Source organism: Maribacter flavus (assembly GCF_008386635.1).
Lineage (GTDB): Bacteria > Bacteroidota > Bacteroidia > Flavobacteriales > Flavobacteriaceae > Maribacter > Maribacter flavus.
This window is the reverse complement of the sequence record NZ_VUOE01000002.1, coordinates 997,190-1,054,860: the sequence shown is the minus strand read 5'-3', so window position 1 is coordinate 1,054,860 and position 57,671 is coordinate 997,190. Positions and strand designations below refer to the sequence as shown.

Genomic DNA, 57,671 nt, shown 5'->3' with positions numbered 1-57,671 from the left:
CAAGACCTTTATCCATCCGTTCGATGACCCCAAGGTAATTGAGGGACAGGGTACCGTGGGACTGGAACTGTTGGAACAGGCCACGAACCCCATCGATTACATTTTCGTTGCCATAGGTGGGGGCGGACTGGCATCGGGGCTTTCGGCTGTTTTTAAAAACCGTTCGCCAAAGACGAAAATTATTGGTGTGGAACCCTTGGGAGCTCCGTCCATGAAAACATCCGTGGAGAACAATCGGAATACGGAATTGGAACATATCGATAAGTTCATTGATGGTGCCGCGGTAAAAAAGGTAGGGGACCTCACTTTTGCCATTTGCAGGGAACATCTTTACGATATCGTAACGGTACATGAGGGGAAGGTTTGTCAAACTATATTAGATTTGTACAACAGGGACGCCATTGTTGTGGAACCCGCTGGGGCTTTGAGCATCGCGGCGTTGGACGCCTTTGCATCCCAAATCAAGGGAAAGAACGTGGTCTGTATCGTAAGCGGTAGCAATAATGATATTACAAGAACTGCGGAAATAAAGGAGCGTGCCCTTTTATATGGGAAATTAAAACATTATTTTATTGTTCGATTTCCCCAGCGCCCGGGCGCCCTTAAGCAATTTGTTGCGGAGATTTTGGGTCCTACGGATGACATAACGCATTTTGAGTATTCCAAAAAATCCAGCAAGGAAAATGCGCCGGCCGTCGTGGGTATCGAGCTAAAAAATCCAGAGGATTTACAACCTTTAATGGAGCGCATGAAGGCCAATAATTTTTTTGGGGAATATATAAACGACAAACCGGATTTATTTCAATATTTAGTATAAAATTGAGAACATGAGCAAAAAGAATAGCAACATACCTAAAGAGTTCGCCATTGAGCAGCCCATTCACCAAACCAAGTATCTGATAGATGGCAAGTTAAAGGAGTGGTCAGGACCTGTGACCGAAGTTTATTCCACGATTTCATCCACCGAGGACTATAAACCCACCTTGTTGGGCAGTATTCCAGATTTGCAGGAACCGGAGGCCATGGATGCTTTGAACGCAGCACTTACTGCCTATGATAGGGGGCAGGGTGTATGGCCCACAATGCATGTACGGGATCGTATCATTTGCATGGAAAATTTTGTCAAGCAGATGAAGACCAAAAGGGACATTGTAGTAAAGTATTTAATGTGGGAAATTGGAAAATCCCTTCCAGATTCCCAAAAGGAGTTTGACAGAACGGTGGAGTATGTGGAAGATACCATTGAAGACTACAAAAACTTGGATAGAAACGCAGCCAAGTTTCAGAAGCACGATGGTGTCTATGCCCATATCAAAAGGGGGCCCTTAGGCGTGGTACTCTGTTTGGGACCCTATAACTACCCTTTGAACGAGACCTTTGCCTTGTTGATTCCTGCTATCATTATGGGAAACACGACGATTTTTAAACCAGCCAAACATGGGGTTTTGTTAATTACTCCTTTGTTAGAGGCTTTTCAATCCTGTTTTCCAAAAGGTGTCGTGAATGTTATTTTTGGAAGGGGAAGAACGGTCGCCGCACCTATAATGCAGACAGGAAAAGTGGATGTTTTGGCTTTAATAGGAAACAGTAAATCTGCAAACGCTTTGCAGGACCAACATCCAAAAAGCAACAGGTTGCGATTGGTTCTAGGTTTAGAAGCTAAAAACCCCGCAATAATTTTGCCAGATGCCGATATGGACCTGACCATCAACGAATGTTTGGCAGGCACCCTATCCTTTAATGGACAACGATGTACGGCTTTGAAGGTCATCTATGTACATGAGGATGTCCGTGAAAATTTCCTCAAGAAATTTGCGGACGAAGTGGATAAATTAAAATTTGGAAATCCATGGGACGATGGCGTAAAATTGACGCCATTACCAGAACCCGATAAACCCGCTTACATTCAGGAACTCATAGATGATGCCGTTTCTAAAGGGGCCAAGATATTGAATAAAAAAGGAGGGAAGCATTTTGATAATTATATCTGGCCGGCCGTACTATATCCGGTGACAAAGGAAATGCGCGTATATCAGGAGGAACAGTTTGGACCTATTATTCCTGTGTTGTCTTTTTCCGATATTGAAGAACCTTTGGACGATATGGCGGAAAGCAACTACGGACAGCAAGTCAGTCTTTTTGGTAAGGACGTTTATACACTTTCTCCGTTGATCGATACCTTGGTGAACTTGGTCTGTAGGGTAAACTTGAACAGTTCCTGTCAGCGAGGTCCGGATGTATATCCGTTCACGGGAAGGAAGGATTCAGCACAGTCTACATTGAGTGTGCACGATGCTTTGCGCTCATTTTCCATAAGGACCTTTGTTGCATTTAAGGACAATGATTTGAATACGGAAACTGTACAGCAGTTGTTGGAAGCCAAGGTTTCCAATTTTGTAAGCACGGATTACATTCTTTAATTATCAAACAACAGAATGAAAGCCGAAACGAACGTTTCGGCTTTTTTATTATGTTTTGCCTAGAAATATGGCATTTTAACAATAACTAACAATTTGTTAGGGTATTGAGTTAATATTGAACATAAATAGGATAATGCACTAATAACTTTTGGCAAATAAGTTCCCTAATTTTGCATGGGAAAAACGAATGAGAGCACTATGAATTTAGAACGGACGAACAAAAAAGCACTTTTCTCCTTGGCCCTTGGAGGTTTTGGCATAGGACTTACGGAGTTCGTCATTATGGGCATACTTACAGAAGTTTCTGACGCCTTGGAAATTACAATTTCACAAGCCGGACATTTCATAGCGGCCTATGCCTTTGGCGTTGTGGTAGGTGCGCCTTTGTTGACCAGTTTGGGGTCCAAACTGTCTCCAAAAAGAATGCTGTTCATTTTGATGGTCTGGTTTACCCTGTTCAATACCCTTTCAGGGCTTTCTACGAATTACGTAACACTCTTGGTACTACGGTTTTTATCTGGAATACCCCATGGCGCATTCTTTGGTATTGGCGCGGTAGTGGCCATGAAATTGGCAAGAAAGGGAAAATCGGCCCAAGCCATAGCCATGATGTTTTCGGGATTGACGGTTGCCAATGTTATTGGTGTTCCGATCGGCACCTATATCGGACAGGAATTTGGCTGGAGCACCTCATTTTTTTTGGTAGGCATTGTAGGTGTCTTGACCTTGACCACCCTACAGTTCTGGATGCCACGAATGGAAGCGGCGACCAGTACGCCCCAAGTAAAATTATCGGAGGCTTTACGAAACAAGCAATTGTGGGCCATGATTGCCTTGACCACTATTGGGACAGGAGGCTTTTTTGCATGGTATAGCTATATTGCCCCATTGATAACTGATGTGGCCGGCTTGGAAGACCATTATGTAGGCTATGCGATGATGCTCGCCGGATTGGGGATGGTTTTTGGAAATTTTGTTGGGGCTAAAATGGCGGAAGTATTTTCCCCTTTAAGGGCCGTTATTATAAGTTTGTCCGTTATGTCCATTGTCTTGGTAATCAATATGTTCATTGCTTCAAATCCGTATATATTGATGGTATTTACCTTTTTGATAGGCGCCATTGCCTTTACGGTTTCCACGCCCATTCAAATGGCCATCATCAATACGGCAAAAGGCTCTGAAATGCTGGGTTCCTCTATGAACCAAAGTGCTTTTAATATGGGAAATGCTTCGGGGGCCTATCTGGCCGGTTTGCCCATGGTATTTGGGTTGGAGGTGATCTATTCCAGTTTGGTTGGTGGAATCTTGGCTGCATCTGGAGTAATATTGGCCATAGCGATATACCTTTACCGAAAACAGCAAATAGGAAAATCGAATAAAGTTGCGGTACCTTCCTAATTGACATCGGAATTTAGTATTTTCACAACTTTATGATTTTGGCCGTAATGAATTTCTAATTTTGGCGTTAGAAGTTATACTAAAACCATTTTCCAAAGTGCATCGATTTAAACTTATTTTTGGCTCCTTATTTTTGGTGCTGATTCTTTTTGTTTTGTCCGCTGCGACCATAGATACGAAAGTTGAAGAGGTTTCTCCAGAGGAATTGCAACAGCGGTTGGCCATGCAAAAGGAAGCCAAAATATATGCTTCCCGAAAGAGGGCCTTGGAAGAGGCTGTGAAACAATACTTTAATCAGGCCATGGCATCTGGTGAAATTGTAGGTGCCGGTGTAAGCATTGTAAAAGGAGATTCCATTATACTGTCCCAAGGATATGGAAAGAGAAATAACCAAAAAGGCACTCGAATAGATGGGGAAACCGTATTCCGATTGGGTTCCTTATCCAAAGGATTTACGGGTGTTTTGGCAGCCAAGTTGGTGGAGGAGCGTGTATTTGATTTTATGGACAAGGTTACGGATTATCTTCCGGAGTTTGTTTTTGGGGATAGTACGAATACCCAGAGTATTAAGATAGCCCATTTGCTTTCCCATACTTCAGGAACACCCTATCACAGTTATACCAATTTGGTGGAAGCAGGTTTGTCCATGGGCAAGATTGCAGGTCAATTTAAGGAGGTGCAACCCCAAAGTCCGCCAGGTATTCAATACAGCTACCAAAACGCTATGTTCGCGCTTTCCCAGGAAATTATGCTTCAGGCCACCGGTCAGGATATCAACACATTATTGATGCAACGTTTTTTTGAACCTTTGGGAATGTACAGTGCTTCCATGGACCATGCTTCTTTTTTGGAAAAGGGGAATATTGCAGAGCCCCATATAAAAAATGGACATAGCTGGCGAATTTTGCCACTGAAGGACAACTATTACAACGCTGTTGCTGCGGGCGGCATCGATGCCAGTGCCAATGATATGGGTAAATGGATGCGCTTTTTATTGGGACATAATACTTCCGTTATGGCAAAAAGTACTTTGGAAAAAGCTTTTGAGCCTTTTATCGAATTGAACGAGAACAATAAGTATTATCAACGTTGGGAAGGACACTTAAAATCAGCTTATGCTTTTGGGTGGAGAATCCACACAATGAAGAATGAAACAACCAATAAAGAGGAAACCATAGTACATCATGGAGGCAGTGTCAATAGTTACAGAAATGAAATTGCCCTTTTTCCAGATGCCGACCTTGGCATTTGTGTGCTAATGAACAATCATTCAAGTCTGGCAAAAAATGTGATACCGGAACTAAGGGCTTTAGTAAAATATATTTATGAATTATCACCCGATGCTTTGGCGAGCTTATAGTTTTTAAGTGTAATTCAAGAAAAAACCCTCAACGAAAACATTGAGGGTTTTTAATTTTATAAGGTAAATGGTTTAGATGTTTTTTGCCAGCCAATCCCCAACTTCACTTGTTTTATAAGATTTTCCGCCTTCCGCCAAATCTTCTGTCACGATACCCTCGGCCAAGGATTTATTGACCACCCTTCTGATTTCTTCGGCCTCTTTGGTCAATTCTAGATCTTCAAAGAGCATCGCGGCCGATAAAACAGTCGCCAAAGGATTTGCAATGTCCTTACCGGCAGCTTGCGGATAGGAACCATGTATCGGTTCGTACAAGGATACCTTGCTACCTACGGAGGAAGATGGCATTAATCCCATAGATCCAGAAATTACGGAGGCTTCATCGGTAAGGATATCCCCAAAAAGATTCGCGGTAATAATCACATCATATCCTTTTGGCCATTGAATCAAACGCATGGCCGTGGCATCCACAAATTCATAGGAAACTTCAACTTCCGGATAATCTTTTTCCATCGCCTGTACGGTCTCCCTCCACAATCTAGAGGATTCCAGTACATTGGCCTTATCCACGCAGCACAGCTTTTTGGAACGTTTCATGGCCATTTCAAAACCTTTTTTAGCCAATCGCTCAATTTCGAACCGTTGATAGGTCATGGTGTCAAAGGCAGTATGGTTGTCGTCCTTTCTACCGCGTTCCCCAAAATAAATACCTCCGGTAAGTTCCCTTAGGATAATCAAATCCGTTCCTTCGATACGTTCCCTTTTCAAAGGTGATTTGTCTATCAAGGAAGGAAAGGTAAATGTGGGCCGAACATTTGCGAACAAACCTAATTTTTGTCGCATCTTTAAAAGTCCTTGCTCCGGACGCACCTTTGCCGATGGGTCATTGTCAAATCTTGGATGGCCTATGGCACCGAATAGTACGGCATCTGCGCTGGCACAGATTTCATGGGTCTCGTCTGGATACGGTTCACCTACGGCATCGATGGCGGCCGCCCCGGTCAAAGCAGGTTTCCATGTAATTTCGTGGTCGTATTTTGCCGCGATGGCATCGGATACTTTTACCGCTTGATCTACTACTTCAGGGCCTATTCCATCACCGGCCAATAGGGCTATGTTTAGTTTCATGTTTTTTTAGTTTCTAGTTCTTAGTTTAAAGTTTTAAGTTGATCAAATCCCAAATCATATATCTCAAATCTTATATCTATTAAGTAATATCTATATAAGATTCAACATTTTTTCCGTGGCCTTTATGGCCGATACCGTTTGATCAGAATCCAGACCACGGGAGGTAAATTCCTTTCCGTCCAGATCCCACGTAATGACGGTTTCACAAAGGGCATCCGAGGCACTACCGGGAGGAATTCGCACAGCATAGTCCGTCAGTCTCGGTAATACGAGATTTTGGGCCTTGTATATTTTTCGCAAGGCGTTCATAAAAGCATCGTATTGTCCGTCGCCCGATGCATTTTCCTCAAAGGTTTTACCGTCGATTTCCAATGAAAGGGTAGTGGAGGGGCGCAATCCTTTGGAATGTGTCAATACATAGGACTTTACAAACACTTTTTGCTGATAATCCGTATCCAGAACATCGGATATGATATAGGGCAAGTCATCCTTCGTGACGCGTTCTTTTTTATCGCCCAGCTCAATTATGCGAGCCGTAACCTTTTTAAGTTCGTCATCGTTCAAGGTAAGTCCTAGTTCCTGTAGGTTTTTTTGGATGTTGGCCTTTCCGGACATTTTACCCAAGGCGTACTTTCGTTTTCTACCGAATCGTTCCGGCATCAAATCGCTAAAGTAAAGATTTTTCTTACTATCTCCATCTGCATGAATACCAGCGGTTTGCGTAAAAACGTTGTCCCCAACTATGGGTTTGTTCGCCGGTATACTGATACCTGTAAACGCCGAAACCAATTTACTTACTTTATAAAGTGACTTCTCGTTCAAATTAATTTTTACATCCGGCAGAAAATCATTGATGACGGCAATGGCGCTGGCCATAGGGGCATTGCCTGCCCGTTCCCCCATACCGTTTATGGTGAGATGCAGTCCATGACACCCTGCTTTTATGGCTTCCATGACGTTGGCCACGCCCAGATCATAGTCGTTATGACCGTGAAAATCAATATGCAACTGAGGATATTTTTGAACGATTTCCGAAATAAATTCGGATGTTTCGGTATGAGTGAGTATTCCCAAGGTATCCGGTAGCAACACCCGTTTAATCGGTTGCGTAGTGAGGAAATCCAAAAATTGAAAAACATATTCCTTTGAGTTCCGCATGCCATTACTCCAATCTTCCAGGTAAATGTTATTGATGATACCTTTTTCAGAAGCCGCTTTGAAAATCTCGGCAATTTCAGCAAAATGTTGTTCCGGCGTTTTTTTAAGCTGGTGGGTCAAGTGGTTTAAGGAACCTTTGGTCAGTAAATTTTGGGAAATGGCACCGGCCTTTTCCATCCAATCTAAGGATACGCCGCCATCCACGAAGGTGAGTACCTCTATCTTGTCCAAATAATTATGGACTTTGGCCCATTCCGTAATTTGCTGCACCGCTTGGAGTTCCCCTTCCGAAACCCGTGCCGAAGCAACTTCAATACGGTCAACCTTGAGTTCCTCCAAGAGTAATTTGGCCAAGGTCAATTTTTCGGAGGCGGAAAAGGATACCCCAGAGGTCTGTTCCCCATCCCTAAGGGTGGTATCCATGATTTCCAACTTTCTTTTCACGCGTTTAAAATTAGGTCAATTGCTTGATTCTTAAACATTTCCTTTCGTGGAGGTATTTTATTTGCAATAACAAATCCCTCAATGAGGGTTTCATTCCAGTATGGTTGGGATACTACTTAGAGCGGAGTGTTGGCAGCAAACGTTTGAATGTCCTTTTTGATGTTCAACAAAAAGTCGATATCGTCAAAACCGTTCATCATATTATTTTTCTTGTAACCATTGATTTCAAAAGATTCACTTTCCCCTGAGGATAACAATGTAATCGTTTGCTCCGGAAGGCTTACTTCCAGTTCGGTTTTTGGGTCGGCCTCAATGGCGTCAAATATTTTTTGTAGAAAATCCGCACTCACCTGCACGGGTAGCACCCCAATATTTAAGCAGTTGTTCCTAAAAATATCAGCAAAAAAACTGGAAACAACGCACCTGAATCCGTAATCATAGACGGCCCAAGCAGCGTGTTCACGGGAGGAACCCGATCCAAAGTTTTTGCCACCCACCAATATTTTACCACTGTAGGTAGGGTCGTTCAAGACAAAATCCTTTTTTGGGCTATCGTCCTGATTGTACCGCCAATCCCTAAAAAGGTTATCGCCAAACCCCTTTCTCTCGGTAGCCTTTAGGAAACGTGCGGGTATAATCTGGTCCGTATCCACATTTTCTATAGGTAAAGGAACCGCTGTTGATGTTAATATGTTGAATTTATCGTAAGCCATTTTATAATAGTTGTTAGTGTGTTAGTGGTTAGTGAACTAGTGTAAAGCAACCTCTTCCATCAATTCCCTGGGATCTGTTACCTTACCAGTTACGGCAGCTGCGGCAGCAACTAGCGGACTTGCAAGAATGGTTCTTGCACCGGGTCCCTGTCTTCCTTCAAAATTTCGGTTGGAAGTACTTACAGCCAGTTTACCGGCCGGAATTTTATCTTCGTTCATGGCCAGACATGCCGAGCAACCCGGTTCCCGCAATTCGAATCCGGCTTCGGTCAATATATCCAACAAACCTTCTTCCTTGATGGCGGCTTCTACCTTATGTGATCCCGGAACCAACCACGCGGTTACGTGATCGGCTTTTTTCCTTCCTTTTACCAAAGAGGTGAAGGCCCTAAAGTCCTCGATCCTTCCGTTGGTACAACTTCCTAGGAACACATAATCGATAGTCTTTCCCATCATGCTCTCTCCCTCGTTGAACTTCATATATTCCAAGGATTTTTTATAGCTGCTAGCTCCACCTTGGGTAGCCGTAGCCATTGGGATTTCCTTGGAGATTCCCATTCCCATGCCTGGGTTGGTACCGTAGGTAATCATCGGTTCTATCTGTGAACCATCAAATGTGAGTTCTTTATCGAATATGGCATCGGCATCGGTATATAATGTTTCCCAATACGTCATTGCCTTGTCCCAATCGGCCCCAGTTGGGGTAAACTCCCTACCTTTTATATATTCAAAAGTCTTTTCATCTGGAGCTATCATACCGCCTCGGGCACCCATTTCAATACTAAGATTGCACACGGTCATTCTACCTTCCATACTCATGTTTCGGAAGATATCCCCGGCATATTCCACAAAATAACCAGTGGCTCCGGAAGTTGTCAATTGACTGATAATGAACAGCGCCACATCTTTGGGGGTTACCCCTTTACTCAATTCGCCATTGATGTTAATACGCATCCTTTTTGGTTTGGGCTGCATGATACATTGAGTGGCCAAAACCATTTCTACCTCCGATGTACCTATACCAAAGGCAATTGCGCCAAAGGCACCGTGGGTCGATGTATGCGAATCCCCACAAACAATGGTGGCTCCTGGTTGGGTTATACCATACTCAGGACCCACAACGTGGACGATTCCATTTTTTTCATGGCCCAATCCCCAGTACGAAATACCGTGTTCATTGGCATTTTCTTCCAACATTTTCAATTGGTTTGCGGAAAGGGGATCCTCAACGGGCAAGTGTTGGTTTATGGTTGGGGTGTTATGGTCTGCCGTGGCAAAGGTTCTGTTATTATATAAAACCCCGATGCCCCTGTTCTTCAGACCCAGAAATGCAACCGGGCTTGTTACTTCGTGAATCATATGACGGTCAATGAACAGGACGTCCGGACCGTTTTCAATTTTATGGACTACGTGGGAATCCCACACCTTATCAAATAACGTTTTATTAGCGCTCATAATCTTTATAATGTAAGGGTGTAAAAATAGTTAAAACAAGGATTTTTAGGAAATCGGCAGGTGTTTAAATTACGATGTCCAAAACTGGAATCTGTTAAATATGATGTTTAACTAATATAGTTCCAGATATTTTTAAACTTGGCCAATTCGGCATAAAAATGACGGATTACCAAATTTTCGGGTTTCTCCAACGTGGAGTCGTCTTTCAATAATTGCATGGCAAAATATCTCGCTGATTTTAAAATGGTATTGTCCTTGACGATATCGGCGATTTTAAGGTTGAGCATTCCACTTTGTTGGGTTCCCATAATATCTCCGGGTCCCCGCAGTTTTAGGTCTACTTCGGCAATCTCGAATCCATCATTGGTTTGTACCATGGTTTCCAATCGGGTTTTCGCCTCGGAGCTCAACTTATAACTTGTCATAAGGATACAATAACTTTGGTCGGCCCCCCGGCCCACACGTCCCCGTAATTGATGTAATTGAGAAAGTCCAAAGCGTTCCGCACTTTCAATGATCATAACCGAGGCATTGGGGACATTAACGCCCACTTCAATGACCGTAGTGGCCACCATAATATGCGTTTCGCCCTTTACGAACCGTTCCATCTCGTAATCCTTGTCCTCAGGTTTCATCTGCCCGTGTACGATGGAAATTTGATATTGCGGTTGGGGAAAATCACGGACGATGCTTTCATAACCGTCCATCAAATCTTTATAATCCAAGGCTTCGGATTCCTGTATCAGGGGATATACGATGTAGACTTGCCTACCTTTTTGGATTTCCTCCTTTATAAAATGAAATACTTTAAGCCGATTGGAATCATACCGATGTACCGTTTTTATGGGTTTTCTGCCGGGAGGCAATTCGTCGATTACCGATATGTCCAAATCCCCATATAAGCTCATGGCAAGGGTTCTAGGAATGGGCGTGGCCGTCATGACCAAAATGTGTGGGGGAGTGGCCCCTCCAACCTCCCCATCGTTTGGGCTCTTATGCCAAAGTTTGGAACGCTGCGCTACCCCAAACCGGTGTTGTTCATCGATGATGGCCAAGCCCAGATTTTTAAAGACGACCTTGTCTTCCAACACGGCGTGAGTACCGATCAATATATGCAGCTCACCACTCTCCAGTAGTCCATGTATGGGTTTTCGGACGGATTTTTTAACGGACCCTGTCAGGAGTTCACACGTAACACCCGTTCCTTGCAAAAGCTCCTTAATTCCAATATAATGTTGATTGGCCAATATTTCCGTGGGGGCAACCAAACAGGCCTGAAATCCATTGTCTATGGCCAAGAGCATGGTCATAACGGCTACAATGGTTTTTCCGGAACCTACGTCGCCCTGTAACAATCGGTTCATTTGGGCATTGCTACCTAAATCGGCCCTAATTTCCTTGATGACCCTTTTTTGTGCATCGGTAAGTTCAAAAGGCAAATGATTGGCATAAAAATCGTTGAACAAAGGCCCCACTTGGTCAAAATTGAAGCCTTTGATTTTTTGCTTGTGCAGCATGTTTTTGGCAATCAACTGTAACTGTAGGTAAAAAAGCTCCTCGAATTTCAATCGGAATTGGGCCTTCGCCAATAGTTCCTGATTTTTTGGGAAGTGGATGTTGTAAAGGGCCTCACTTTTTGAAATCAATTTTAACTCGTCAAGGATTTTATTGGATAAGGTCTCTGCAAAGCTGCCCTTGGTTTCAATGAACAATTGCTGGATTAATTTGCTAAGCACTCGGTTCGTAATACCCTTATTGCTTAATTTTTCGGTGGAAGGGTAGACCGGTTGCATATGGATTCGGATATTCTTTTCATGTTCTGAAAGAAGTTCCATCTCTGGATGGGGCATGGAAAACATGCCGTTGAACCAGTTGCACTTGCCAAAAATGACGTAGGGGACATTCAGTTTTAAATTTTCCCGAATCCATTTTTGGCCCCTGAACCAAACCAGTTCCATTTCCCCGGTTTCGTCAATGAATTTGGCCACCAATCGGCTACCGCGTTTCTGTTCTACGGTTTTTATATGCACGATCTTGCCTACGACCTGCACCTCGGCATTGCTCTTTTGCAGTTGACCGATTTTGTAATATTGGGTCTTGTCAATGTACCGATTGGGAAACAGGTTCAAAAGATCTTGATAGACATGAATGCCCAGTTCTGAATGGAGGGTCTCGGCCCTGTTTGGCCCCACACCTTTGAGATACGCAACGGGAGTTTGAAGGAATCCGGCATTCATCCGACTAAATTAGGGTTTACCATCTGTAACTGCAAAACAGGAAAAGCCTTAATTTGGTAGAAGAATTGAAGTGCCATGAATATGTATCGGTTTTTGTTTGTAATCATCTTTTGCAGTTTCGCCATCTATCCCCAGCATCAGGAAAAGGTGGATTTTTTGCATGCTGCCATAGAGATTCGGCCAAATCTTAAGGAAAAACGAATTGACGGGCAGGTCCTTTATTCGTTTAAGGTCCTGGAACGTGTGGATTCCGTTTGGTTGGATGCCAGGAATATGGAATTTGCCGAAGTACGATTGGATGGAAAGAGCATAGATATACATTATGCCGATGGAAAATTGGCTCTTGGTCATTCCTTTGAAAAGCGTTCTACTCACGAACTTTTAATCCGATACTCCTGCAGCCCAAAACAGACGGTTTATTTCTTTGACCTTGAAAATGAGAAATCGTATAACAGTTCGAATAGCAGTATGAATCCGGTGGCTGAGCGTAGCCGAAGCCAAGTTTGGACCCAAGGCCAAGGAAAGTATACCAGTCATTGGCTGCCCAGTTTTGATGCCATGGAGGAGAAGGTGGAGTTCGATATGGATATCACCGTGGATACCGGTTTTGAGGTTATTGCGAATGGGATTTTGCTTCAGCGGGAAACAACGGATGAAGTGTCCACGTGGCAATTCGACATGGAAAAGCCCATGAGCAGTTATTTGTTGGCCTTTGTCATTGGGGAATACGACAGGCAGGAATTGATGTCCGATAGTGGTATCGCCATCGAAAATTATTTCTATCCAGAGGACAGCCTTCGCGTGGAACCAACCTATCGCTATACCAAAGAGATTTTTGATTTTTTTGAAACCGAAATCGGTGTAGCCTATCCTTGGCAGAATTACAAACAGGTACCGGTGCATGATTTTCTCTATGCAGGAATGGAAAATACGGGTGCCACCATTTTTTCCGATGCCTATGTCATAGATTCTACGGCTTTCATCGACAGGAATTATGTAAACATCAACGCCCATGAAATGGCCCACCAATGGTTTGGAAACCTGGTCACTGAGAAGGACGGCAACCACCATTGGTTGCATGAAGGTTTTGCTACCTACTATGCCTACTTGGCGGAAAAGGAGCTCTTTGGGGCCGACCATTTTTACTGGAAGTTGTTGGATACCGCCCAACAGTTGGAAGAATTATCAAAGTCGGGCAAAGGGGAAAGTCTGCTAGATCCAAAAGCCAGTAGTCTTACGTTTTATGAAAAGGGCGCTTGGGCCTTGGTGATGTTACGGGAGGAAGTGGGGGACGAAGCGTTTAGGATTGCGGTGGCGAACTATCTGGAAAAGTATGCCTTTAAAAATGTTAGGGTGGCTGAATTTCTACAGGAAATTGAAATAACTGCCAGAGAAGACTTGAATGATTTTAAATCAAAATGGTTGGATTCAACCGAATTTCATTGGGACGACGCAAAGACTTATTTGGCAAGGAAGAATGAAAGTCTGAAGAACTACTTTTTATTGCAAGTTCATGTGGATTCGTCAACTGTTTTGGACAATGAAAAGTTGATGGGGTTTTGGAATCAGGAAACCCCTGTTGCTTTCAAGACCCACTTGCTATTTGAGCATTTTAATCAAATTCCGGAATCTACAGTCCACAAGATATTCGAAAATGAAAACTTTCTGGAGGTGCGGCAGGCGTTGGCTATGTCCATTCCAAAAGTTACGCCCGAATTCAAAGTGAATTTTGAATCGTTTTTGCAAGACAAAAGTTACCTGACCCAAGAATATGCCCTTTTCAAATTATGGGAGGCTTTCCCAGAGGATAGGACCCGATATTTGAATGAATTGGAAGATGTAGTTGGCCTCCCCAATAAAAATGTGCGTTTGCTGTGGTTGGCCTTGGCCTTGGTGACTCCGGAGTATAATCCTGCGCAAAAACAGGAGTACTTGAACGAACTGGTTTATTATACGGATGCAAACTTCAATCCAGAAGTCCGTCAAGGGGCTTTCCAATACTTGTTTCAAATCAATGGCCTGACCGATACGGCGTTAAAGAATTTGATTGGGGCGACAGACCACCATTCTTGGCAGTTTAGATCCTATGTTAGAAATTTGTTGGACAAACTATTGAAGGATGCCGAACTAAAAAATCGACTGGTAGCGGTGGCCCAAAAACTAAAAGAGACCGATTTACGTTATCTTAAAACAAAAATAGAATTACCATGAAGGCTTTGGTCATTTCAGGTGGGGGAAGTAAAGGCGCCTTTGCAGGCGGTGTTGCCCAATTTTTGATTCAAGAGTCCGGCAAAACATACGATATTTTTGTAGGTACCTCCACGGGAAGTTTGTTGATATCCCATTTGGCCTTGGGCAAACTGGACAAAATAAAACGCATCTACTCCAATGTTACGCAGGAGAGTATTTTCAACAATTGTCCGTTTGTGGTCAAAAAGAAACATGGGAACGATGAGATAGGAATCAACCATTGGAACGTCGTTCGGAATTTTGTGCGAGGTAAAAAGACCTTTGGGGAAAGTGAGAACCTTCGAAAACTCATAGGGGAAAGCCTTACCAAAACGGAGTTCAACAAGCTTAAAAAGGGAATGTCCGACGTGGTCATCACCGTAAGTAACCTTTCCTTAAATCAAGTGGAATACAAATCCATAAAGGATTGTTCCTACGAGGATTTTTGCGATTGGATTTGGATTTCGGCCAACTATACCCCATTCATGAGTTTGGTACGTAAGGAAGGTTGCGAATATGCCGATGGCGGATTAGGAAGCATCGTCCCTATCGAAGAAGCTATTAAAAGAGGTGCCACTGAAGTGGATGTGGTAGTCCTACATACCGAAGTAAATTACCTCAACCGTATGCCTTCCAGAAATCCGTTTGAACTATTGACTTCCATGATGAGCTTTGTTTTCGACCGAATTGAAAACCAAAACATTCGGATAGGGAAATTCGTTGCCAATCAGAACAATGCGATTATCAACCTGTATTATACACCAACGATTTTGACCACCAACTCGTTGATTTTCGACAAGAAAAAAATGACCCTGTGGTGGAAACGGGGCTACCTGTATGCCAAAAATAAAAACGAGGAGACAAATCCCATTGAGCCGAATGAGAATGAGTAGTTTAGTTAGACGCTAGACGCTTGTTAGTTTTAGGTTTCAAGTATGGAGTGAAAAGTGAAAAATGAAAAGTGTAGATTTTTCTAAAAACTTTGGCTATATGAGTAGTCGAAGGGAACAACCAAGAACCAATAACTAACAACCAACTACCAATTACCACAACTCCCCAATCTCCCTTTTTACAAAGGATAGAGCGGTAGTGGAGGGAGAGGCCTTTTCCATGGTGTCGTTCAATATATCCTCACGTAGTTTATCGGCCGTTTCAGATTGGCTCATGGCTGCCTTTCGTATCATTTGCACCGTAGCATTTTTGGCCGCCTTGATGATGTTCCAACATTCATCGGTCATGTAAATCTGTTGGGAAAGATTATGGTCAAATTCGGTTTCAATGCTCTTTATCAACAGGTTTTCGTAGGCATCCTTATCCTGACTTTTAGGAGCAACGCGCACCACTAAACTTGGAATGGCGATTCTTTCCAAAAATAGGGCCATACGTTCATACGCCTGTAATCGCACGGGGAGCGTGTCCTTTTGGGAATCCTTATGCAATAAAAAACGTCTCCTACCTTCTTCATTGTTGGTGTGCATTCTAAAAAAGTAAAATGCTATGGCACCTGTTACTATGGAAGGCAATAAATAAGCAAAAAGTTGAAAAATCTGATCTGAAGTCATTCGTATAATTTTAAACTGGTTAGTTCACGTTTCTTGACTCTTAAACGGCCAGTTTTGTCAATTAGTATATGACTTGATCGATGAAATGCAATTTTAGTTTTTTACATCGTCCTTTGCGGTCGCATAGAAGGATTTGTAATCTGGATGAATTTCTATCTGTAAGGATTCCCGTAGTCCACCATCTATACCTTTTACGTTCACCCTACCTCCAACAACACTGTAATCCTTAATAAGAATCTGTGCTACTGAAGCTGCCTGTTGAAGGGCAATATCCAGTTCTCCGGTCATACTCAATCCGGAAATGGTCACGGCCGATTTTGGATTAGCGGTAATGATCTTCGCTATTTTCTCCAACCAGGGTTTGGCCGATTCCTGCACCTTGGCGCCTAAACCATCGGCGAAGTAAAAATCTAATTTCTCCGAGATGATTACGGAACCATTGCTCACCTGTACCTTGGCATTTTCGCCCAAGGTCTGTTTGGCGTTCGTTAAAATCACGATGGCCGTGGAATCGTTGCTCGCCACACCGTCCACAATTCCTTTTAATTGGGCCTCTTTACGTTCCAAAGTGGCCAAGGTCTTGTTTATGTTTTCCGAGTTTTGGCTGGAAAGGGCGGCAAAACTGTTCAGGTTTTGAAGCAAGGTAGCGTTGGCGTCCTGCAATTCCGTTACCTGGGCCTGTAGTTCCTCCGCTTTGATCTCGCTTATTTTTTGTTTTGACTGCGCCGTTGAAACCAAACGCGAAATGGAATCCAGACGGTATTTTAAATCCTGATTCTGTTCAATGAGTTCACTTTTCTTCTGCGCCTGCGCAGTTCCAAAAGTACTTAAGGCAACAACTATGACTAAGGGTAAAATTTTCTTCATGTTTAACAGCATTTTATTGGCACCGCCAAAGGGTTTAATAGACCAAGGCTTGCCTGATAATAATAGTTTCGTTTCCTACCAATGCCTCGTGGGTTTTCCCAGAGGTGGTTTATTTGCCGCCAAGATACGAACAGTCTTTCAATTCCTGAACACCCTTGAAGGCTACTTTGGCCTTATTATAGCCATAGGCATAGGCAAGACTCTTGTTCAGTTCATTATCGTCCAAGTTTACCTGCACATCGTCCATGGTAAATTGGCAAGGATGTTCGTATCCAGAGGCGTGGGTAATCTCCAAAAATTCCTTCCGGAAGGTTTTGAAATATTGTGCCAATCGGTCCGACTTCAAGGGTACATTGATGCCATTTTGAAGCCATTTGTTTTGGGTGGCTATTCCGGTGGGACATCGATTCGTATGGCACACCTGGGCCTGGATGCAACCAATGCTCATCATGGCCTCACGCGCCACGTTGATGCAATCCGCTCCCATGGCAAAGGCCATGGCCGCTTTGGCGGGAAAACCCAGTTTTCCGCTTCCAATAAAGACAATGCGATTAGTCAATTGCCGTTCCAAAAACACCCTGTAAACACTTGAAAAGCCATATACCCAAGGCAGGGAAACATGATCGGCGAACGAGGGCGGTGCCGCTCCCGTGCCACCTTCACCACCGTCTACGGTTATAAAGTCAGGTCCCTTTCCTGTTTTTAGCATCAAATTGGCGAGTTCCTCCCACTGGTCCAGTTTTCCAATGGCACCTTTTATGCCCACGGGCAGTCCCGTTTCATCGGCGATCTGCTCAATGAGGGCCATGAGTTCCGGTACGGTAGAGAACGCCTTGTGGGTTGCTGGGGAAAGCACGTCCTTTCCAACTTCAACGCCCCTGATTTCGGCTAGTTCATGGGTTATCTTGGCCCCTGGTAACACACCGCCCTTGCCCGGTTTAGCCCCTTGGGAAAGTTTGATCTCTATCGCCTTGATGCATGGATTCTCATCGACCAATTTCCTCATTTTTTCCATGGAGAAGTTTCCATCCGGCGTGCGTACCCCAAAATAGCCCGTTCCAAAATGGAAAATCACATCGCCCCCCTGTTTGTGATAGGGTGAAAGTCCGCCTTCGCCCGTATTGTGGTAGGCACCACTTTTTTTGACTCCGATGTTCATTGCCTCGACCGCCGCTGCGGACAGGGAACCAAAACTCATGGCGGAAACGTTCACAATACTGGCCGGACGGTAGGGTTTTCTGCGATTGTTAAAAGCACCCATGACCTTGGCACAAGGTACGAACGACGGGTCCAGCTCATTCGGGTGGCCTTGGGGAATTTTATAGGCCATCATACTGTTCTTTATGAATACATGCTGATGCGCATAAATATCCCTATCGGTTCCAAAACCTTCATAATTATTTTCTTTTTTGGCCGATGCATAAATCCAGCCCCGTTCGATCCTGTTGAAGGGGAGTTCCTCGCGATTATTGGCCACAAAATATTGACGCATTTCAGGGCCGATGCTCTCCAACCAATACCTAAGATGCCCAACAATGGGATAATTATGTTTTATGGTATGTTTTTTCTGAATGAAAATATCCCAAATTGCGATGAGAACCAGTGCGATAAGCATCCACGCCCACCACGGTAAAATGGTAGCTAAAACAATTTGATACGCCATTACTAGTTTATCCTTTAGGTTGGTTTTCCAATCGGGGCGTCTTGTCGCTGTTCAAATAGTCCAGACTCATGGCGGTTAAGGTTTTTACGCCCAACAACAGTCCGCTATCATCGATCCTGAAATCAGGGGTGTGATGCGGATAGGACTCCGTTGTTCCCGGGGTCATACCACCCAAAAAGAAAAAGAAGCCGGGCACTTTTTCCTGATAGAAGGAAAAGTCCTCCGCACCTGTAACGGCTTTGGCAACCACCACGTTCTCCTTCCCGGCAACCGCTTCCATAGTGGGGATCATTTGGGAAACCAACTCCGGATTGTTATAGGTAATGGCCGTTCCCGAAGCAATTTCGGTAGTAGCCTCGCCTCTGTAAGCCTCCGCGATGGAACTCACCATTTCCTTCATCCTTCGGTTCAACTGTTCTTGCATGTCATAATCCAAGGTTCTGATCGTTCCAACGATTTCCGCGCTTTCAGGAATGATGTTGTTCCTTACTCCCGAAGTAATTTTACCCACCGTAATCACGGCCGCTTCGTTCGTAAGGTTCATTTCCCGACTAATGATTGTTTGCAAACCATCGATAATCTTCGCACTGATCAAGATAGGGTCTACTCCAGACCAGGGTTGCGATCCGTGGCTTTGCTTTCCTTTTACATTGATGACAAATCGCTGTGCGGCTGCCATGGTGCCCCCAGATTTATAACGGATCATGCCCACAGGTGTTTGGGAATTGATGTGCAGGCCAAAAATAGCATCCACATCGGGATTTTGTAAAACCCCTTCCTTTATCATTAAGGCGGCACCACCTTCCTCTCCCGGAGGCGCTCCCTCTTCGGCAGGTTGAAAAATGAATTTTACGGTGCCCTTGATTTTATCCTTGTTCTTGGACAGCACTTCGGCCACGCCCATAAGAATGGCAATGTGGGTATCGTGTCCGCAAGCATGCATCACGCCCACTTCGCTTCCCAGATATTCAGATGTTACATTGCTCTTAAAGGGCAGGTCGTTGCGCTCGGTTACGGGCAGGGCATCCATATCCGCACGGAGGGCGACCACTTTGCCCGGTTTGTTACCCTTTAAAACACCCACTACACCGGTGTGCGCCACACCCGTCTGTACTTCGATTCCAAGACTTTTTAGATGGTCTGCAATTTTTTCGGCGGTTTCAAATTCCCTGTTGGAAAGTTCCGGGTGTTCGTGGAAATACCTTCTCCATTCGATTACCTTATCCTCAATGGCGCTAAAATCCTTTTCCATCGATTTTTGGGCGAAAGCCGTCATTCCGCAACATAATACGATAAGTACTCCAAGTTTTTTCATTTTTTTCTTTTTAGTTTGTGATAAATTATGCTTCGATTTCGCTTTGCAAGGATGCGAATGCTCGAATCATGGTGTTTATCTAAAATTTTATCAGTCTATAATTATCGTCCTGCAATTGGATCAATGCGGTCATGGCGCTGAGGGACAACTGTACGCCGTCTATCAAATCCTCTTTTGGAAAACCTCGGGAAACGGAGGATTGCCCGCAAAAAATTATTTCCGCATTGGCTGCCATAAGAGCCTTCAGTAAGGCTTCATTGGGATTCTCGGTACCGTATTTCTTTTGATAGGCTTTGGAGGTGATGACATCCTTGGAAGCCTTGTTGTGAACGACCAAGGCCACCTTCAATTGCTCCAAAGGAATTCCGTTTTGCCCGTGCATATTCAAAAAACGGGCGGCGGTCTCAATAGAGGGGTTCACTTGGTTTAAATCATCGGGCGAGGTCATTATATCGAACACGGCCTTGAAGGTTTTGGTGGTATCCAAGGTATAGTCCTGGTGCGCTATTTTCCAGACTTGGCCATAATCGGCTATGATGGGGCCACTATTCTTGTCTTGGGCAATTCCAAGGAATAATGAGAGGAAGGTTAGAAAGCATAGAACCCTTATTTTTTGTAAATACTGCATGGCCATACAATTGTTTTGCTAAATATATTTAAAAAGGAACAAATGCCTTGACACATTGTTTATAAATCTAAAAAACAACATTTCCGGTATCGTTCAATAATGGCTAAATTCACACTTTAAAAATAGTTCGACCTTGAGTTCTTTTATAGATGAATTGAATGATGCCCAAAAAGCCCCTGTTTTGCACAAGGATGGGCCTCTAATGGTGATTGCCGGTGCCGGTTCCGGAAAGACGCGGGTGCTTACCTATCGCATAGCCTACTTGATGGAACAGGGGGTGGATGCCTTTAATATCCTGGCGTTGACCTTTACCAATAAGGCGGCACGCGAAATGAAAAAGCGGATTTCCGACATCGTTGGGGTATCGGAGACCAAAAACCTTTGGATGGGGACTTTTCACTCCGTGTTTGCCAAATTATTGCGGTACGACGGGGACAAACTCGGGTTTCCCAGTAATTTCACGATTTACGATACCCAGGATTCTCAACGCCTCATCGCCTCCATCATCAAGGAAATGGGACTTGATAAGGACATCTATAAGTACAAACAGGTTCAAAACCGAATTTCCTCCTTCAAAAATAGCCTTATTACGGTTAAGGCCTATTTTAATAATCCCGAACTAATGGAAGCCGATGCCATGGCCAAACGGCCCAGGATCGGCGATATTTACCAGAATTATGTTGACCGATGTTTTAAGGCCGGGGCGATGGATTTTGACGACCTACTTTTAAGGACCAACGAATTGCTGACCCGTTTTCCGGATGTACTCCTAAAATATCAAGACCGTTTCCGTTATATATTGGTAGATGAGTATCAGGATACGAACCATTCACAATATTTGATCGTTCGGGCATTGGCAGATCGCTTCCAGAATATCTGCGTGGTGGGAGACGATGCCCAAAGTATTTATTCCTTTAGGGGCGCCAACATCAGCAATATCCTAAATTTTCAGCGGGATTATGACAATGTGGGCATGTACCGGTTGGAGCAGAATTATCGGTCTACCAAAAACATCGTGAACGCTGCCAATTCCATCATCGCCAAGAACAAAAACCAGTTGGAGAAGAACGTCTGGACGGCCAATGATGACGGGGCGGCCATCAAAATCCATAGAAGTATTACCGATGCCGAGGAAGGCCGGTTTGTGGCCAATTCCATTTGGGATAATAAAATGCAGCACCAAATGGGGAACGGCGAGTTTGCGGTTCTGTACCGCACCAACTCCCAATCCAGGGCTATTGAGGATGCGTTGCGCAAAAGGGACATTCCCTACAGGATTTATGGCGGACTCTCTTTTTATCAACGCAAGGAGATCAAGGATGTGATTTCCTATCTCAGGTTGGTCATCAACCCTAAGGACGAGGAGGCCTTAAAGCGTGTCATCAATTTTCCGGCACGGGGAATAGGGCAGACCACAATTGACAAACTTGTGGTGGCCGCCAATCATTATGGGCGTTCCATCTTTGAGGTCATGGAGAATATTTCAAAAATCGACCTCAAAATAAACGCACCCACAAAACGTAAGCTGGAGGATTTTGTGACCATGGTCAAAAGCTTCCAGATTATGAACGAGGGTGCCGATGCCTTTACATTGGCCGAGCACGTCGCCAAAAAAACCGGACTTTTGTTGGAATTCAAAAAGGACGGTACCCCGGAAGGCATTGCCCGGATGGAAAACATTGAGGAATTGTTGAACGGTATCAAGGATTTTGTGGAAGGCCAAAAGGAACTTGCCGATGCAACAGGAGGTTTGAGCGAATTTTTGGAAGATGTGGCCCTAGCGACCGATTTGGATAATGATACGGGCGATGACGACCGTGTTGCCCTTATGACCATTCACCTGGCCAAAGGCTTGGAGTTCCCTTATGTGTATATCGTTGGGATGGAGGAGGATTTGTTTCCGTCGGGGATGAGCATGAACACGAGGAGCGAATTGGAGGAGGAGCGAAGGCTTTTTTATGTAGCCTTGACCCGCGCGGAAAAACAGGCCTATTTGACCTACACGCAGAACCGGTACCGATGGGGAAAACTCATCGATGCTGAACCGAGTCGGTTTTTGGAGGAAATCGATGAAAAATATGTCGAAAATTTGACGCCTTTGGATGGCGGGTACCGGTACAAATCCATGATCGATGCCAATATCTTTGGCGAAGTGGACAAAAGCAAGTTACGTCAAACGAAACCCGTAAACGGAACGCCGCCCAGTATCGACAGACCGAATATGACCCAACTTCAAAAGCTGCGAAAGATAAAACCGGAGCTTTCACAACCGGTGGGTAACATCAATACGATCGACCCCAATTTGGCCGAAGGTTCCTTGGTGAACCATTCCAGGTTTGGCAGGGGCAAGGTCCTTAAGATAGAAGGTGTGGGGAATGACCGCAAGGCGGAGATAAAGTTCGATCATGGCGATGTAAAAAAATTGTTGCTACGGTTCGCAAAATTGGAAGTATTGTAACGTTTTATGACTTAATCACTAAATTGGATTAATTTTTTTTCAAATGATGAAACATACTTTATCTGTAGCATTCATAGCATTTTCCTTTTTTATGGCTTCCTGCCAAGGTTCTTCAGATTCTGATGAACCAATAAATCGAAATTTAGAAGAAACTAATCTATCTCCTGAAGATATAGAAGATGTTTTTGCTTCAAATTATTGGGACGATGCCGAATTGGTCTGGAGCGATGAGTTTGACGGAACGGATCTTTCCCAGGAAAATTGGAAACTTGAGACTGGAAATCACGGTTGGGGTAATAATGAACTTCAGAATTATCTCGATGAAGGCAATGTGGAAGTTAGCGATGGTACGCTGAAGATCATCGCGAAAAAGGAATCCTTGGGCGGGAGCAATTTTACTTCGGCCAGGTTGAACAGCAAGAAGGAATTCAAGTATGGTAAATTGGAGATTCGGGCCAAAATCCCTGATTATAAGGGAAAGGGAATTTGGCCCGCACTTTGGATGTTGGGGAACGACATCAGTACCGCGGGATGGCCTGCTTGTGGCGAAATCGATATTATGGAATATGTGAGCTACAGTCCAAACGAGGTTCATTTTTCCCTGCACAGTACGGCCAACAACCACGTAAAGGGGACCCAAATAACTTCTGGGCCGGTACCACTGGAAACCATAGAGGAAGAATTTCATATCTATGGGGTGCTTTGGACCGATAGATACATCAAATTTTACATTGACACAGAAGATAATGTGCAACTCAATTTTTTGAGGCCCACTGTCCCGAGTGCCGAAAACTGGCCTTTTTCCAAACCTTTTTATTTTTTGATGAATATTGCCGTTGGAGGAAATTGGGGCGGTCTTGAAGGTGTGGACGAAAGTCTTTTCCCAGCTGTCATGGAAGTGGATTATGTAAGGGTATATCAGAAGTAAAAAAACTACCTCGGGGCAAGCCCACGAGGCATTCTATAGAAACGAACTTTTAATTTCGAGGCAAGCCTCGGGGTATTAAACCCTTTGGCGGTGCCAATAAAGCGTATGGCCGAACTTATCAGAATATATGAGGAAAACCCCAATCCCAAGGAGATTGCCAAGGTGGTGCAGGTCTTGAGAAAGGGAGGGCTTGTGATTTACCCAACGGATACGGTCTACGGGCTGGGATGTGATATTACCAATTCAAGGGCCTTGGAGAAAATAGCCCGCATTAAGGGAATAAAATTGGCAAAGGCCAACTGGTCCTTTATTTGTGCCGATTTAAGCAATCTTTCCGATTATGCCCGGCAAATAGATACGGCCACTTTTAAGATTTTAAAACGGGCCTTACCCGGACCCTACACCTTTATTTTGCCGGGGAACAACAACTTGCCCAAAGACTTTAAAAAGAAGAAGACCGTGGGAATACGTGTGCCGGACAATAACATTGCCAGGGCCTTGGTACAAGGTTTGGGAAATCCCATTGTTTCAACATCCATTCGGGATGATGATGATGTTTTGGAATACACTACGGATCCAGAACTGATCTATGAAAAGTGGGATAATTTGGTGGATGTTGTGATCGATGGGGGGTATGGGGGCAATGTAGCTTCAACCATTATCGATTTGTCCACAGGTTTTCCAGAGGTCATCAGGGAAGGAAAGGGGGATATTGATATTATTTAGGGTGTAATTTGTACAAATTTAATCGGGAATTGGTAATCTCAATACGTTGTCAGTTCGAGTGATTTTGAGGTACGAAAAATCGTATCGAGAACAAGCCAAATAAAGATTCTACTTCTCCATTCCAAATTATCTTATTTTGATCTACAAACTTTTTGAAGACATTCGTTGTTCTAAAATGAAAGATGGGTTTTTATTCAAAAGCTATATAAAATTAGACAAATGAGAAAAACAATACTGATTATTGGAATGGCCATTGCTATACTCACCGTAGTCTATAGTTTCTTTGGGATGGGGGATACGGGTCAGTTTTTTGGTTTTGAAGTACATATTTGGGTCTATCGCCTGATTTGGACCGGGTTGTTCGTTTTGGTTTTATTCGATTATCTGAAATCACCGAAAAAATCGGAATAAAAAAAGCGGCTCAATTTAGAGCCGCTTTTCTACTATATTTTTTTCAAGGAAATTATCTTCCACCGTTAATGGCAGGGTCTTTCATTCCCTCTTCGATCATGCTATAGAACTGATCGATTTTTGGAAGCACCACGATTCTTGTTCTTCTGTTTTTGGATTTTTCGGTTTGCGATACCGGAACATATTCAGCTCTACCAGCAGCGGTCATACGTTTAGGATCTACACCAAAATCATTTTGAAGTATTCTAACAACTGCAGTCGCTCTTTTAACACTTAAATCCCAGTTATCCAATAGGACTCCACTTCTGTAAGGCACATCGTCTGTATGACCTTCTACCATGAACTCGAAATCTGGCTTATTGTTTACAACCTTCGCTACCTTTCCAAGAACTTCCTTAGCTCTGTTGGTTACGTTGTAGCTTCCGCTGCTGAACAACAATTTGTCGGAGATAGAAACGAATACTACACCTTTTTCAACGCTGATTTCAATATCCTCATCATCCAAGTTGCCCAAAACTCCTTTTAAGCTCTGTACCAAAGAAAGGTTCACGGAGTCTCTTCGTGTAATGGCATCGTTTAATTTGCGGATGGTCAAATCCTTTTCTTTCAAACTTTCCAAGGATTTCTCTAGGTTCTCAGCTCCTTTTGTAGTTAAGGTAGTAAGATTGCCCATGTTGTTGATTAATTCTTGATTGTTGGCTTTTAAGAAGGCGTTTTGGTCTTCTAAGGTCTGTAGCCTTGAAGAAGCAGTTGCCTTTTCTTCCAAACAATCATTCAACTTAACGGTTGCCGAATTTAATAAATCTTGGGTCTCTTTTTGTTTTGCCTCAAGATCGGCATATTTCTTCTGTGAAACACAGGAAGATAATAATAGCGTTACTCCAAGACAGCCTAAAACGATTTTTTTCATAATTGCTTTACTATATTAATGTTTGTTATTTACTTGTTTACTAAAACGGAATCAAAATTATAGTTTTTGACAATCGTTTATAGTGGTTCTTCGTTAATGTTTTACTAAAATGTTAAAATTCTTTACTCCATTTACGAAGTAAGACCATACAATGGATTTTACAATATAATATTTTAATATGAATTTAGCTTTCTCACGTTTTTTGTACATCCCCCTAAATTTACTATAAAAGCTCACGTGTGCCCGTAATATCGCAAAGCAATGCCGGACCCTTAACTGAAAAATAAATCGGAGGGCGGCGATACCGTCCAACAATAACCTAATTAAAATGATCAAAAAAGCCTTTCTTCTTGGCAGGTTCTTTGTTATGGAAAAGAGGGAATTCCTAAAATTAAGATAAGTTTTTCTTGGGTTCATATTGCTCAAGGTAGATCCTCCTAAATGGTACACCTTGGTTGTGCCCAAATAATATACCTTATGGCCTAGATTTTTGGCCCTCCAACAAAAATCCACTTCTTCCTGATGGGCAAAATATTCGGCATCGAAGCCTTCCAATTCCCAGAATACTGCGGAGCGTACGAACATACAGGCACCCGTGGCCCAGAAAATTTCGCGCGTATCGTCGTACTGGCCCTGGTCTTTTTCAAGGCTTTGGAATATCCTTCCCCTACAAAACGGATAGCCCAACTGGTCGATAAATCCTCCTGCGGCCCCTGCGTATTCAAAATGGTCTTTTTTCAGGAGGTCCAGTATTTTTGGTTGTACAATGGCCACATCCAAACGCTGTGCGAAAAAATCGATAACCGGGGCAAGCCAGTTTTTTGAGACTTCAACATCAGAATTAAGCAAACAATAAATGTCGGCCTTCACATGTCTCAGGGCATCGTTGTATCCCTTTGCGAATCCGCCATTGGAACTATTTTTAATTATTTTGACATCCGGATGGTGTCGCTTTAAGAATTCGATGGAACCATCCGTAGAAGCATTATCGGCCACATAGATATCGGCAAGGCCCTCGGAATATTTCACTACCGATGGCAAATAGCGTTCCAGGAGAACCTCTCCGTTCCAATTGAGTATGACGATGGCAAGCTTCAAAACGAGTGCAAATTAACGGCTAAATTCAGGAATCTCCTTTAAAAAAATATATTTTTCCTCTTTGAAATTCATCTGGCACATGTAATGTTCCAATCCGTTGGTAACCATCAAATAGCTGGCTTTCAGTTTAAAATTGTATTGGGCAATTTGGTCGAAGGTGGTTTGTGAAATGTTGATGTGTGGTGCCTTGCATTCCACCAGGAGATGTATGGAACCGTTTGGATTAAAAACGACGATATCATACCTTTTCCGCAACCCGTTGTATAGGATCTGTTTTTCAACATTGATATGGCTCAGCGGATACTTTTTTTCGATGCTAAGGAACATCAGGGCATGCTGCCGCACCCATTCCTCTGGGGTAAGTACTACGAACTTTTTGCGAACGATGTCAAAAATAAGGGCCGAATTTTGACTATTTTTGAATCGAAAGTCATACTTGGGAAAGTTAAGGGGCTGCATGGTACAAATTTGATGATTTTTTCCGAATGGATGAAGCACTACAAATCGTAAATGAAATAAGGGAAGGGAAGATAAAACCGATTTATTTTCTCCATGGGGAGGAAGCCTATTTCATTGATAAAATTTCATCCTATATTGCCGATTCCGTACTTACCGAAGAGGAAAAGGGCTTCAACCAAATGATTTTGTACGGTAAGGATGTTACCATTGACGATATAATTGGAAATGCCAAGAGATTCCCTATGATGGCCGATAGACAAGTGGTCATCGTAAAGGAGGCGCAACACCTGTCCAGGACCATTGAGAGCTTGAGCTCCTATGCGGAACATCCGCAAATGAGTACGGTCCTTGTCTTCTGTTATAAGTACAAGAAGTTGGACAAGCGAAAAACGCTTTACAAGCACATTAAAAAAAACGGGGTCGTTTTTGAGAGTAACAAGCTGTACGAGAACCAGGTTTCGGAATGGTTGCGAAGGACCTTGGTTTCCAGTGGCTACGCCATTTCCCACAAAGCGGCCATTATGTTGGTGGAGTACCTGGGTACGGATTTGGGAAGGATCAACAATGAACTGGAGAAGCTAAAATTGGCCATTCCCCAAAAAAAGGAAATTACCCCAGAGGATATAGAACAGCATATTGGCATCAGCAAGGATTACAACAATTTTGAGCTGAAGAAGGCCATTGGCGAACGGAATATTTTAAAGGCTACCAAAATAGTCAACTACTTTGCCCAAAACCCGAAGGACAATCCCTTTGTGCTCACCATTACCTTACTGCACAGTTTCTTTACGCAATTGTTGCAGTACCACGGACTCAAAGACCACTCACCTAAAAATGTGGCCAGTGTGCTTAAAATCAACCCTTACTTTGTAGGTGAATATCAAACGGCCGCCCGAAACTTTCCCATGAAACGGGTGAGTCAGATCATTGCCAATCTTAGGGAACTCGACCTTAAGGGGAAGGGGGTGAATGCCTCCAGTATGGACCAGTCGGATTTATTAAAGGAACTCTTGTATAGGATTCTTTAATTTTATGGAAAATACCTTTTGAGAAGACTTCTGTGCAATTTGCAGAACGCTATACCCCTAACTCTTAAATGCGGATGGGCAATGCGCAAGGCGTTTGGCCAAATCCTATTCGATAAGGCTTTAGTTACATATAGCCGTTTTCAAACCCATCTGTTTTTGCCCGATCGTAGTTTCCTTATTTTTTGTCGATACTGAATTTTCCGGGACCCAATAAGGCGATGGTAATAAAGGCGACAAGGAACAACAGGGCTTTTTCCTTAGTGCCGAAGGGGTCGGCAGCATGGGCTATAAATCCTGCAACGGCCATGGTAATGGCAGCGGGAATCGCCGCAAAGCGGGTCTTAAAACCGATAATAATCAAAATAGGGCATATGAACTCCCCGATGACCGCTAGAAAAAGGGATGGCGCGGCCCCGATTCCAATGGGATCTCCGAACTCAAAGTCACCGGCAATCAGTTTTTGAAATTTGGGAAGGCCATGGGTAAGCATCATGGCAGAAACAGCAATTCTAAAAAAGGCAAGACCTATATCTTTCATGGGGGAATAATTTTCTTAGTTAATTGGTTTGTATAAAAGTATATAATTTATTTCTTCTGCAAAAGCTTTTCAATTTGGCTTAGGAGCGTATCGCAATTTTCCTTGTTGAAGTAAAGCGGGGGTTTTATTTTTAGGACATTGTCCGCCGGTCCGTCCGTTCCAATTAGAATGTTTTCCATGCGCAAGCCATTTTTTAAGTATTGTGCAAACAGCGTATCAGGTTGAAATTTTTCGTCCATAATTTCCACACCAAGAAAAAGTCCCTCTCCGCGCACATCGGCTATTTCTGGGTATTGTTTCCCCAATTCCTTCAAACGGCCTTTTAGATACGATCCTGTATTTTGGGCTTCGGTATCCAAATGTTCTTCATGGATAACACCTAAAACCGCTTCGCCAATTGCACAGGAAACGGGGTTGCCACCAAAGGAACTAAAAAATTCCAGCCCGTTTTCAAAACTTTGGGCAATTTCAGACGTGGTAATTACGGCACCTATAGGATGCCCGTTGCCCATAGGTTTCCCAATGATGACAATATCCGGAACCACATCGTACATTTCATATCCCCAGAAATACTTTCCCAACCTGCCAAAGCCCACTTGTACCTCATCGCTGATGCATACCCCTCCCTGGGCACGGATTTTCGGATAGATGTTTTTTAAGTAATCTTTTGGCAAAGGTACTTGACCACCACACCCAATAATGGGTTCCGCAATGAAGGCACTGATTTCCGATTCGTGATTTTGAATTTCTTTATGTGTTTTCTCAACATAAAATTTAGTGGCTTCCGCTTCGCTGCCGAATCCAGCACCGAAAATCTTGGGTATGGATGCCTCAAGGATATAGTCCCTTTTTCCAGGTCCACCCTTGTGCCCGTACTTGTAATGACTTATATCGATGCCCAAACGGGTATTGCCATGGTATCCATGTTCCATGACCATGACCTTCCTTTTTTTGGTGTGGGTCTGTGCCAAGCGGATGGCCAGGTCGCTAGCGGCACTGCCAGAATTCACAAAAAACACCTTGTTCAGGGAGTCGGGAAATTTGGACAACAGTTTCACACTATAGGACTGTAGCTCGTCATACACATAGCGGGTGTTGGTATTGAGTCGGGCAAAAGTCCGTTGTGCTGCCTGAACCACCTTGGGATGGCAATGCCCCACCAACATGATGTTGTTATAGGCATCCAAAATGGTATTGCCCTTTGCATCGTACATATATTGGAAGGCAGAGCGGACCATGTGAATAGGTTCTGTATAGCTCAACGATAGGGAGTTGCTTATAAACTGTTTCCGGAGTTTCAGTTGTTTTTCCAGGGCATTCGTTTGCAAAGGCGGATAACCTGCGGCCTTTCTAAAGGTGTTTTGTGCCGCTATTGGGTTGATGGTGAGCCAAACATGTACTAAGTTCCAGGCCGATTCCTCGCTGATGGTGATGTATTCGGAATCCGGATTTTGTTTTTTGGCGTATGCCGAATTACAGACACTCGTACACAAACGTGCCGCAATCAAATAATAGAGCACGTCCAGTTCCAGGACCTCCAAGGGTCTTATGGCGTGGTATCCCTTGATAAGCTCCACGGCATATTCCAAGGGGGGTTCCTGATCCATCATGTAATACGTAATGGCCACGGCAAGATTATTTATGGTCCAGGTGTGGCACATATCCCCAAAATCGATAATGCCCGATATGGAATTGTTACGTGTAAGCACGTTCCATTCGTTCGCGTCATTATGAACGATGCCCATTCGCAGTTCCTCCTGATACGGAAGCACCATTTCCTTGAACTGCAAAAAGAAATACGTAACCAAACTCCGATGCTTGGGGTTTGGAATGTATTTTATGAGGGGTTCGTTTTTATAAAAAAGGCGTAGGTCCCAAGGTGTTTGTTTTGCCATGGTGGGAGCATCGTACATTTCAATGGTCCTGTCATCCATTTCGGCCAAAAATGCACCCAGTTCACGAGCCATGGATTTGTTTCGGGGAATGTTGCCGAGAAACGCTCCGGTTACAAAAGATAGTAGTCGGTATAACGTGTCATTTTCCTCAATCCAGTTTGCGCCGCTATTGGATTTTATCGGGACTGGAAAATTATAGCCTTTTAAATTTTGAAGATTCCTAAGGATGTGGGATTCCCCATCGATGCTCGCTTTGTTAGCGACCGATGCATCATAAATTTTAAGCACGTAGCTTTGGTCCGTACATTCAATTTTATAATTCTTGCTTTCATACCCCTCCATCCCCGATATTATGGGATTTGAAATGTCAAAATGTTTTTGAAGTATCTGTACTATCGGCTTTTGATGCTCTTCCATCGTGAGAATTTTGGAATGTCCTTCGTTGTATATAGGTAGGAAAGATACTAAAGAATACCCCGATTTTCAGATGTTTCCAATATCAATTGAACATCTGTTTGACCATGGAATACCAACCAAAACATCAAAGGGTTTTAGAATGCTGCGATTAGCGGAGCGGGGGATAATCCTGAGGGTTGGCTTCGTTCATGATGGCATACACTTTTTCAAAAACATCCTCAACGTTCGGCTTGCTAAAATAATCGCCATCGCTTCCGTATGCAGGTCTGTGGGCCTGGGCAGAAAGGGTCTGTGGGGCACTGTCCAGGTATTTGTAAGCTCCCTGTTTCTCGAGGATTTCGGTCAATAGGTAAGCCGAGCAGCCACCGGGAACATCCTCATCGATCACCAAGAGTCGGTTCGTTTTCTGGACACTTTTTACCGTATCCCCATGGATATCAAAGGGCAACAAGGTTTGTGCATCGATTACTTCGGCATCGATACCCACTTCCAACAGTTCCTTGGCGGCCTGTTCCACAATGCGCAAGGTGGAACCGTAGGAGACCAAGGTGATGTCCGTACCTTCCTTTACTTTTTCCACGACGCCAATGGGCGTACAAAATTCCCCCAGATTCGTAGGTTTTCGTTCCTTTAAACGATACCCGTTTAGGCTTTCTATGACCAAAGCGGGTTCATCACTTTTCATAAGTGTATTGTAAAACCCGGCCGCTTGGGTCATATTTCTGGGAGCCAAAATATAAATACCACGTAGCACATGGATCAAACCACCCATTTCAGACCCCGAATGCCATATACCTTCCAAACGATGCCCGCGGGTTCTAATGATAAGCGGTGCTTTTTGTTTCCCGTAGGTTCTATAAAGAAGACTTGCCAGGTCATCCGTTAAGGTAGCAAGCGCATAGAAGATATAGTCCAAATATTGAATTTCCGCGATGGGGCGCAGGCCTCGCAACGCCATGCCAATTCCCTGACCGATGATGGTAGTTTCCCTGATTCCGGTATCCGCAATCCGAACTTCCCCATATTTGGCCTGTAAGCCTTCCAGTCCTTGGTTCACGTCGCCAATGGCCCCGGTATCCTCACCAAAGACCAAAGCATTTGGATATTTTTCAAAGAGTTTGTCAAAATTATCCCGCAGCAGGACACGGCCGTCCACTTTTTCCTCTTTGGAGGAATTGTAGGTGGGAGGGATGCCCTTTATTTTAGTGGCCCTATTTTCATTTTCACTGTAGAGATGTGAACTGAATTTGGGTTGGGATTCCGCAATGAAATTATTCAGCCAATGGGCCAATTTTTGTCTTTCCTTTGTATTTTCACCGAGTAGATATCTCAGGGATTTTCGGGCGGCCACGGCCAGATCTTTTTTGACCGGCTCGTCCACCGCAATCAGATCATTCTTGATTTTTGTCAAAAAATGCTTGTTGGAGCTTGTGCTGGCGGCGTCGTTGATCAGTTGCACCAAGGTTTTTTTCAAGGCCAAATGTTCTTGCAAATACTCGGTCCACGCCTCCTTTTTCGCCTCCCTGACCCTTCTTTTTATCTGTTTTTCCAAATTGGAAAGTTCCTCTTCCTCGGCGATTCCCGATTCCAATATCCATTCCCTGAACCGTTTGTTACAATCGTTCTCCCGTTCCCAGGCCAGACGCTCGTCGTCCTTGTACCTTTCGTGGGACCCCGATGTAGAATGCCCTTGGGGCTGGGTAAGTTCAGTCACATGGATGATTACCGGTACATGTTCCTGCCGGGCAATATCGGCGGCATTTTCATAGGTATGCATCAAGGCCGTGTAGTCCCAACCTTTGACTTTTAAAATCTCAACGCCCTTGTGAACGTCGTCCCTTTGAAAACCGGCTAGCACCTTTGAAATGTCCTCTTTGGTGGTGTGGTATTTTTGTGGAACCGAAATCCCATATTCATCGTCCCAAATACTCAAGACCATGGGCACCTGCAAAACCCCTGCGGCGTTGATGGTCTCCCAAAACATGCCTTCACTGGTACTCGCATTGCCTATGGTTCCCCAGGCAACCTCGTTGCCATTGTCCGAGAATTTTGCACTGTCTAGGCCTTCCAGTTGCCTGTATACTTTGGACGCCTGTGCCAAGCCCAGCAGACGGGGCATTTGGCCGGCGGTGCAGGAAATATCGGAACTGCTGTTTTTCTGTTTTGTGAGGTCTTTCCAGCTACCGTCCTCGTTTAGGCTGTAGGTCACGAAGTGACCACCCATTTGTCGGCCGGCGCTCATGGGCTCTTTTTCAATATCGGTAGTGGCGTAGAGTCCGTGGAAAAAATCCTTGGGTTTTAAGTGGCCTATGGCCATCATAAAGGTCTGGTCCCTGTAATATCCGCTTCTAAAATCACCGTTCTGAAAGGATTTGGCCATGGCCAATTGGGGAAGTTCCTTTCCATCCCCAAAGATTCCGAATTTCGCCTTGCCGGTAAGTACCTCTTTTCTTCCCAGCAGGCTGCAGGTCCTACTCAAAAAAGCAATCTTATAGTCATTAATAATCTGTTCCTTGAAATCTTCAAATGATATATCACTGCTCGTCTTGGAAGAAACCTTCATGTATTTTTTCGAATTTTCACAAAAATACCGAATTGAAATCGTTTTAGCAATCCGGTTTAAACTTTATCCGTTGCGAAAATGTTATTTCAAATTAAATATTTTGTGAAATTCTCATTGGAACTGGGTATAGAGACGGAATCATTGAGGATTTTTGGATCAAAACCATTGGCGGGTAAACAGTCCTGTCAATGTTTTTGGGCTTACGGTAATGATGAAACGTATCTTTTCACCGTAATTGGGTTGTGAAATTTCCCACCCATTGTTGGAATAGAAAGGAAAATAAAGTTCAAAATAGTCGGTTACCAAATTGAGTCGCACACCGGAATCATATACGAATTTCTCCTTGAACCCATTGTTTTTTACCAATCCCACGTCGCCATACAGTTCTATCCATCGCCAAAGGTTAAAACTGGTATTGACGGTTGCCATCCAATTATCTGAAAATCGGTAGCGCTCGTCCAGGAAAGATTTGAAACCACCTTCCGCAATGATGATTTGTTGGCTGTAGATGCCCGTATCTTCGGAACGGCCCAAATAACTGTAATCGAACAAATAGTCCGTGGGGCGATCTAGGGCGAAGCTGAAAAAGTTGGAATCGGTATTATTGCTCAAAAACTTCCCTGCAAAAAACCGAACATTGAATTGTCTGTTATTCTCGAACAGTTTTCGGTATTCATATTCAAAGGAAAGCTTGCTGAATTTGCCGGCCAACTGAAAATCCAAGAACCACGATTTATAATCCAGAATATCGTTGTCCCTATTTAGGTATCGCATGTTGAAAACGCTGTAATCCGGATTTTCAGGGTCGCTCGCCAAATCGCTTAGGCTTTCGTCAAAATCCCGGAAGATGTTTACAAAGCGGAACGACAATACCTGACGCTTGTTCGAAATTAGGTCATCCGGTCGCCAACCAAAACTCAATGCGGGCGTAATGGAGGTGTATCTGGAATTGACGTTGAAATGCGAAGTGGATCCTCCCAAGGAATAGTTGGCAACATAGAGTCCGCTTTTGCTCAAGTATTTTCTATAGCTGAATTTTCCGTATCCCACGAAGGCATTCTCCCGAAAGGAATAGGAGGGGGCAAAGTCATATATAAAAGGACGCTCCAAGAGAGTTTTATTGTATAGCCGCATACCCGGCACCCACCCGTCATAGATGTTGAAATTTAGGACAGGGACATAAAAAACTTGATTGTAATAAGGGTTTTCAGAATCCTTGAAAAATGTAAACTTTAGTTTTTTGTTACTGGATAAAAATCCCTTAAGGGATTTCCAGTTATCTCGTTGGTTGAATTCCGGTATTGTTTGATCGTAATTGAGAACCAAACGATCTTCCTGATTGTTGGGAACGGTAAAGGTTTCCAGGGTCTTTATATCCTTGAACCAATATTTGGAGACCAAGGTGTCGTTTTTAAGTCCGAACATGCTTATGGGCACATTCGTTCCTTCTTTGTTCTTTATGGTAACGCTTAAGGAATCCTCCGTTTTGTCGACCTTTTTTATCTTAAAATCTATCTTACGGTCCGTGGAGACATACTCGCTAAAGAACCAATTGATATCCTTCTCCGTGGAACGTTTAAGGATGGATTCAAAATCCAGCACCTTTACCTTATTGAGTTGGTAATATTTGAAAAATGTTTTGATGCTCTCGTCAACTTTTTCCTTTCCAATATAATCCGCCAGATAGGCCAATCCCAGACCCGCCTTATACTTGTTTGCTATTTTTTGGTTGAATTTAATCAGGGAATCGTTGGGCGTGGTCAGCGCTTGGTCCAAATTTTTCCGCGCCGTTAGATTGTATAGGAAGGGATATTGTTCGTTAAAATCCATTTTCGCCAAATTGAAACTTCGAATGCCCCAGATTCGAGATAGGTTGCCCAGTAATTTTTGATCGGGATAAAACTCGTCAACATACGCGATCATGAGGTAGTTGGCAATGGCGCTGTTGAGCCATTGTTCCTTTCTTGGGTCCAAGAACAAGGTTTCCCTCAAGATACTGTTCAGGGCCGTTTTTAGGAACTTCATTTCAAATTGGAACTGCTGCTCGTACGGTCTGATAAAGGATGGTAATTGGTTGATTCCGTACAACGGATCTTTGTTATAATCCGTTTCGCTAACCAAGAGTTTATCATGGGGGTATTTGCCCAAATTCCGTTCAATGAAATCCGTAATCCTATTGATGGAAATGCCCTGTTCAATAGGGTCATATCTGGGTGCCGAAATGCTGGTGACCACCTTCATTTCAGGGGTAATATGGGTCGAAAAAAGATTTTGTACGTTCAGGAAGATCTCGGCACTTTTTTGATTGTCGGCAACAAGCTCCACGCGCCGACTATTGGTCATTTCCGTACGTTTGTTTTCCTTGAAGTTGGAATTTAGGAAAAGAGCCTTGGGATACGTGAAATCAATGGTCGTTTTGGTGCTATTCGTATAAAGGTCTTCCAGATTTTTGTTCGAATACAAATGCCATTTCCCATCATAAACGGCCGGGGTAAGGTACCAATCCTTTAGGTAATAATTGCCCCTATTATCGTACCCGTAGTCAGTGTATTTATTCGGCGGAAGTTTCACCTTGTAGGTGATTATCAGTTGTACGGATTCCTTTGGTAACAAAGGTTTGTTAAGCCTGAATTTTATGATGTCATCCTCCTGGGTCCGTTCCCATTCCAGCCCTTCATATTCACCGTCCACCGCACTGATGATTGTAGTATAGCCCCGTTCACTTTTTTTTGCGAGGTGCAGGCTTCTTTTGAATTCTTGCGCAAAACGCTTTGCAAGTCCGGTATTTTTATTGGAGTAGGCATGCGCCCAGTCATTGAAATAAATGATTCCCAGGTTATAGTTGGAATCATTGTAATAGGTGAACTCCTGTTTTATGTCCAGTTCCTTGGTGAAATCATTTAACTTTACCGTGAGGTTCGTTTCGTATTGGGCAAAGGCACCTCCGTTTACTATAGAATATAGTAAAATGCTCAGTGCTATTTTTATCTGGAGGAATCCTTTCAAGGGCAATCTAAAAATTGGGACTTAGGGTATGGCCTTTATAAAAGGCATCGATGATTTCCACCACCTCGTCTTCGGTATCGACAATTTTTATAAGATCTAGATCCTCCGGACTGATATTCCCAAAAGAAAGCATCGTGTTTTTTATCCAATCGAATAGACCGGTCCAAAATTCACTTCCCACAAGGATGATTGGGAATTTTCCAATTTTATGGGTCTGGATCAGGGTGATTGCTTCGAACAGTTCATCCAAGGTCCCGAAGCCTCCCGGCATCACCACAAAACCCTGGGAATATTTTACGAACATCACCTTTCTAACAAAGAAATAGTCGAAGTCCAGGCTTTTGTCCTCATCGATATACGGATTGTCATGTTGTTCAAAAGGAAGGTCGATGTTCAACCCTACCGAAGTACCACCGGCCAAATGGGCGCCCCTGTTTCCAGCCTCCATAATACCCGGACCGCCACCAGTGATTACGCCATAACCGGCCTCTGCTATTTTTTTGGAAACATTTACCGCTAGCTGGTAGTATTTGTCACCCTCTTTGGTTCTTGCCGAACCAAATACCGAAACACAGGGTCCTATTTTGCTCATTTTTTCGAAACCGTTAACGAATTCGCCCATAATCTTAAATATTGCCCAAGAATCGTTTGTCTTGATTTCGTTCCACCCTTTGTGGTGCTTTTCGTTTCTCATTTGCTTGCCTTATATTTTAACTCTTTTCTCAAAAACTCTGCCGTATAACTTTCCTTGACTTTACAAATTTCTTCCGGTGTGCCATGCGCTATCAGTTGCCCCCCGGTGCGACCTCCCTCATATCCTATATCAATAACGTGGTCCACCATTTTTATTACATCCAAGTTATGTTCTATGACCAAAACGGTATTGCCCTTATCCACCAGTTTGTTCAAAACTTCCATCAGAACGCGTATGTCCTCAAAGTGAAGTCCGGTAGTGGGCTCGTCCAGGATATAGAACGTATTTCCCGTATCCCGTTTGGAAAGTTCCGTGGCCAATTTAATTCGTTGTGCCTCTCCACCGGATAGGGTAGTGGACTGCTGCCCAAGGGAAATATAACCCAAACCTACATTCTGTATTGTTTTTAACTTACGATGGATTTTTGGAATAAGTTCAAAAAAATCGACCGCTTCATTGATGGTCATTTCCAAAACATCCGAAATGGATTTGCCCTTATACCTAATTTCCAAGGTCTCTCTGTTAAAACGCTTGCCGTTGCAAGTTTCACATTCTACATATACATCCGGTAGGAAATTCATTTCAATGACACGTAGTCCCCCTCCCTGGCAGGTTTCACATCTACCGCCCTTCACATTAAAGCTGAATCGGCCCGGTTTGTAGCCTCGTATGGAGGCCTCAGGGGTTTTTGTGAACAAAGACCGAATTTCGCTGAAAACGCCGGTATACGTCGCAGGATTGGACCGTGGTGTTCTGCCAATAGGTGATTGATTGATGTCGATGACCTTATCAATATGTTCCAGCCCCGTAATTTTTTTATACGGCATTGGTTTTTTGACACCGTTGAAATAATGGGCGTTCATGATGGGGTAGAGCGTCTCATTGATCAAGGTGGATTTTCCACTTCCGGACACCCCGGTTACCCCGATCATTTTTCCAAGGGGGAATTCCACCGTAATATTTTTTAGGTTGTTACCCGTGCAACCGGAAAGTACGATTTTCTCCCCATTGCCCTTTCTTCGTTTTTTGGGCACCTTTATTTCCTTTACCCCGGTGATATAATCCGCCGTAAGCGTATGATGTTTTTTGAGGTCATGGGGGTTTCCTTCGGAAATAATTTCCCCACCGTGCTTGCCTGCTTTTGGACCGATGTCGATGACATGGTCCGCACGTTCGATCATATCTCGATCGTGTTCTACAACGATCACTGAGTTTCCAATGTCCCGCAAGGACTCCAGTGATTTTATCAGTCGTGAATTGTCCCTTTGATGTAGCCCGATGCTGGGTTCGTCCAAGATATAGAGTACCCCCACTAATTGGGAACCTATTTGGGTCGCCAACCTAATTCGTTGCGCCTCCCCGCCTGACAAGGACTTTGAACTGCGGTTAAGGGAAAGATAATCTAGCCCTACATCCAGAAGAAAGCGGATCCTGGTACGGATTTCCTTGATGATTTCCTCAGCAATTTTAAGTTGGTTTCCTTCCAAGGTTTTTTCCAGCCCCTCAAAGAAATTGGCCAATTCCGCAATGTCCATATTGGCCAATTCCGCAATATTCTTATCGTCTATCTTAAAGTAGAGAGATTCCTTTTTCAGCCTAGTGCCTTCACAGGTAGGACATTTTATTTTATCCATGTATTCCTTCGCCCATCGTTTGATGGAAGTCGATTCCGCCTGATCGAACTGGTTCTTGATGAAATTGGAAATTCCTTCGTAGTCTATTTTATAGGTTCTTTTTACGCCCAAGGATTTGGAATCCACTTCAAAACTCTCGTTCCCCCCGTAGAGCAATACATCAATGGCCTCTTGGGGTATTTTGCTTATTGGGTCCGTTAACCCAAAACCAAAGCGTTGGGCTATGGTCTCTATCTGTTTAAACGCCCAGGATTTTTTATACTCGCCAAGCGGTGCTATACCACCGGTTTTTATGGTAAGTTTTTTGTTGGGAAATATTTTGTCCGCATTTACTTCGTACACATGTCCCAGGCCACTACAGTTGGGACACATTCCTTTTGGGGAGTTGAAGGAAAAGGTATTGGGTTCTGGGGTAGGATAGGAGATTCCCGTTGAAGGGCACATCAAATCCCTACTGAAATATCTGGGAACATCAGAACCTTCCTCGATTACCATTAAAACGTTATCGCCACTGTACATGGCCGTATTGATGGTTTCTGCCAGGCGCTTGTGCAGCTCTTCGCTTACCTGAACCTTCAACCTATCGATTACGATTTCAATATCGTGGGTCTTGTATCGGTCCACCTTCATGCCCTTTACAATATCGCGAATTTCTCCGTCCACGCGGACCTTCACAAAGCCCTGTTTGGCAATTTGTTCAAACAGTTCCCTGTAATGCCCTTTCCGGGATTTGATTACCGGGGCAAGGATATTGATTTTTTTATCGGTATACGCCTCAATGATCAGTTCCTTTATTTGCGCGTCACTATAACTGACCATTTTTTCGCCCGTATTGTAACTATGGGCATCACCGGCACGGGCAAAAAGCAAACGTAGGAAATCGTATACTTCCGTAATGGTGCCAACGGTGGACCTTGGTGATTTTGAGGTAGTTTTCTGTTCAATGGCAATGACCGGGGAAAGTCCGTCGATCTTATCAACATCCGGCCGTTCCAGGCCACCTAAAAATTGGCGGGCATAGGCCGAGAAGGTTTCAATGTACCTCCGCTGGCCTTCGGCATAGATCGTATCAAAAGCCAAGGAGGATTTACCGCTTCCAGAAAGTCCGGTAATAACGACAAGCTTTTCCCTAGGAATGGTGACATCGATATTTTTGAGGTTATGAACGCGTGCCCCTTTTACCTCAATATTCTCCTCGTAGTTAATCATAGCAATTGACAAAGTTGCAAAATTACGATTTTGATAGCGAAACAAGAACCCGGTGCCATTTATATTTTACTAATAAAACTCTAAAATTCAGGGCCCTTTCACAAAGGGCGACAAATAGCTAATAAGATAGTATTGCTGTTTTAAGCGGTGGTATCAAGCTTGGGAAACCTTTATCAAATTGAGAACCCTTCTCCAGAAAACGGTACTACTAATGTGTACATTTTCGTTGCCCCGTATACCCGAAGTATCCAAGTTCAAGTTAATGGCCTTGTTCTTGAATGTTTGATCCAATATGTCCTTATCCGATAGTAAGGCCATACTCCAATTTGGAAAAAAACGATGTGAATTTATTTTGCGGGTGAGCACTTCCAAATCATAGTGTCTTGGGTCCTTTTTTATTTTATCGAAGACTTGGAGCACATTGGATTTGGGTCCTTCCAAAAATTGAAAGAAATCATTGTCTTGGCAAACAAGACATCCTGTGATGTTGTTTTCTTGATTGACAGAGTTAGCCACCTCGATTATATCCTCAATATCGGAAATTTGAATACCGTCTGACATGGTCGATTTATAGGTAAGTTCATAAATCAAATCATCTGAGGAAAGCGAACTTTTAAATTTGCTGGGCAAGAGTCCAAATCTCTCCGAAAAGGTTTTGGAGAAATAGCTTCTGCTAGAAAAGCCTATTTTGTAGCATACTTCAGAAATGGTTAAATCTGTATGTTGGATAAGCTCCTTTCCTTTTTCCAGGCGTAAGTGAGTGATAAAATTTCCAAGGCTTTCCCCAAAGAGATGCCTAAAACCTGCCTGAAGTTTTTTTGGGGACAATCCAAACGTTTTTGATAAATGATCAATATTCAGGGATCGGTCAATGTTTTCGGCAATATGTTCGGCAACTTCAGATATCCTAAGTATTTCTGTGTTAGAAAGCGGAAAACTTATTTTAATCTCTTCCTTTGTAATGTCATGGTGCTCCACTTGGGACGCTAATGTATTTACAACGGCACCCTCTACCAACAGTTTGCCTACGGCATCGGTTCTTTTATTTTCGATAAGGATAGATGCGTACTTTGAGGTTAAGGGACTTATCTCACCATAATAACTAAAGGGTTTTTCCTTACTGATGAAGGAGGTTATATCCTCCAATGCTGTCTCCAAGAGCGTTTTTCGTTTGGAATTTGACTCAGCCATTTTTTCCCGTACAAAAATCGCGCTTAACCTTAAATGTACTTTACCGGGAAAGGTTACTATGTTTGGGGACTTTGCGGCACTGGAAAAAATAACATTCTGTCTTGGGTATATTTTATTGCTGTTTTCCTGGTTCTCGAACCTGTGAAAAAAATGACCCTTTACACAGTAAAGAAAATAGATTATGGATGGGTCCTGCTCCATCTTCGAAATCTTTAATTCCTCATTGAAAGTTATATCGTACACCCTTACATTGAGTCCCTCGAATACACTATAGGTGGTAACGGTTCCTTTGCCCACCAAATTGTCAAGCGTTAAAATCGCAGAATCCTGATATTCCTTAAAATCGGCACCAAGGCTAAGAGCCAATTTTCGTAGTTGGTCAAAGGGATGTTCAAAATTAATATGAAGCATGGCAGTGGTAAAAGTCTAAGGGACTCAAAACTTAAAATTAACTATATTTTTTCTTATAAACCTCGTTAAATATTTCTCAAGCACCGATATTGTTAAGCTATAGCGGTATTAATACTAAACAGATTATTTAAGACCCTGCCAAACCTACCTTGGTGTATTCTGTAGCTGGCCCGTACCAATCCCAATAGAGTTAAAGATTTTTTTTAGTATTGTTTTAAAATACTTAAAGAAATTGATTGAAGTCTATACCAGTTTTAGTTTTCGAACCTATGCAATTTCCTGCGCAATAATTTAACTTCATCTTGCAAGTTTGTAACTTGAATCAAGAGATGGTGAATAGCTTGGAGTCCTTCCGGGTTTATTTCCAGTTCTTGGTGTAACCTTACCATTTTTTCGAGTTTTGGAAGTTCACTGATCCTAATCATTTCCTTTTCCTCCTTCTTCTCAATTGTAAGGATTTCAAACTCCACGAGCCTATGCACTAATGAAACCTCAATATTGTGATGGTTGCAAAATTCCTCAATAAATATATAAGTAGCTTTTTCCATGATGCTTTTACAAACCTTTTTGTTCAAGTTCCTTAAAAATCCTTTCTTGCTCTGTAGTAAGCTTTACTGGAATCTTTGGGCTATATGTGATAAATAGGTCGCCAAACCCATCTTTTTTGTATAAAGGAAATCCCTTGCCTCTAAGCTTCACGGTGGCCCCGTTCTGTGTTCCCGGCTTCACGCTCAATTTCACTTTTCCCGTTAAGGTTTCCAACACTATTTCCCCTCCAAGAACAGCCGTTGTTAATGGGATTTCAATGGTCTTATAAAGGTTGGCGCCCTCTCTTTTAAAAGGCGTGTCGTTCAAAATGGAAAAGGTAAGGTAAAGGTCACCTTTAGGTCCCCCATTGATTCCCTCCCCGCCATATCCTTTTATTTTGATGGTCTGACCGTCTTCAATCCCAGCTGGTATTGTAATTCTTATGTTTTTTCCATTTACAGTGAGCGTGCGCTTATGCGTTTCTTTAACTTCGGAAAGATTTAATCGAAGTTCCGCATTGAAATCCTGCCCCCTATACTTTGCCCTTCCTTGTTGCCTACTGAAACCACCACCCCCAAACATGGATTCAAAGAAATCTGAAAAATCACTTTCTTGACCGCCTGAGTAGGTATATTCCCTGTAACCGCCACCAGAAGGTTGACTACGTCTTTGTGATTTGGCCTTTTCAAATTCTTCCGCGTGTTGCCAATCCTTCCCATATTGGTCATATTTCTTTCTTTTTTCAGGGTCGCTCAGTACTTCATGGGCCTCATTGATTTTTTTGAATTTCTCCTCTGCATCCGTGTTGTTGGGGTTTAAGTCTGGATGATGTTTTCTGGCCAGTTTTCGATAGGCGGATTTTATATCTTTTTCGGTCGCGGACTTATCCAAACCCAGAACCTGGTAATAGTCTATAAAATTCATGGTAGTATATCCAAATCTATTCTTCCTTCAAGTTACATAAATCAATGTGATTTCTAATGTCTGCCCAATTATTTTTGTGAACTTGGTGCATTCAAACACCAATATTGTTGCTAGTATGCACAAAAAATAAGAGGAATTTAGCGATGGGCTGTTACATGCGGTTTAATGATTTACATAGAACTAGAAAAGATGATATGATCATGGAAGGAATTTTAGCTACAGATTAAGTTCCTTTCATTTTTTCGGCCTAAAATCCTATAAAAATAGAGACAGAAATATATCAACACTTGATAAAACAAGTTGGTCCGCAAGCCTACCTTGATTTCGATATTGAACAAGTTGTTGCAACAGGCATTTGCGATTGTCAAATCCGGGCTGCCCTACGATGAGAATTATGTATCGATATTGAACTAAAAGAACTTGTTTTTTAACTCAGTTCTTTGTTGGCATTTCGTATTTTATTTTTTTCGTTTATAGTGTCTCTGTGATACTTGATTTAGAAATGTTTTTGTTCCAATTAGTTCAAATTTCAGTTCTTTTGGCAATTCTCCAAACAATGAAGCACCACCACCTAATAAAACAGGAATAGTTGTCAGTATCATTTCATCAATCAAGTCTGCTTTTAAAAAATTCCTGATTGTTGTTCCACCATCAATGTATAATCTTTGATACCCTTTCTTATGAATTTGCTCTAAAATTTCCGTTAAAGTTCCTTTGACTAAAAAAGCTTTGTCTTTGTGAGAATCAGGGATTTCTTTCAGTTTGTTACTCAATACAAAAACAGGCTTGGTATATGGCCAAGGAACATCAAATCCAATTACAGTTTCAAATGTTGTTCGTCCCATAACAAGTGCATCAATTCCATTAGTGAATTCTACATATCCCATATCATTATTATCTGGATTTGGAATAGAATGTAACCAATCAAGTCCACCATTTTTGTCAGCTATAAAGCAGTCTAAACTTGTCGCAATAAATACGCTATTCTTTTTACTCATTCTTCGTTCGCGTTTTTTGTCAATATGAATGCCAACGTTTAGTATATGCAAAGTAGGCGATTACGGGCTTCGAACTTATCAAACCGCTACAATTATAAAGCGGGCTACAACTCTTAAATTTACTACTATCACGCCTATTTTGTATATATTGTTGTGCGTTCGTTTTTTATACTATTTGATAGAAATAGCAACATTGCCAGCTTTATGACCTAGCTCTACATATTTATGTGCCTCTATTATTCTTTCAAGTGGAAAGGTCTTATCAATAACAGGTTTGAAATAACCTTTTTCTGCAATCTCTCTGAACAACTCCAAATCTTCAATCTTCCAATAGAAATTGGATGATGCAACGATAACTTTTTTGCTTTTGAATAATGAGGTAAAAATTGAGGCTAGAATATGCGAAAATCCAAATTCGGTTAATAAGTATCTCCCTTTAGGTCTCAATAATTTTAGACATTCTTTCATGGATGTTTTACCGACCGTATCAAATAGCAAATCATATTTTTCTTCTGTTTGAGTAAAGTCCTGACAAGTGTAGTCAATTACAATATCTGCTCCAATTGAACTTACGAGCTCTATATTTTTAGTACTACATACTCCTGTTACATGAGCTCCAAAATATTTGGCAAGTTGAACCGCTGCGGTGCCAACTGAACCTGATGCTCCATATATCAATATCTTATCCCCTTGTTTAATGTTCCCTTTTTTCTTCATGTAAGCTAATGCTGAAAGTGGACCATTAACCATGCATGCGGATTCTTCAAAGGATAAATTTTCTGGTATATAATGTATTAGTCCATTCTCGGGCATACATTTATACTCAGCATAGGCTCCAAAACTCAAACCGGTGTATCCAAATACCTCATCACCAATTTTGTATTTTTTAACTTCTTTCCCTATAGCTTCAATTGTTCCGGAGAATTCAATTCCTAACACAGGATTTTTAGGCTTTTTGAAACCAAACATTAAACCTACTGGAAGTTTAAGAAGGGGAGGATGATTAAACCCTCTCATTTTGGGGTCTTCAGCGGTTACTGAAGTGGCAAATATTCTAATAAGCACCTCATTGTTTTTGGGTACAGGTTTTTTAATTTCTTCTATTTGCAATACTTCGGGTTCTCCGTATCGCTTAAATACAATTGCTTTCATTTTACGACCCTTTATTTTTTACAAAAATAAGGTACTTCAAAAAGCGAAAATTTGACCTAAGTCAAATAATCATTTTCTTGTAATCTTTGATCTGATTCTGGATAAAGTTTCTAGAGAAACATTTAAATAAGACGCAATGATGGTGACGGACAATTGCTGGATAATCTTCGGCTCTTTTTCTAATAAATTCAAGTATCTTTGTGAGGCATCCATGGTTTGAAATTCTTTAAGTCTTTGTTCAAACCAAACTGCATAATACTCTATAAATATTTTGTCGAGCATCATTACTTCTGCATATTTCGTTTTGACATCAAGAAACCTGCTATAGTCAATAATCGTCACTTCTAATTCTGTCAATGCTTCAATGTACACATCTGCTGGCTTTCTCATGATATAACTATCAAGAGATACAGCTACATCATCATGGAAATAAATCTCGGTCGTAATTTCTTTGTCATTGTGCTTATAAAATTTTCTGGCAATACCTTTTTTGACTAATATGTGTGATGTGCATATTTGTCCGGGTTTGAGCAGGCAAGACCCTTTTGTGAATTTCTTGTTCACAAACCCGCCCTCCAATTCAGTAAGTATCTAAGTGTTTAATTGATTGGAAAGATCTTTAATTCTTTTTATATATGGATGCATTGATGTTTTCTTGCAAAATCACTTAGATTACAAATTATTGATTTAATGATTTGTCTTGGGCTGTTCTTGCCCGTTTTGAATTTTACATGCTAAAATTGCAGACTCTCCTTTATGACTTGGTATTGCATGTCCACTACAGACTGATTATGACCATGTGCCGCACCAGGCACTAAATAATATCCTTTTTTGGAAGCTTTTATTTTGTCAAAATATGGTTTAGTAACTTCTTTGGAAGTTAATATATCTTGCTCACCCTGTATTAAATACACCGGAATATTAATAACCAATCCATCTTTTTCAAAATCGATATCTGAAACCATCGAGGGTATTCCAAGTTTTTCGTGGCCCACAAAATTTATAAAAGAGTAGTCATCCCCGTCATATCTTGCCTTAGTGTCTTTTTCATTATCATACTTTGGTGCTATTTTCCACCAAGATTCTGGAGCCGGAATTGAATTCTCCCCCTCATATTTTTTAATTATTCGCAATAATTGGCCGTAACTTCTGGCATTTTCATAAGGTGGTTTGTCCAAAGTATGAAGCAATTCAAGAGAAATACTATCTTTCTTATTGATAGCCATTTCATTGACTTTTTTATAGGCATAACTAATATTTTTCGAAAAATCCACAACTTGAGAATGCCCTATATAAACATGATAAAAGTCCGGATACTTTAAAGCCATTTTCATACCCAGCACCGACCCCCAAGAAGTGCCAACAAGTATTACTTTTTGCTTGTCAAGATATTCAATAATATACTTGGTGAGTTCTATCCCATCATTGGCCATTTGTTCTACTTTCAAAGGATTTTCAATATAAAACTCTTCATCTACAACTGAAGGAAAATTACGGCCATAAGTTTTTCCGGCACCTCTTTGATCCCAATGCACCAAAACAAAATCATTTTCCCAGCTGCCATAAATATTGTTTTCAAAATGGCTCATAGTACTGCCCGGTCCCCCATGAAGGAAGAGAACAACAGGCTTTGATTTATCATTTCCTTTTATTGTGATCCATTGTTCAATGCCTCCAATAGATATGAATCTCTCTTCGTTGATGGAATTACCCTGTGCATTTGCATAAATTGAATAGAATAAGAAAAATAGAAAAGTAAGGTTCGAAAGTTTCATAGTAATCAAATTTTATATAATATTCAACATGTTTTTTTTCTAAAAAACAACCCAAGTTTCGATTTGTTTAACCAATTTGTTGGCTTTTACCTTTTTTCAGTCCAAAGAATTTCATAAAACCTGCGTATGTGAAAGTCGTCAACATTTGGTTCTTCCATTTCGCCAAACCGCAATATTTAAAATTCAGTCGGATTTGTCGGCTGATTAATAAAATGTCCAATGATGTAAAACGGAAAAATATCTTTCATTCGTCAAAGGTCTTCATTTTCTTCTTGTTGTCATCTGTGCGATAGCTCACAAAATGATGCACAACGTTTGGGCTATGATTTCGTTGTGGACATTTCATGTAGTGAACATTCCGCCCGAAATCTAACCTTAGCTTAGAAGTAAGGATTTCCGTTTAGGAAATCCGCCCACAATGAATTATAGCCGGTGTTAGGCAACGTTTTTATTTTGGAATTTTTTTATTTCGTTTAATTCCGCCTGTTTTTCATCTCGTTCCTCTTCAATGTCGTAATCATCTTGAAGTCCGAGCCAGAATTTGGCCGAATTTCCAAAATATTTGCTCAATCTTAGAGCTGTGTCCGCTGTTATTCTTCTCCTACCTTTGATGATTTCCGAAATTCTTGTTTGCGGTATTTTTAAGTCCTTTGAAAGTCGATAAGCCGAAATTTCGAGTGGCTCAAGAAATTCAAAGTTCAAAACTTCTCCAGGATGTACATTTGCCAACTTTTCCATTTTTTTCTTTTTTAATGATAGTCGATTATTTCCACTTCGCTTGCATTTCCGTTATTCCATTTAAAAATGATTCGCCATTGCTTATTAACTCGAATGCTGTAAAAGTCCTTTAGATTTCCAGACAATTTTTCTAGTCGGTTTGAAGGCGGAATTCTCAAGTCCATTATGTCTTGAGAATTGTTCAGCATTCTCAATTTACGACGTCCAACGTTCTGAATTTCAATCGGCATTTTTTTAACCCGAATACCATTCCAAATCATTTCGGTTTCTTTCGAGCTAAATGAAACAATCATACTTTTGTTTTGCGTTACTAACGTCAAAAGTAATTATAAAGTTTTTTTTGTGCAAATGTTGCCTAACGTGTTTGTATAAGATTAGTTGCGTGGTTTAGCAACGAATTTAGCAAATACAAACCGAATAGAAAATCCGCTAGGATTTTCGTAAGTAGGCTAGAATTAGCAATAAATTATATACGGTGTTGTGGGCAGTGTTTTTATACTTTTTTGCATTTAATCAGGTACATTGAATGATTTTCGTCCACTTCCGTAATTTCAAAAAGTCCGTACTTTTCAAATTCTGTTTTGACTGATTCTTTGTCGTAGTAAAATATTTTGGCTCCTTTATGAATTTCGTAACGGTCTTTACTTATCAATTCTCCCTTTCCAAATTGAGGTGCATTTTTGGTTATGGTTGTAAAAACCATAAATCCATTTTCTGTAAGTTGGTTGTAGCAATCTTGAATTAGCTTTTTTCTATTTTCGCTGTCCAATAAATGAATAAGGGCATAACAAAAAATTCCTTCATATTTTTTATCGTCAAAAGGCATTTCGGTTACAGAACCATGAAAAATTGTCATTTCATTTCCATAATGCTTCTTTGCGAGTTCAATAGCTGTTTTTGAAATCTCAATTCCACTTACTTTTATTCCGTTTTCAATAAATGGTTGGGCATTTCGTCCGTATCCAATTCCTGGAATGAGAATATTTTTTATTGATTTTTCTAGGAAGAAATTTTTTGTCAGTTCAGCGGATTTTGCAGGTTTCATCCCCCACATTTCTTGTTTGTCATTAAATGCTGTTTCCCAAAATTCTGTCATTAGTGTTCGTGTTGGTTATATTGCACACAACGGCCCGTGTATGGTGTCGTAGCATCCCGAAGGGTGCTATGCACTATACCCATTGTTGTGCTTTCGTTATTTATTCCTTAAGAATTGTTCTATTCTCTTATTAAGTATATATGCTCTTCTCTTACTGGATTGAAGTTGCCTTTCAATAGAATAAGTGTAAGTTAGTTCTTGGTTAATTAAGCTATGAAATTCATCGGTTTTTAATTTTCTTAAAATTCTTGGAATTTCAATTGTATTAATGCTATCCGGATAATTTGAATTATACACTTTAATTCCATTCACATAGGTGGCATAATCACTTCTTATATTACTCAAATATTCCTTTAAAAAATCCTTACCAGCATAATATTCTACAATTAATTCTCGTATGCTGTCATTGGATATTGAACTTAAATTTCCTGTACTGACCAATTCACTATAGGTACGAGAAGAACCTATAAAAGATGCTCTACTATTTATTCCACCAAAACCAACAATATTTATAAATTGAAGTGTATCTATTGGACTATAATTTCCCATCACATAGCTTCTAGCCAGTTCTAAACTCTTAATTTTTTTTTGCCGATTATTAAACCAGCCTCTTTCAAGGGACAGAGAATCATTGATAATTTCTTTATTAAGGTTTGATAAATATTTATTTTCCCTTTCTGTGTTTTTTCTTATTTCGTTCCAATTATTGATTTGAAGTGCAATCAAAATTCCAATAACCACAAGAACTATTTCTCCGACTGCATAAATCAGATATTTACTGAATTTATTTTCAGAGAGTAGTTTTTGTCTAATTTTTCTAAAGAATTTTATCATTGGTTATTGGTTGGTCATAATGAAGCACAACGGTCTAGGCTATGATTTCGTTGCGTTGAAAATTCCGCTGGAATTTTCGACCGTTGAAATCAAGCCATTTAAAGTTAAACTAATTTTGGGGTTCGTCATAGCCAAGCAATGAATTATAGCCATTGTTGGCAAATCGTTATTTTTTATTTAAGCTAGTATAGACTTCCTTTTCGAAAAGACGATAAAAATCATAGGATATTTTATCATTAAAAGGAAGAAATTGAGTAAAATATACTATTGCCATCCCTTTGTCTCTATCTAAAGTGTAATATGAATTAGCAACGCCAGCCCAATATATTGAGCCTGTAGTGCGCACCATTTCTTTACTATTATTCTCTATAGCCCAAGCTAAACTATAAGTGTCCGATTCATCAGGAAAATGTCCTATTGTTTCTGGTAACCCTTCTTCGGGTAACCCAAAGTTGAGGGTAAGTCCATCAGGTAAGGCATCTTTAAACATCAAATCAACTGTTTCTGATTTCAGGATTTGACCTCCATCATATTTGCCAGAATTCATAATACAATTAAGGAAAGTTAAATAGTCTTTTGGTGAACCAAATAAGCCTTCTCCAGCAATAAATTCAGTAGTTGGTTTTGTTGGGATACGCGGATATTCTTTAAATCCAGTTGAATCACGTGTGCCCCAAGAAACAATATTTTCTTTCAGTTTGTCAGGAACGTTAAACCAAGTACTATTCATTTTTAATGGTCCGGTAATATGCTCTCTAAAATAATCTTCAAGATTTTGCCCACTTACTTTTTCGACAATTCTACCTACCCAATCTGTACTTCTGCCATAATGCCATTTTTCGCCAGCTTCAAATAATCTTGGAAGGTCATCATATTCCCAACCAGTTTTATCAAATTTTTGTAGTTGTTCATCAAAAATATCATATCCAAATCCAGAGGTATGGGTTAAAAGATTTCTCAAAGTAATTGTTTTATTGGCTTTAACAAGTTGTCCTTCCGAGGTAAGTATAGGAATAGATGTCATTTCAGGCATTAATTTATCTAACGGGTCATCTAGACCAATTAAACCTTTTTCAACAAGTTGTAATGCGGCAACAGAGCCTATGGCCTTTGTCATTGAAAAAATTCTAAATATGTTATTTTCATTAATTGTGTCTTTTCCACCCCAAACAGATGGTCCAAAAGCATACCAGTCCATTTTGCCTTCTCTGTTGCTATAACCCATAATCACAGCAGGAAGGTGGCTATTTTGGAAGTAAGTTTTAAGGGGTAATTCATTAATTACTACTTTGCTTTCTTGTTTTTCAGTTTTGCAACCAGTTAATATTGAAATAATAATTAGTGTAAATAGTAATTGTTTCATAATTGGGTGGTTTCGGTTAGTTTAATGTTTGCCAACGGTAAGGCTATGAAGCGTTGTGGTGTGTGGATCTGAGCCCGTGGCGTTGGCCTTTACCTCTGGCGGGGGCTCAGAGCCACGTTGAAAACGTGACGCTTCATTTTAGTTCTTGGAGATCAATATAAGAAAATAGTCTAAATCGTGTAAGATGTAGCAATGCTTTTTAGCCAATGTTAGTGGCTGGCATTTTTCTTTTTTAAGTTTGATTCCTAGTCGAATATTATTTCAGCTATGCAGAAAGCTTCGTTATCGTTTTCCTTTTCGAAAAGATTTGTTCGATTTAGAAACACGTTTCCGATATTCTTTTTTCCCTCCTATGAGGGGAACTCCATTCCATCTATACTCTACTTTATTTGATTGGTGAGATAGCGCTTGTTGTTGTGAATTGACCTTGTCTTGTATTTTAAATTCACGTATAAATTCTTGAACACGTGAAGTCCATTCGCCATTATTTGTTGCTTGAAGGAAGGCATTTCGAGAAATCTCTGCAACTCTGGCATGTTTGCCGACTTGCGGAAATAAACAGTAAAGAGAATTTCGCATTCCTTCCGGGTCGTCCAATGTTCCGTCTCCGTAAAAATCAAATATTACGGGCACAGCGCTATTAAGCCAGGCTTTTGGGAAGCAAAACTCTGGAAACCATATCTTAAAGATTCCAGGTTTCTCAGTTTTTTGTACTTCACTGGTACTGCCACTTTTCCATTCGTTAAGAAAGCGAGGATAATCTCTTTTTAGTCGAGTACCGTCGATAATCCAAACCATGTTCTTATAAAACTGTTCTCGTGAGTTTCGTTCCTGAGGGTCTAAAAAGGAATGTTGGAATTCTATTACAAGATTATTATCTGTGCGAACATCAGCAATATGTTTTTCTCCAGATCTTTCATCAGTTAAAGATATTTCTTGCCATGAGTCAGGATAATTATTTTTCCAATTTCGATGCCACTGTGTTTCAGTTTCCCACCAATTATCACAATCTACTTTTCTTTTATGTGCCCAATGCCAAATTTTCCGAGTTCCACATTTAGCAATAACCGGCTTTGAGCAACAAGAGCAAATTCCTTTAAGTTTTGGTTGAGCTTCAACACGACTATTATTTATTGTAGCAAAGCGCATAAATATTTTTGCTAGGTGATATTGTACAAATTAGAATAATTTTTAGAAATAATTATTAAACGCTTTCTTTTGCTTGCCACTAACGTTAATGTGTATGATTTGTGCGGAATGGTCCGCAGGATCTTTCCGCCGTAATCATTTTGATTTAAAGTTAGTGAATTTAAAAAATGCTCCAAGTGGAGCATAAATTATACACGCTGTTGTGGTGTCGTTTTTTATTAATTATTCCAATAATCACCATTAGCAATTTTATTCGATATACTGTCAATCCTTTGTTTGTACTTTCCAATTGGTTCAAATTCCAACAATTTTGGATTTTCTGCCAACCACTTTTCAATAATTCCAGAGCTCCAAGCTTCAGGTAATTTTTCATAGTCGACGTAGTTTGACATAAAAGCAAATTCATTTACCATTGAAACTTTGTCTTTGTCAAAGTCATTTTTTAATCGACTTGCAATTATGTAACCTTGATGGCAACATTGTAAGTGTTCAGCATAAAGTTTGGTAAAAATCAAAGTCACATATTTTTCGTGTGCATTTTTGTCAATAGTTCTTAATTTTCTAAATCCTTCAACTATGTATTCGGGAATAGAGTCCAAAGTAGATGCTCCTTTCGGTGAGAAATTCAGAGCAAATTCAGAAACTTCGTTCTTGTAGTTCCGAGATTCTGATTCCAATTGATTTTTCAATTCAGTTTTGAGTGAGTCAATCGTTCCATTCAGATTTTCTATTTCGGCTTTCTGAAACTCAATTTTTTTATCATCAATAATTTTGTAGTAACTTAATATGAATGCACTTAATCCAAAAACAATAGCACTTATTTTACTAATATTATTCAGTTTTCTGTCTGTACTTTTTTGGACTTGTTTTTTATTGTTAGATTTTTTTAAATCATGTAAAAAAGACGAATAAGAACCATACTCTTCAATCATCTGGATTCCGTTGTAATGAATGTTTAGAGAATACTTGTCGTTGTTTTTAGTTGTAACCCAACCACGTTCAATTAATTCATCGCAAACAGATTCAATTAAACGCCTATCAGTCACGCCAAAATATTTTTCACAAGTCGGAATTAATTGCCGATAGTCATCTTGGTTTTCAATCAGATGTTTTAGGATTTTATCAAATAATTCAGTTCTATTCATACGGTTTTATGAAATGCACCACAACGGTTTGGCTATACGTAGTGAGGGATTAAAAAGCACTTCACTGTCCACCAGCCGAGATGTCTATTATTATTCATTTATTTTCAATTTAGCAATAAAACCCTCATTACGTATAGCTTTTGTTACCTGCATGTGCTTCAATTTTTATTGGTTTTCCTATTCTTGGATATACACAGTTTATGTTATTTTTATCTAACTCTCTACAAAATTTTTGAGGGTCAGAGTTGAGGTGATGAATCGGTATAACAAGTTTAGGTTGAATCAATTGACTAGTCTTAACTGCTTCGTTACAATCCATTGTAAACTTTCCACCCATTGGAAGAAGAGCTATGTCGATCTTTTGAAGATGGTTCATGTCAGGTATTAAATCTGTATCTCCTGCATGATAAATGGTTTTGTCTCCAATGGTTAAGATATAACCGACACCTTTCCCTTTCTTGTGCTGCTTCCGGGTTGAACTCCCTTTTTCTGTATTGTATGCGTTAATTACCTGAATTGACAAATCACCTGTTAGTTGCATTGTATCACCAGGCTTTACTGTTTGGAAGATGTCTCCTAGTTCTTTTTTGCAGGAGGCTGGTGCAAAAATCCTTGTTGACTTTTTACAAAGTCGTTGAGTTGTTATTTTCTTGCAATGGTCTTTATGATGATGTGTTATGAAAATAAAATCTGCTTTTTCAAGGCCATTCGGCAAGCCATCTATTGGGTCAGGCCATTTCGAGAATTCTATTTTGTCGGTATATCCAGAAAAATAAGTTGTCAAATATGCAGGATCGAAATAGACAACTATTTTGCGCGCTCTAATACGTACCCATGAATTGGGAAACCATGTTATATCCATTTCTCCTTTTTGCATTGCAGGTAACGGTTCGGCTATGATTAGTGCGGGTTGAAACCCGTAGGATTTCGGCCAGTACCATCGCTTTTAAATATACGTAGATTTTCCTAACGGAAAATCGGCCAGCATTAATTATACATATTGTTAGCGTAATTGTGGCGTTGCCCTTTTCATGGGCAGGAAGCGGACATTTTCTTTTGTCCCAGTGCCCTTTTTGCCCTTTTAATCCACCACGGAGTGGGAAGTCCGCGTTCTGCTTGCGTACCCCTTGCGAACAGCTTGGAAAGCCTTTTACACGTCCGAGTCGGATCCTTTCTGCGTACTCCTTGCGTACCGGGGCAAAAAAGGGAAGGCCCCGAACCGATAATTATTTTTTAAGAGCACCGAAACCAAAATAGGGGAGTACCTACCAAAAGAAGAGCGACCATCATATTCAAAAAATGCCGAAACCAATAAATTTGAACGGCATTTACGCTAACGGTTTGGCTATGCGCAGTGCGGGATTAAAAAGCCGAAACTTTCAGACTGGCACAAACTGTAGCCAAAGCTGCGTTTTGTGTTTTTAAATTTATTCAACAAAAACGTCAAAGCGTAGCTTTGGCGGGCTAAAAGCACCGATCTTTTGGTTTTCTCGTCAACCCGCATTGCGTATAGGTTTTGTTGGCAGTGTGTGCTTTTCTTTTTTTTTAGTCCGTTTTTTTAATGTGAAACTACTTTCAGTCCGATAATTGAAGCAATTAAAGTCGTTATGAAAAATAGTCGCCAAAATGTTGCTGGTTCTTTAAAAATCAAAATTCCAATCAAAACTGTCCCTACGGCACCAATTCCTGTCCAAACCGCATATGCTGTTCCAATCGGTAGTTGTTGAGTCACTTTTACAAGTAGAAACATACTTATTGCTAAACAAACCAAAAATCCTATGTACCAATAAGTAGATTCAACTCCTGTTGCTTCTTTTGCTTTTCCAAGACAAGCAGCAAAGGCAACTTCAAAGAGTCCGGCAATTATTAATATTATCCAATTCATTTGTCATTAATTTTTTTTGTATTATTTACAAATTGTCAATTTCGGTCTGGTTTTGCATTACTGCCAACGGTTCGTGTATGATTAGTGCGGGTTGAAACCCGTAGGATTTCGGCCAGTACCATCGCTTTTAAATATACATAGATTTTCCGTTAGGAAAATCGGCCAGCATTAATTATACATATTGTTAGCGTAATTGTGGCGTTGCCCTTTTCATGGGCAGGAAGCGGACATTTTCTTTTGTCCCAGTGCCCTTTTTGCCCTTTTAATCCACCACGGAGTGGGAAGTCTGCGTTCTGCTTGCGTACCCCTTGCGAACAGATTGGAAAGCCTTTTACACGTCCGAGTCGGATCCTTTCTGCGTACTCCTTGCGTACCGGGGCAAAAAAGGGAAGGCCCCGAACCGATAATTATTTTTTAAGAGCACCGAAACCAAAATAGGGGAGTACCTACCAAAAGAAGAGCGACCATCATATTCAAAAAATGCCGAAACCAATAAATTTGAACGGCATTTACGCTAACGGTTCGTGTATGATTAGTGCGGGTTGAAACCCGTAGGATTTCGGCCAGTACCATCGCTTTTAAATATACATAGATTTTCCGTTAGGAAAATCGGCCAGCATTAATTATACATATTGTTAGCGTAATTGTGGCGTTGCCCTTTTCATGGGCAGGAAGCGGACATTTTCTTTTGTCCCAGTGCCCTTTTTGCCCTTTTAATCCACCACGGAGTGGGAAGTCTGCGTTCTGCTTGCGTACCCCTTGCGAACAGATTGGAAAGCCTTTTACACGTCCGAGTCGGATCCTTTCTGCGCAGCCCTTGCGTACCGGGGCAAAAAAGGGAAGGCCCCGAACCGATAATTATTTTTTAAGAGCACCGAAACCAAAATAGGGGAGTACCTACCAAAAGAAGAGCGACCATCATATTCAAAAAATGCCGAAACCAATAAATTTGAACGGCATTTACGCTAACGGTTCGTGTATGATTAGTGCGGGTTGAAACCCGTAGGATTTCGGCCAGTACCATCGCTTTTAAATATACATAGATTTTCCGTTAGGAAAATCGGCCAGCATTAATTATACATATTGTTAGCGTAATTGTGGCGTTGCCCTTTTCATGGGCAGGTAAGGGACATTGCCATTTGTTCCCGTACCCTTTTTGCCCTTTTAATCCACCACGGAGTGGGAAGTCCGCGTTCTGCTTGCGTACCCCTTGCGAACAGCTTGGAAAGCCTTTTACACGTCCGAGTCGGATCCTTTCTGCGCAGCCCTTGCGTACCGGGGCAAAAAAGGGAAGGCCCCGAACCGATAATTATTTTTTAAGAGCACCGAAACCAAAATAGGGGAGTACCTACCAAAAGAAGAGCGACCATCATATTCAAAAAATGCCGAAACCAATAAATTTGAACGGCATTTACGCTAACGGTTGTATATAGTAACAAGTTACTATATTTCTATTTTATCCGGACTAATCTAATGGATTTTTAATGTTCTTAAAGGTATTTGTCGCCACATGGGTGTATATTTCGGTAGTCTTGCTGGATCCATGGCCTAAAAGTACTTGGATCTGCCTAAGATCTGTACCTGATTCCAAAAGATGGGTCGCAAAACTGTGCCGTAATATATGTGGGGTGACCGTATTTCTTATACCAGCCTTTTCCGCTGCCTTTTTGACGATGTTCAATACACTTTCTGCGGTATATTTCGATGCCTTCCTTCCCTCGAACAAATAATCCTGAGGTTTCCATTCTTTGTAATACAGACGAAGATCATCAAGTGTTGATTTTGATAATAAAGAATACCTGTCCTTATTACCTTTGGAACCTTCGACCCTGACCAGCATTCGCTTGCTATCTATATCGTTTATCTTTAAATTCAAAAGCTCACTTCGTCTAAGGCCTGAACCATACAAAAGTTTTACAATACACCTGTGC

47 protein-coding genes and 1 pseudogene (2 of these 48 running past the window's edge) are annotated in these 57,671 nt (G+C 41.6%); 12 read left to right on the top strand and 36 right to left on the bottom strand.

The features are described from left to right. The 4 genes from ilvA to F0361_RS14960 all read left to right on the top strand — a co-directional run. Positions 1-817 carry the 3' portion of a threonine ammonia-lyase IlvA gene (gene ilvA / locus F0361_RS14975; protein ID WP_154919760.1) on the top strand. The gene continues 434 nt to the left of window position 1, outside the view, so only the last 817 of its 1,251 coding nucleotides appear in the window; the start codon falls outside the window, past its left edge; it ends in the stop codon at positions 815-817. Between the two features lie 10 nt (positions 818-827). Further along, the gene (locus tag F0361_RS14970) at positions 828-2,420 is read left to right on the top strand and encodes an NADP-dependent glyceraldehyde-3-phosphate dehydrogenase (RefSeq protein ID WP_154919758.1); all 1,593 of its coding nucleotides are present in this window, start codon (positions 828-830) and stop codon (positions 2,418-2,420) included. 198 nt (positions 2,421-2,618) lie between these two features. Then, positions 2,619-3,818 (top strand): MFS transporter, encoded by a 1,200-nt coding sequence (locus F0361_RS14965; protein ID WP_154919756.1) that lies wholly within the window; start codon positions 2,619-2,621, stop codon positions 3,816-3,818. Between the two features lie 97 nt (positions 3,819-3,915). Further along, on the top strand, positions 3,916-5,178 hold the full coding sequence (locus tag F0361_RS14960) for a serine hydrolase domain-containing protein (RefSeq protein ID WP_154919754.1): 1,263 nt from the start codon (positions 3,916-3,918) through the stop codon (positions 5,176-5,178). Between the two features lie 72 nt (positions 5,179-5,250). On the opposite strand, the gene leuB is transcribed toward F0361_RS14960, so the two are convergent. From leuB to recG, 5 genes are all read right to left on the bottom strand, one after another. After that, a complete protein-coding gene (gene leuB / locus F0361_RS14955) occupies positions 5,251-6,306 on the bottom strand; it encodes a 3-isopropylmalate dehydrogenase (RefSeq protein WP_154919752.1) in 1,056 nt (351 codons plus the stop codon). Positions 6,307-6,396: 90 nt separating this feature from the next. Continuing rightward, positions 6,397-7,887, bottom strand: a complete 1,491-nt coding sequence (locus tag F0361_RS14950) for an alpha-isopropylmalate synthase regulatory domain-containing protein (RefSeq protein WP_154920305.1) — start codon at positions 7,885-7,887, stop codon at positions 6,397-6,399. 137 nt (positions 7,888-8,024) lie between these two features. Next, positions 8,025-8,621, bottom strand: coding sequence for a 3-isopropylmalate dehydratase small subunit (gene leuD, locus F0361_RS14945; protein ID WP_138258444.1), 597 nt, complete (start codon positions 8,619-8,621; stop codon positions 8,025-8,027). A 36-nt stretch (positions 8,622-8,657) separates the two neighbouring features. Next, positions 8,658-10,076 carry a 3-isopropylmalate dehydratase large subunit gene (leuC, locus tag F0361_RS14940; RefSeq protein WP_154919750.1) on the bottom strand — a complete coding sequence of 473 codons (1,419 nt, stop codon included), beginning with the start codon at positions 10,074-10,076 and terminating at the stop codon, positions 8,658-8,660. Positions 10,077-10,183: 107 nt separating this feature from the next. Beyond that, positions 10,184-12,313 (bottom strand): ATP-dependent DNA helicase RecG, encoded by a 2,130-nt coding sequence (recG, locus tag F0361_RS14935; RefSeq protein WP_154919748.1) that lies wholly within the window; start codon positions 12,311-12,313, stop codon positions 10,184-10,186. An 81-nt stretch (positions 12,314-12,394) separates the two neighbouring features. Here recG and F0361_RS14930 point away from each other — a divergent pair, with 81 nt between their 5' ends. Continuing rightward, positions 12,395-14,524 (top strand): M1 family metallopeptidase, encoded by a 2,130-nt coding sequence (locus F0361_RS14930; RefSeq protein ID WP_154919746.1) that lies wholly within the window; start codon positions 12,395-12,397, stop codon positions 14,522-14,524. Continuing rightward, positions 14,521-15,435 carry a patatin-like phospholipase family protein gene (locus F0361_RS14925; protein WP_154919744.1) on the top strand — a complete coding sequence of 305 codons (915 nt, stop codon included), beginning with the start codon at positions 14,521-14,523 and terminating at the stop codon, positions 15,433-15,435. Before F0361_RS14930 ends, F0361_RS14925 begins: the two co-directional genes overlap by 4 nt. Before the next feature lie 150 nt (positions 15,436-15,585). Here the strand turns inward: F0361_RS14925 and F0361_RS14920 are convergent, their stop codons facing one another. From F0361_RS14920 to F0361_RS14900, 5 genes are all read right to left on the bottom strand, one after another. Then, positions 15,586-16,104, bottom strand: coding sequence for a DUF7935 family protein (locus F0361_RS14920; RefSeq protein ID WP_154919742.1), 519 nt, complete (start codon positions 16,102-16,104; stop codon positions 15,586-15,588). 93 nt (positions 16,105-16,197) lie between these two features. Further along, positions 16,198-16,971, bottom strand: coding sequence for a hypothetical protein (locus F0361_RS14915; RefSeq protein ID WP_154919740.1), 774 nt, complete (start codon positions 16,969-16,971; stop codon positions 16,198-16,200). Positions 16,972-17,080: 109 nt separating this feature from the next. Then, complete coding sequence (locus tag F0361_RS14910; protein ID WP_154919738.1) at positions 17,081-18,634, bottom strand: FMN-binding glutamate synthase family protein; 1,554 nt, start codon at positions 18,632-18,634, stop codon at positions 17,081-17,083. A gap of 7 nt (positions 18,635-18,641) precedes the next feature. Next, positions 18,642-19,949: an amidohydrolase gene (locus tag F0361_RS14905; RefSeq protein WP_154919736.1), complete on the bottom strand. Its 1,308-nt coding sequence runs from the start codon at positions 19,947-19,949 to the stop codon at positions 18,642-18,644. A 79-nt stretch (positions 19,950-20,028) separates the two neighbouring features. Continuing rightward, positions 20,029-20,577, bottom strand: coding sequence for a DsrE family protein (locus tag F0361_RS14900; protein WP_154919733.1), 549 nt, complete (start codon positions 20,575-20,577; stop codon positions 20,029-20,031). Positions 20,578-20,710: 133 nt separating this feature from the next. Between F0361_RS14900 and F0361_RS14895 the strand changes: the two genes are divergently transcribed. The 4 genes from F0361_RS14895 to F0361_RS14880 all read left to right on the top strand — a co-directional run bounded on the left by F0361_RS14895 (position 20,711) and on the right by F0361_RS14880 (position 25,100). Continuing rightward, the gene (locus F0361_RS14895) at positions 20,711-23,035 is read left to right on the top strand and encodes an ATP-dependent helicase (protein ID WP_154919731.1); all 2,325 of its coding nucleotides are present in this window, start codon (positions 20,711-20,713) and stop codon (positions 23,033-23,035) included. Positions 23,036-23,078: 43 nt separating this feature from the next. Continuing rightward, on the top strand, positions 23,079-23,963 hold the full coding sequence (locus tag F0361_RS14890; RefSeq protein WP_246160908.1) for a glycoside hydrolase family 16 protein: 885 nt from the start codon (positions 23,079-23,081) through the stop codon (positions 23,961-23,963). Between the two features lie 105 nt (positions 23,964-24,068). Further along, on the top strand, positions 24,069-24,689 hold the full coding sequence (locus F0361_RS14885) for an L-threonylcarbamoyladenylate synthase (RefSeq protein WP_138258454.1): 621 nt from the start codon (positions 24,069-24,071) through the stop codon (positions 24,687-24,689). Between the two features lie 219 nt (positions 24,690-24,908). Next, positions 24,909-25,100 carry a hypothetical protein gene (locus F0361_RS14880; protein WP_138258455.1) on the top strand — a complete coding sequence of 64 codons (192 nt, stop codon included), beginning with the start codon at positions 24,909-24,911 and terminating at the stop codon, positions 25,098-25,100. Positions 25,101-25,152: 52 nt separating this feature from the next. On the opposite strand, the gene F0361_RS14875 is transcribed toward F0361_RS14880, so the two are convergent. The 3 genes from F0361_RS14875 to F0361_RS14865 all read right to left on the bottom strand — a co-directional run bounded on the left by F0361_RS14875 (position 25,153) and on the right by F0361_RS14865 (position 27,567). Then, positions 25,153-26,010 carry an OmpA family protein gene (locus F0361_RS14875; protein ID WP_125223395.1) on the bottom strand — a complete coding sequence of 286 codons (858 nt, stop codon included), beginning with the start codon at positions 26,008-26,010 and terminating at the stop codon, positions 25,153-25,155. A 93-nt stretch (positions 26,011-26,103) separates the two neighbouring features. Then, positions 26,104-27,108, bottom strand: coding sequence for a glycosyltransferase family 2 protein (locus F0361_RS14870; protein WP_154919729.1), 1,005 nt, complete (start codon positions 27,106-27,108; stop codon positions 26,104-26,106). 12 nt (positions 27,109-27,120) lie between these two features. After that, positions 27,121-27,567 (bottom strand): type I restriction enzyme HsdR N-terminal domain-containing protein, encoded by a 447-nt coding sequence (locus F0361_RS14865; protein WP_154919727.1) that lies wholly within the window; start codon positions 27,565-27,567, stop codon positions 27,121-27,123. A 26-nt stretch (positions 27,568-27,593) separates the two neighbouring features. On the opposite strand from F0361_RS14865, the gene holA reads away from it, so the two are divergent. Further along, the gene (gene holA, locus F0361_RS14860; protein ID WP_154919725.1) at positions 27,594-28,595 is read left to right on the top strand and encodes a DNA polymerase III subunit delta; all 1,002 of its coding nucleotides are present in this window, start codon (positions 27,594-27,596) and stop codon (positions 28,593-28,595) included. Positions 28,596-28,770: 175 nt separating this feature from the next. Here holA and F0361_RS14855 read toward each other — a convergent pair whose 3' ends face one another. The 9 genes from F0361_RS14855 to F0361_RS14815 form a co-directional block, all read right to left on the bottom strand. Next, on the bottom strand, positions 28,771-29,133 hold the full coding sequence (locus F0361_RS14855) for a DoxX family protein (RefSeq protein WP_138258459.1): 363 nt from the start codon (positions 29,131-29,133) through the stop codon (positions 28,771-28,773). Positions 29,134-29,180: 47 nt separating this feature from the next. After that, a complete protein-coding gene (locus F0361_RS14850) occupies positions 29,181-31,445 on the bottom strand; it encodes an aminotransferase class III-fold pyridoxal phosphate-dependent enzyme (protein ID WP_154919723.1) in 2,265 nt (754 codons plus the stop codon). 148 nt (positions 31,446-31,593) lie between these two features. After that, complete coding sequence (locus tag F0361_RS14845) at positions 31,594-34,008, bottom strand: alpha-ketoacid dehydrogenase subunit alpha/beta (protein ID WP_154919721.1); 2,415 nt, start codon at positions 34,006-34,008, stop codon at positions 31,594-31,596. A 156-nt stretch (positions 34,009-34,164) separates the two neighbouring features. Next, the gene (locus F0361_RS14840) at positions 34,165-37,014 is read right to left on the bottom strand and encodes a gluzincin family metallopeptidase (RefSeq protein ID WP_246160907.1); all 2,850 of its coding nucleotides are present in this window, start codon (positions 37,012-37,014) and stop codon (positions 34,165-34,167) included. Between the two features lie 7 nt (positions 37,015-37,021). Then, positions 37,022-37,708, bottom strand: coding sequence for an LOG family protein (locus tag F0361_RS14835; RefSeq protein ID WP_138258462.1), 687 nt, complete (start codon positions 37,706-37,708; stop codon positions 37,022-37,024). Continuing rightward, the gene (gene uvrA, locus F0361_RS14830; RefSeq protein ID WP_154919719.1) at positions 37,705-40,551 is read right to left on the bottom strand and encodes an excinuclease ABC subunit UvrA; all 2,847 of its coding nucleotides are present in this window, start codon (positions 40,549-40,551) and stop codon (positions 37,705-37,707) included. Before uvrA ends, F0361_RS14835 begins: the two co-directional genes overlap by 4 nt. Before the next feature lie 153 nt (positions 40,552-40,704). Continuing rightward, positions 40,705-42,153, bottom strand: coding sequence for a BLUF domain-containing protein (locus tag F0361_RS14825; RefSeq protein ID WP_154919716.1), 1,449 nt, complete (start codon positions 42,151-42,153; stop codon positions 40,705-40,707). A gap of 254 nt (positions 42,154-42,407) precedes the next feature. Beyond that, on the bottom strand, positions 42,408-42,701 hold the full coding sequence (locus tag F0361_RS14820) for a chaperone modulator CbpM (RefSeq protein WP_154919713.1): 294 nt from the start codon (positions 42,699-42,701) through the stop codon (positions 42,408-42,410). 7 nt (positions 42,702-42,708) lie between these two features. After that, entirely contained in the window at positions 42,709-43,605 is an 897-nt protein-coding gene (locus tag F0361_RS14815) for a DnaJ C-terminal domain-containing protein (protein ID WP_154919711.1), read from the bottom strand. 306 nt (positions 43,606-43,911) lie between these two features. Here F0361_RS14815 and F0361_RS18915 point away from each other — a divergent pair. Beyond that, positions 43,912-44,019 (top strand): annotated as a pseudogene (locus tag F0361_RS18915) (IS110 family transposase); the annotation flags it as partial. 44 nt (positions 44,020-44,063) lie between these two features. Here the strand turns inward: F0361_RS18915 and F0361_RS14810 are convergent. The 14 genes from F0361_RS14810 to xerA all read right to left on the bottom strand — a co-directional run. Next, positions 44,064-44,603, bottom strand: coding sequence for a dihydrofolate reductase family protein (locus F0361_RS14810; protein ID WP_154919709.1), 540 nt, complete (start codon positions 44,601-44,603; stop codon positions 44,064-44,066). 171 nt (positions 44,604-44,774) lie between these two features. After that, the gene (locus F0361_RS14805) at positions 44,775-45,755 is read right to left on the bottom strand and encodes an NAD(P)-dependent alcohol dehydrogenase (protein ID WP_154919708.1); all 981 of its coding nucleotides are present in this window, start codon (positions 45,753-45,755) and stop codon (positions 44,775-44,777) included. A gap of 69 nt (positions 45,756-45,824) precedes the next feature. After that, positions 45,825-46,319, bottom strand: a complete 495-nt coding sequence (locus tag F0361_RS14800) for a Crp/Fnr family transcriptional regulator (protein ID WP_154919707.1) — start codon at positions 46,317-46,319, stop codon at positions 45,825-45,827. Positions 46,320-46,489: 170 nt separating this feature from the next. Continuing rightward, the gene (locus F0361_RS14795) at positions 46,490-47,530 is read right to left on the bottom strand and encodes an alpha/beta hydrolase (RefSeq protein WP_154919706.1); all 1,041 of its coding nucleotides are present in this window, start codon (positions 47,528-47,530) and stop codon (positions 46,490-46,492) included. A gap of 435 nt (positions 47,531-47,965) precedes the next feature. Continuing rightward, entirely contained in the window at positions 47,966-48,268 is a 303-nt protein-coding gene (locus F0361_RS14785; protein ID WP_154919705.1) for a HigA family addiction module antitoxin, read from the bottom strand. 11 nt (positions 48,269-48,279) lie between these two features. After that, positions 48,280-48,561 (bottom strand): type II toxin-antitoxin system RelE/ParE family toxin, encoded by a 282-nt coding sequence (locus tag F0361_RS14780; RefSeq protein WP_154919703.1) that lies wholly within the window; start codon positions 48,559-48,561, stop codon positions 48,280-48,282. A gap of 200 nt (positions 48,562-48,761) precedes the next feature. Then, positions 48,762-49,364: a class I SAM-dependent methyltransferase gene (locus F0361_RS14775; protein WP_154919700.1), complete on the bottom strand. Its 603-nt coding sequence runs from the start codon at positions 49,362-49,364 to the stop codon at positions 48,762-48,764. A gap of 96 nt (positions 49,365-49,460) precedes the next feature. Further along, entirely contained in the window at positions 49,461-50,198 is a 738-nt protein-coding gene (locus F0361_RS14770; RefSeq protein WP_154919698.1) for a DUF6090 family protein, read from the bottom strand. 166 nt (positions 50,199-50,364) lie between these two features. Then, a complete protein-coding gene (locus tag F0361_RS14765) occupies positions 50,365-51,561 on the bottom strand; it encodes a serine hydrolase domain-containing protein (RefSeq protein WP_154919695.1) in 1,197 nt (398 codons plus the stop codon). Between the two features lie 282 nt (positions 51,562-51,843). Beyond that, positions 51,844-52,710 (bottom strand): competence protein CoiA, encoded by an 867-nt coding sequence (locus F0361_RS14760; protein ID WP_154919692.1) that lies wholly within the window; start codon positions 52,708-52,710, stop codon positions 51,844-51,846. 218 nt (positions 52,711-52,928) lie between these two features. After that, complete coding sequence (locus F0361_RS14755) at positions 52,929-53,855, bottom strand: hypothetical protein (protein WP_154919689.1); 927 nt, start codon at positions 53,853-53,855, stop codon at positions 52,929-52,931. 127 nt (positions 53,856-53,982) lie between these two features. Next, complete coding sequence (locus F0361_RS14750) at positions 53,983-54,732, bottom strand: MBL fold metallo-hydrolase (protein WP_154919686.1); 750 nt, start codon at positions 54,730-54,732, stop codon at positions 53,983-53,985. 681 nt (positions 54,733-55,413) lie between these two features. Further along, a complete protein-coding gene (locus tag F0361_RS14745; RefSeq protein ID WP_154919684.1) occupies positions 55,414-55,740 on the bottom strand; it encodes a DMT family transporter in 327 nt (108 codons plus the stop codon). Positions 55,741-57,205: 1,465 nt separating this feature from the next. Then, positions 57,206-57,671, bottom strand: the 3' portion of a protein-coding gene (gene xerA / locus F0361_RS14740; RefSeq protein WP_246160906.1) for a site-specific tyrosine recombinase/integron integrase. It continues 662 nt past the right edge of the window; only the last 466 of its 1,128 coding nucleotides appear in the window; its start codon lies off the right edge, out of view — the gene reads right to left on this strand; it ends in the stop codon at positions 57,206-57,208.

Excerpts from the sequence above, each read along its gene's own strand:
- F0361_RS14810 (WP_154919709.1), bottom strand. The coding sequence starts at position 44,603 with ATGAGTAAAAAGAATAGCGTATTTATTGCGACAAGTTTAGACTGCTTT.
- F0361_RS14785 (WP_154919705.1), bottom strand. The coding sequence starts at position 48,268 with ATGGAAAAGTTGGCAAATGTACATCCTGGAGAAGTTTTGAACTTTGAA.
- F0361_RS14820 (WP_154919713.1), bottom strand. The coding sequence starts at position 42,701 with ATGGAAAAAGCTACTTATATATTTATTGAGGAATTTTGCAACCATCAC.
- leuD (WP_138258444.1), bottom strand. The coding sequence starts at position 8,621 with ATGGCTTACGATAAATTCAACATATTAACATCAACAGCGGTTCCTTTA.
- F0361_RS14845 (WP_154919721.1), bottom strand. The coding sequence starts at position 34,008 with ATGAAGGTTTCTTCCAAGACGAGCAGTGATATATCATTTGAAGATTTC.
- F0361_RS14880 (WP_138258455.1), top strand. The coding sequence starts at position 24,909 with ATGAGAAAAACAATACTGATTATTGGAATGGCCATTGCTATACTCACC.
- F0361_RS14965 (WP_154919756.1), top strand. The coding sequence starts at position 2,619 with ATGAATTTAGAACGGACGAACAAAAAAGCACTTTTCTCCTTGGCCCTT.
- F0361_RS14770 (WP_154919698.1), bottom strand. The coding sequence starts at position 50,198 with ATGATAAAATTCTTTAGAAAAATTAGACAAAAACTACTCTCTGAAAAT.
- F0361_RS14765 (WP_154919695.1), bottom strand. The coding sequence starts at position 51,561 with ATGAAACAATTACTATTTACACTAATTATTATTTCAATATTAACTGGT.
- F0361_RS14890 (WP_246160908.1), top strand. The coding sequence starts at position 23,079 with ATGATGAAACATACTTTATCTGTAGCATTCATAGCATTTTCCTTTTTT.
- F0361_RS14950 (WP_154920305.1), bottom strand. The coding sequence starts at position 7,887 with ATGGATACCACCCTTAGGGATGGGGAACAGACCTCTGGGGTATCCTTT.
- F0361_RS14925 (WP_154919744.1), top strand. The coding sequence starts at position 14,521 with ATGAAGGCTTTGGTCATTTCAGGTGGGGGAAGTAAAGGCGCCTTTGCA.
- F0361_RS14755 (WP_154919689.1), bottom strand. The coding sequence starts at position 53,855 with ATGAATAGAACTGAATTATTTGATAAAATCCTAAAACATCTGATTGAA.
- F0361_RS14850 (WP_154919723.1), bottom strand. The coding sequence starts at position 31,445 with ATGGAAGAGCATCAAAAGCCGATAGTACAGATACTTCAAAAACATTTT.
- F0361_RS14970 (WP_154919758.1), top strand. The coding sequence starts at position 828 with ATGAGCAAAAAGAATAGCAACATACCTAAAGAGTTCGCCATTGAGCAG.
- F0361_RS14805 (WP_154919708.1), bottom strand. The coding sequence starts at position 45,755 with ATGAAAGCAATTGTATTTAAGCGATACGGAGAACCCGAAGTATTGCAA.
- F0361_RS14920 (WP_154919742.1), bottom strand. The coding sequence starts at position 16,104 with ATGACTTCAGATCAGATTTTTCAACTTTTTGCTTATTTATTGCCTTCC.
- F0361_RS14745 (WP_154919684.1), bottom strand. The coding sequence starts at position 55,740 with ATGAATTGGATAATATTAATAATTGCCGGACTCTTTGAAGTTGCCTTT.
- F0361_RS14815 (WP_154919711.1), bottom strand. The coding sequence starts at position 43,605 with ATGAATTTTATAGACTATTACCAGGTTCTGGGTTTGGATAAGTCCGCG.
- F0361_RS14750 (WP_154919686.1), bottom strand. The coding sequence starts at position 54,732 with ATGCAAAAAGGAGAAATGGATATAACATGGTTTCCCAATTCATGGGTA.
- F0361_RS14760 (WP_154919692.1), bottom strand. The coding sequence starts at position 52,710 with ATGCGCTTTGCTACAATAAATAATAGTCGTGTTGAAGCTCAACCAAAA.
- F0361_RS14900 (WP_154919733.1), bottom strand. The coding sequence starts at position 20,577 with ATGCAGTATTTACAAAAAATAAGGGTTCTATGCTTTCTAACCTTCCTC.
- F0361_RS14855 (WP_138258459.1), bottom strand. The coding sequence starts at position 29,133 with ATGAAAGATATAGGTCTTGCCTTTTTTAGAATTGCTGTTTCTGCCATG.
- F0361_RS14910 (WP_154919738.1), bottom strand. The coding sequence starts at position 18,634 with ATGGCGTATCAAATTGTTTTAGCTACCATTTTACCGTGGTGGGCGTGG.
- F0361_RS14885 (WP_138258454.1), top strand. The coding sequence starts at position 24,069 with ATGGCCGAACTTATCAGAATATATGAGGAAAACCCCAATCCCAAGGAG.
- holA (WP_154919725.1), top strand. The coding sequence starts at position 27,594 with ATGGATGAAGCACTACAAATCGTAAATGAAATAAGGGAAGGGAAGATA.
- uvrA (WP_154919719.1), bottom strand. The coding sequence starts at position 40,551 with ATGATTAACTACGAGGAGAATATTGAGGTAAAAGGGGCACGCGTTCAT.
- F0361_RS14865 (WP_154919727.1), bottom strand. The coding sequence starts at position 27,567 with ATGCAGCCCCTTAACTTTCCCAAGTATGACTTTCGATTCAAAAATAGT.
- F0361_RS14915 (WP_154919740.1), bottom strand. The coding sequence starts at position 16,971 with ATGAAGAAAATTTTACCCTTAGTCATAGTTGTTGCCTTAAGTACTTTT.
- recG (WP_154919748.1), bottom strand. The coding sequence starts at position 12,313 with ATGAATGCCGGATTCCTTCAAACTCCCGTTGCGTATCTCAAAGGTGTG.
- F0361_RS14795 (WP_154919706.1), bottom strand. The coding sequence starts at position 47,530 with ATGAAACTTTCGAACCTTACTTTTCTATTTTTCTTATTCTATTCAATT.
- F0361_RS14775 (WP_154919700.1), bottom strand. The coding sequence starts at position 49,364 with ATGACAGAATTTTGGGAAACAGCATTTAATGACAAACAAGAAATGTGG.
- F0361_RS14825 (WP_154919716.1), bottom strand. The coding sequence starts at position 42,153 with ATGCTTCATATTAATTTTGAACATCCCTTTGACCAACTACGAAAATTG.
- F0361_RS14905 (WP_154919736.1), bottom strand. The coding sequence starts at position 19,949 with ATGAAAAAACTTGGAGTACTTATCGTATTATGTTGCGGAATGACGGCT.
- F0361_RS14875 (WP_125223395.1), bottom strand. The coding sequence starts at position 26,010 with ATGAAAAAAATCGTTTTAGGCTGTCTTGGAGTAACGCTATTATTATCT.
- F0361_RS14930 (WP_154919746.1), top strand. The coding sequence starts at position 12,395 with ATGTATCGGTTTTTGTTTGTAATCATCTTTTGCAGTTTCGCCATCTAT.
- F0361_RS14780 (WP_154919703.1), bottom strand. The coding sequence starts at position 48,561 with ATGATTGTTTCATTTAGCTCGAAAGAAACCGAAATGATTTGGAATGGT.
- leuC (WP_154919750.1), bottom strand. The coding sequence starts at position 10,076 with ATGAGCGCTAATAAAACGTTATTTGATAAGGTGTGGGATTCCCACGTA.
- leuB (WP_154919752.1), bottom strand. The coding sequence starts at position 6,306 with ATGAAACTAAACATAGCCCTATTGGCCGGTGATGGAATAGGCCCTGAA.
- F0361_RS14835 (WP_138258462.1), bottom strand. The coding sequence starts at position 37,708 with ATGAGAAACGAAAAGCACCACAAAGGGTGGAACGAAATCAAGACAAAC.